At 64.8% G+C, this 56356-nt stretch carries 54 protein-coding genes (1 of these 54 cut by a window edge); 25 read left to right on the top strand and 29 right to left on the bottom strand.

Annotated elements, in window-relative coordinates; translation table 11 throughout:
- The 3 genes from UP10_RS23410 to UP10_RS23400 all read left to right on the top strand — a co-directional run.
- On the top strand, positions 1 to 985 hold the 3' portion of the coding sequence (locus UP10_RS23410) for an HlyD family secretion protein (protein WP_082077228.1). Its footprint begins 314 nt before the window's first position; 985 of the gene's 1299 nt are visible here — the last part of the coding sequence; the start codon falls outside the window, past its left edge; it ends in the stop codon at positions 983 to 985.
- Positions 982 to 2574: a DHA2 family efflux MFS transporter permease subunit gene (locus UP10_RS23405; protein WP_044589611.1), complete on the top strand. Its 1593-nt coding sequence runs from the start codon at positions 982 to 984 to the stop codon at positions 2572 to 2574. Before UP10_RS23410 ends, UP10_RS23405 begins: the two co-directional genes overlap by 4 nt.
- Before the next feature lie 181 nt (positions 2575 to 2755).
- A complete protein-coding gene (locus tag UP10_RS23400; RefSeq protein WP_044542949.1) occupies positions 2756 to 3085 on the top strand; it encodes a GlsB/YeaQ/YmgE family stress response membrane protein in 330 nt (109 codons plus the stop codon).
- Between the two features lie 172 nt (positions 3086 to 3257).
- Here the strand turns inward: UP10_RS23400 and UP10_RS23395 are convergent, their stop codons facing one another.
- Positions 3258 to 4163, bottom strand: a complete 906-nt coding sequence (locus UP10_RS23395) for a LysR substrate-binding domain-containing protein (protein ID WP_044589610.1) — start codon at positions 4161 to 4163, stop codon at positions 3258 to 3260.
- Positions 4164 to 4397: 234 nt separating this feature from the next.
- On the opposite strand from UP10_RS23395, the gene UP10_RS23390 reads away from it, so the two are divergent.
- Together UP10_RS23390 and UP10_RS23385 are read left to right on the top strand one after the other, a co-directional pair.
- Positions 4398 to 5720 carry an aspartate aminotransferase family protein gene (locus UP10_RS23390; protein ID WP_044589609.1) on the top strand — a complete coding sequence of 441 codons (1323 nt, stop codon included), beginning with the start codon at positions 4398 to 4400 and terminating at the stop codon, positions 5718 to 5720.
- A gap of 18 nt (positions 5721 to 5738) precedes the next feature.
- Positions 5739 to 6635 (top strand): amino acid ABC transporter substrate-binding protein, encoded by an 897-nt coding sequence (locus tag UP10_RS23385; RefSeq protein WP_044589608.1) that lies wholly within the window; start codon positions 5739 to 5741, stop codon positions 6633 to 6635.
- 20 nt (positions 6636 to 6655) lie between these two features.
- Here the strand turns inward: UP10_RS23385 and UP10_RS23380 are convergent, their stop codons facing one another.
- The 8 genes from UP10_RS23380 to coxB form a co-directional block, all read right to left on the bottom strand.
- Positions 6656 to 7417, bottom strand: a complete 762-nt coding sequence (locus UP10_RS23380) for an SURF1 family protein (protein WP_044589607.1) — start codon at positions 7415 to 7417, stop codon at positions 6656 to 6658.
- Complete coding sequence (locus UP10_RS23375; protein ID WP_044589606.1) at positions 7414 to 7800, bottom strand: DUF983 domain-containing protein; 387 nt, start codon at positions 7798 to 7800, stop codon at positions 7414 to 7416. The genes UP10_RS23380 and UP10_RS23375 overlap by 4 nt, the downstream gene beginning before the upstream one ends.
- Positions 7801 to 7868: 68 nt before the next feature.
- Positions 7869 to 8765 (bottom strand): cytochrome c oxidase subunit 3, encoded by an 897-nt coding sequence (locus tag UP10_RS23370; RefSeq protein ID WP_044542943.1) that lies wholly within the window; start codon positions 8763 to 8765, stop codon positions 7869 to 7871.
- Positions 8766 to 8826: 61 nt separating this feature from the next.
- Positions 8827 to 9456 carry a cytochrome c oxidase assembly protein gene (locus tag UP10_RS23365; RefSeq protein WP_044590063.1) on the bottom strand — a complete coding sequence of 210 codons (630 nt, stop codon included), beginning with the start codon at positions 9454 to 9456 and terminating at the stop codon, positions 8827 to 8829.
- Positions 9457 to 9461: 5 nt separating this feature from the next.
- The gene (locus UP10_RS23360) at positions 9462 to 9626 is read right to left on the bottom strand and encodes a cytochrome c oxidase system small membrane protein (RefSeq protein ID WP_044589605.1); all 165 of its coding nucleotides are present in this window, start codon (positions 9624 to 9626) and stop codon (positions 9462 to 9464) included.
- 55 nt (positions 9627 to 9681) lie between these two features.
- On the bottom strand, positions 9682 to 10620 hold the full coding sequence (locus UP10_RS23355; RefSeq protein ID WP_044589604.1) for a heme o synthase: 939 nt from the start codon (positions 10618 to 10620) through the stop codon (positions 9682 to 9684).
- 63 nt (positions 10621 to 10683) lie between these two features.
- Positions 10684 to 12309, bottom strand: a complete 1626-nt coding sequence (ctaD, locus tag UP10_RS23350; protein ID WP_044589603.1) for a cytochrome c oxidase subunit I — start codon at positions 12307 to 12309, stop codon at positions 10684 to 10686.
- Positions 12310 to 12389: 80 nt separating this feature from the next.
- Positions 12390 to 13229, bottom strand: coding sequence for a cytochrome c oxidase subunit II (coxB, locus tag UP10_RS23345; protein ID WP_044589602.1), 840 nt, complete (start codon positions 13227 to 13229; stop codon positions 12390 to 12392).
- A 509-nt stretch (positions 13230 to 13738) separates the two neighbouring features.
- On the opposite strand from coxB, the gene UP10_RS23340 reads away from it, so the two are divergent.
- The gene (locus UP10_RS23340) at positions 13739 to 14272 is read left to right on the top strand and encodes an invasion associated locus B family protein (RefSeq protein ID WP_044589601.1); all 534 of its coding nucleotides are present in this window, start codon (positions 13739 to 13741) and stop codon (positions 14270 to 14272) included.
- 21 nt (positions 14273 to 14293) lie between these two features.
- Here the strand turns inward: UP10_RS23340 and UP10_RS23335 are convergent, their stop codons facing one another.
- From UP10_RS23335 to UP10_RS23325, 3 genes are all read right to left on the bottom strand, one after another.
- Positions 14294 to 14938: a TlpA disulfide reductase family protein gene (locus UP10_RS23335; protein WP_245321827.1), complete on the bottom strand. Its 645-nt coding sequence runs from the start codon at positions 14936 to 14938 to the stop codon at positions 14294 to 14296.
- A gap of 115 nt (positions 14939 to 15053) precedes the next feature.
- On the bottom strand, positions 15054 to 15374 hold the full coding sequence (locus UP10_RS45940; protein WP_245321826.1) for a DsrE family protein: 321 nt from the start codon (positions 15372 to 15374) through the stop codon (positions 15054 to 15056).
- Between the two features lie 305 nt (positions 15375 to 15679).
- Positions 15680 to 16111: a DoxX family protein gene (locus UP10_RS23325; RefSeq protein ID WP_044589600.1), complete on the bottom strand. Its 432-nt coding sequence runs from the start codon at positions 16109 to 16111 to the stop codon at positions 15680 to 15682.
- Between the two features lie 137 nt (positions 16112 to 16248).
- Between UP10_RS23325 and UP10_RS23320 the strand changes: the two genes are divergently transcribed.
- Positions 16249 to 16722 carry a winged helix-turn-helix transcriptional regulator gene (locus tag UP10_RS23320; protein WP_502692246.1) on the top strand — a complete coding sequence of 158 codons (474 nt, stop codon included), beginning with the start codon at positions 16249 to 16251 and terminating at the stop codon, positions 16720 to 16722.
- Here the strand turns inward: UP10_RS23320 and UP10_RS23315 are convergent.
- Positions 16719 to 17318: a GNAT family N-acetyltransferase gene (locus tag UP10_RS23315; protein WP_349643975.1), complete on the bottom strand. Its 600-nt coding sequence runs from the start codon at positions 17316 to 17318 to the stop codon at positions 16719 to 16721. The two genes, UP10_RS23320 and UP10_RS23315, sit on opposite strands and share 4 nt — an antisense overlap.
- Between UP10_RS23315 and tldD the strand changes: the two genes are divergently transcribed.
- From tldD to UP10_RS23295, 4 genes are all read left to right on the top strand, one after another.
- Positions 17311 to 18735: a metalloprotease TldD gene (tldD, locus tag UP10_RS23310; RefSeq protein WP_044589599.1), complete on the top strand. Its 1425-nt coding sequence runs from the start codon at positions 17311 to 17313 to the stop codon at positions 18733 to 18735. The genes UP10_RS23315 and tldD overlap by 8 nt on opposite strands.
- Positions 18735 to 19505 (top strand): signal peptidase I, encoded by a 771-nt coding sequence (lepB, locus tag UP10_RS23305; protein WP_044589598.1) that lies wholly within the window; start codon positions 18735 to 18737, stop codon positions 19503 to 19505. The genes tldD and lepB overlap by 1 nt, the downstream gene beginning before the upstream one ends.
- 9 nt (positions 19506 to 19514) lie before the next feature.
- Positions 19515 to 19856 (top strand): MmcQ/YjbR family DNA-binding protein, encoded by a 342-nt coding sequence (locus UP10_RS23300; protein WP_044589597.1) that lies wholly within the window; start codon positions 19515 to 19517, stop codon positions 19854 to 19856.
- A 110-nt stretch (positions 19857 to 19966) separates the two neighbouring features.
- Positions 19967 to 20572, top strand: coding sequence for a nucleotidyltransferase family protein (locus UP10_RS23295; protein ID WP_044589596.1), 606 nt, complete (start codon positions 19967 to 19969; stop codon positions 20570 to 20572).
- Positions 20573 to 20651: 79 nt separating this feature from the next.
- Here UP10_RS23295 and UP10_RS23290 read toward each other — a convergent pair whose 3' ends face one another.
- The 3 genes from UP10_RS23290 to UP10_RS23280 all read right to left on the bottom strand — a co-directional run bounded on the left by UP10_RS23290 (position 20652) and on the right by UP10_RS23280 (position 23336).
- Positions 20652 to 21206, bottom strand: coding sequence for a PAN domain-containing protein (locus UP10_RS23290; protein WP_044590058.1), 555 nt, complete (start codon positions 21204 to 21206; stop codon positions 20652 to 20654).
- Between the two features lie 144 nt (positions 21207 to 21350).
- Positions 21351 to 22721 (bottom strand): glutamate--cysteine ligase, encoded by a 1371-nt coding sequence (locus UP10_RS23285; protein WP_044589595.1) that lies wholly within the window; start codon positions 22719 to 22721, stop codon positions 21351 to 21353.
- A 93-nt stretch (positions 22722 to 22814) separates the two neighbouring features.
- The gene (locus UP10_RS23280) at positions 22815 to 23336 is read right to left on the bottom strand and encodes a MarR family winged helix-turn-helix transcriptional regulator (protein ID WP_044589594.1); all 522 of its coding nucleotides are present in this window, start codon (positions 23334 to 23336) and stop codon (positions 22815 to 22817) included.
- Between the two features lie 130 nt (positions 23337 to 23466).
- Between UP10_RS23280 and gstA the strand changes: the two genes are divergently transcribed.
- Positions 23467 to 24084, top strand: coding sequence for a glutathione transferase GstA (gstA, locus tag UP10_RS23275; RefSeq protein WP_044589593.1), 618 nt, complete (start codon positions 23467 to 23469; stop codon positions 24082 to 24084).
- A 144-nt stretch (positions 24085 to 24228) separates the two neighbouring features.
- Here the strand turns inward: gstA and UP10_RS23270 are convergent, their stop codons facing one another.
- From UP10_RS23270 to UP10_RS23255, 4 genes are all read right to left on the bottom strand, one after another.
- Positions 24229 to 26454, bottom strand: coding sequence for a 3-hydroxyacyl-CoA dehydrogenase NAD-binding domain-containing protein (locus UP10_RS23270; RefSeq protein ID WP_044589592.1), 2226 nt, complete (start codon positions 26452 to 26454; stop codon positions 24229 to 24231).
- A gap of 20 nt (positions 26455 to 26474) precedes the next feature.
- Positions 26475 to 27683 (bottom strand): acetyl-CoA C-acetyltransferase, encoded by a 1209-nt coding sequence (locus UP10_RS23265; protein ID WP_044589591.1) that lies wholly within the window; start codon positions 27681 to 27683, stop codon positions 26475 to 26477.
- Between the two features lie 75 nt (positions 27684 to 27758).
- Positions 27759 to 29549, bottom strand: a complete 1791-nt coding sequence (locus tag UP10_RS23260; protein ID WP_044589590.1) for an acyl-CoA dehydrogenase C-terminal domain-containing protein — start codon at positions 29547 to 29549, stop codon at positions 27759 to 27761.
- A 105-nt stretch (positions 29550 to 29654) separates the two neighbouring features.
- The gene (locus UP10_RS23255) at positions 29655 to 30074 is read right to left on the bottom strand and encodes a nuclear transport factor 2 family protein (RefSeq protein ID WP_044589589.1); all 420 of its coding nucleotides are present in this window, start codon (positions 30072 to 30074) and stop codon (positions 29655 to 29657) included.
- 161 nt (positions 30075 to 30235) lie between these two features.
- On the opposite strand from UP10_RS23255, the gene UP10_RS23250 reads away from it, so the two are divergent.
- The 5 genes from UP10_RS23250 to UP10_RS23230 all read left to right on the top strand — a co-directional run bounded on the left by UP10_RS23250 (position 30236) and on the right by UP10_RS23230 (position 37534).
- Positions 30236 to 30820 carry a PadR family transcriptional regulator gene (locus tag UP10_RS23250; RefSeq protein ID WP_044589588.1) on the top strand — a complete coding sequence of 195 codons (585 nt, stop codon included), beginning with the start codon at positions 30236 to 30238 and terminating at the stop codon, positions 30818 to 30820.
- Between the two features lie 228 nt (positions 30821 to 31048).
- Positions 31049 to 34648, top strand: a complete 3600-nt coding sequence (locus UP10_RS23245; protein WP_044589587.1) for a tetratricopeptide repeat protein — start codon at positions 31049 to 31051, stop codon at positions 34646 to 34648.
- Between the two features lie 259 nt (positions 34649 to 34907).
- Positions 34908 to 35567, top strand: a complete 660-nt coding sequence (locus UP10_RS23240; RefSeq protein ID WP_349643974.1) for a COG3904 family protein — start codon at positions 34908 to 34910, stop codon at positions 35565 to 35567.
- Between the two features lie 255 nt (positions 35568 to 35822).
- Entirely contained in the window at positions 35823 to 36755 is a 933-nt protein-coding gene (locus UP10_RS23235) for a sulfite exporter TauE/SafE family protein (RefSeq protein WP_044590057.1), read from the top strand.
- Positions 36756 to 36778: 23 nt separating this feature from the next.
- Positions 36779 to 37534, top strand: a complete 756-nt coding sequence (locus tag UP10_RS23230; protein WP_156180248.1) for a TIGR02186 family protein — start codon at positions 36779 to 36781, stop codon at positions 37532 to 37534.
- Between the two features lies 1 nt (position 37535).
- Here the strand turns inward: UP10_RS23230 and UP10_RS23225 are convergent, their stop codons facing one another.
- Entirely contained in the window at positions 37536 to 38846 is a 1311-nt protein-coding gene (locus UP10_RS23225) for an aspartate aminotransferase family protein (RefSeq protein ID WP_044589584.1), read from the bottom strand.
- A gap of 146 nt (positions 38847 to 38992) precedes the next feature.
- Here UP10_RS23225 and UP10_RS23220 point away from each other — a divergent pair, with 146 nt between their 5' ends.
- Positions 38993 to 39475, top strand: coding sequence for an Lrp/AsnC family transcriptional regulator (locus UP10_RS23220; protein WP_044589583.1), 483 nt, complete (start codon positions 38993 to 38995; stop codon positions 39473 to 39475).
- Between the two features lie 22 nt (positions 39476 to 39497).
- On the opposite strand, the gene UP10_RS23215 is transcribed toward UP10_RS23220, so the two are convergent.
- The gene (locus UP10_RS23215; RefSeq protein ID WP_044590056.1) at positions 39498 to 40847 is read right to left on the bottom strand and encodes an NRAMP family divalent metal transporter; all 1350 of its coding nucleotides are present in this window, start codon (positions 40845 to 40847) and stop codon (positions 39498 to 39500) included.
- Positions 40848 to 40917: 70 nt separating this feature from the next.
- Positions 40918 to 41838, bottom strand: a complete 921-nt coding sequence (locus UP10_RS23210; RefSeq protein ID WP_044589582.1) for a DMT family transporter — start codon at positions 41836 to 41838, stop codon at positions 40918 to 40920.
- A gap of 97 nt (positions 41839 to 41935) precedes the next feature.
- Here UP10_RS23210 and UP10_RS23205 point away from each other — a divergent pair, with 97 nt between their 5' ends.
- Positions 41936 to 42799, top strand: coding sequence for a LysR family transcriptional regulator (locus UP10_RS23205; RefSeq protein ID WP_044542916.1), 864 nt, complete (start codon positions 41936 to 41938; stop codon positions 42797 to 42799).
- 135 nt (positions 42800 to 42934) lie between these two features.
- On the opposite strand, the gene pdeM is transcribed toward UP10_RS23205, so the two are convergent.
- From pdeM to UP10_RS23185, 4 genes are all read right to left on the bottom strand, one after another.
- Entirely contained in the window at positions 42935 to 43606 is a 672-nt protein-coding gene (pdeM, locus tag UP10_RS23200) for a ligase-associated DNA damage response endonuclease PdeM (protein ID WP_044589581.1), read from the bottom strand.
- A 54-nt stretch (positions 43607 to 43660) separates the two neighbouring features.
- Positions 43661 to 46366 (bottom strand): ligase-associated DNA damage response DEXH box helicase, encoded by a 2706-nt coding sequence (locus UP10_RS23195; protein WP_082077227.1) that lies wholly within the window; start codon positions 46364 to 46366, stop codon positions 43661 to 43663.
- Between the two features lie 90 nt (positions 46367 to 46456).
- Positions 46457 to 47683, bottom strand: coding sequence for an ABC transporter substrate-binding protein (locus UP10_RS23190; RefSeq protein ID WP_044589580.1), 1227 nt, complete (start codon positions 47681 to 47683; stop codon positions 46457 to 46459).
- Positions 47684 to 47997: 314 nt separating this feature from the next.
- Positions 47998 to 48924 (bottom strand): class I SAM-dependent DNA methyltransferase, encoded by a 927-nt coding sequence (locus tag UP10_RS23185; protein WP_044589579.1) that lies wholly within the window; start codon positions 48922 to 48924, stop codon positions 47998 to 48000.
- A 55-nt stretch (positions 48925 to 48979) separates the two neighbouring features.
- Here UP10_RS23185 and UP10_RS23180 point away from each other — a divergent pair, with 55 nt between their 5' ends.
- From UP10_RS23180 to UP10_RS23165, 4 genes are all read left to right on the top strand, one after another.
- A complete protein-coding gene (locus tag UP10_RS23180) occupies positions 48980 to 50032 on the top strand; it encodes a ligase-associated DNA damage response exonuclease (RefSeq protein WP_044589578.1) in 1053 nt (350 codons plus the stop codon).
- The gene (locus tag UP10_RS23175) at positions 50029 to 51681 is read left to right on the top strand and encodes a cisplatin damage response ATP-dependent DNA ligase (RefSeq protein ID WP_044589577.1); all 1653 of its coding nucleotides are present in this window, start codon (positions 50029 to 50031) and stop codon (positions 51679 to 51681) included. The genes UP10_RS23180 and UP10_RS23175 overlap by 4 nt, the downstream gene beginning before the upstream one ends.
- A gap of 87 nt (positions 51682 to 51768) precedes the next feature.
- On the top strand, positions 51769 to 52074 hold the full coding sequence (locus tag UP10_RS23170) for a DUF6460 domain-containing protein (protein WP_044590054.1): 306 nt from the start codon (positions 51769 to 51771) through the stop codon (positions 52072 to 52074).
- Between the two features lie 136 nt (positions 52075 to 52210).
- Positions 52211 to 53554: an MATE family efflux transporter gene (locus UP10_RS23165; RefSeq protein WP_044589576.1), complete on the top strand. Its 1344-nt coding sequence runs from the start codon at positions 52211 to 52213 to the stop codon at positions 53552 to 53554.
- Here UP10_RS23165 and UP10_RS23160 read toward each other — a convergent pair.
- Positions 53526 to 54623 (bottom strand): quinone-dependent dihydroorotate dehydrogenase, encoded by a 1098-nt coding sequence (locus UP10_RS23160; protein ID WP_044589575.1) that lies wholly within the window; start codon positions 54621 to 54623, stop codon positions 53526 to 53528. The genes UP10_RS23165 and UP10_RS23160 overlap by 29 nt on opposite strands.
- Positions 54620 to 54964, bottom strand: coding sequence for a DUF952 domain-containing protein (locus tag UP10_RS23155; RefSeq protein ID WP_197086884.1), 345 nt, complete (start codon positions 54962 to 54964; stop codon positions 54620 to 54622). Before UP10_RS23155 ends, UP10_RS23160 begins: the two co-directional genes overlap by 4 nt.
- A 295-nt stretch (positions 54965 to 55259) precedes the next feature.
- Here UP10_RS23155 and UP10_RS23150 point away from each other — a divergent pair, with 295 nt between their 5' ends.
- Positions 55260 to 55913 carry a S24 family peptidase gene (locus UP10_RS23150; protein ID WP_044589573.1) on the top strand — a complete coding sequence of 218 codons (654 nt, stop codon included), beginning with the start codon at positions 55260 to 55262 and terminating at the stop codon, positions 55911 to 55913.
- A gap of 200 nt (positions 55914 to 56113) precedes the next feature.
- On the top strand, positions 56114 to 56356 hold a 243-nt coding region (locus UP10_RS23145), incomplete at its 3' end, for a transposase (protein ID WP_502692180.1).

Raw genomic sequence — 56356 nt, 5'->3', positions numbered from 1 at the left:
CAGACATTTCGAATCGACCGACGACGGCTTCGTCGCGGCGCGGCAGTTCGCGCTCGCGCCCAAAGTGTCAGGATACGTCACCGCCATTCCCGTCACCGACAACCAGCATGTTGCCGTCGGCGACGTGATCGCCCGTCTCGACGACCGCGACTATCGCGTCGCGCTGGCGCAGGCAGAGGCCCAGGTCGCAGCCGCGCGCGCCAGCATCGAGAACATCGACGCGCAGCTCGATGTGCAGCAGGCCCAAATTGCCGCCAACCAGGCGCAGGTAGACCAGGCGGACGCGGCGCTGGTGTTCGCCCAGCAACAGGCGGCGCGCTACCAGCACCTCGAGCAAACCGGCTATGGCACGGTTCAGAACTCCGAACAGTATACCTCGCAACTGCATCAGCAGCAGTCCGCGCTTCTGAGCGCGAAGGCGAACCTGAATCTAGCGCAGCGGCAGGTCGAGTCGCTCAAGGCACAACACAAGAGCGCGGTCGCAAGCCTCGCGCAGGCCGAGGCCCAGCGCGACCAGGCGCAACTCAATCTGTCCTATACGACGGTCACGGCCGCTCAGCCCGGCCGCGTCGCCAACCTCTCGGCCGCCATCGGCCAGTTCGCACAAACAGGCACGAACCTGACTATGTTCGTGCCTGATGAGATCTGGGTGACGGCGAACTTCAAGGAGATCCAGCTCGACCGGATGCGGCCCGGCGAGAAGGTCACGCTCAAGATCGACGCCTATCCGGGACGCACCATCAACGGCCATGTCGAGAGCGTTCAACCCGGATCCGGCACCGCGTTCTCGCTGCTGCCGGCGCAGAATGCCACCGGCAATTACGTCAAGATCGTCCAGCGCGTGCCGGTCAAGATCGTGATGGACAACCCGCCGACCGACGTCGCGCTCGGACCGGGCATGTCTGTGGTGCCGACGGTGAGGATCGATGCTTCGCCGTCGCTCGTCGAGCGCCTTGGAAGTCTGAGTCTCGGGAGGTTCCTATGAGCGCTGCCGCGATCGACGCCAAGGGTTTCTCCGTCCCGAGCATCGCCCCGAACCCGTGGCTGATTGCCATCGTGGTCGCGCTCGCGAGCTTCATGGAGGTGCTCGACACCACCATCGCCAACGTGGCGCTGCCCTATATCGCGGGCGGAATGGGCGTGAGCGAGGACGAAGCGTCCTGGGTGGTCACCTCCTATCTGGTGTCCAACGCCATCATCCTGACCGCCTCCAGTTTTCTCGCCAAAATGCTGGGGCGCAAGCGGTTCTTCCTGATCTGCCTCGGCATCTTCACCGTGAGCTCGGTCCTGTGCGGGTTTGCGTCCAATCTGAACGCACTGTTGCTGTTTCGTATTCTGCAGGGTCTTGGCGGCGGCGGCATGGTGCCGGTGGCGCAGTCGATTCTGGCGGATGCGTTTCCACCGGCCAAGCGCGGCCAGGCCTTTGCGGTGTTCGGCGTTGCCGTGGTGGTGGCGCCGGTGGTCGGGCCGACGCTCGGCGGCTGGCTGTCCGACAATCTCTCCTGGCACTGGTGCTTCCTGATCAACGCCCCGGTCGGCGTGTTTGCGATCGCCCTGATCGCGGCGGTGTTGCACGAGCCCGCCAAGAAGGACGAACAGCCACTGCAGGATAACGGATTCGATGTCATCGGATTCGCGCTGGTGGCGACCTTCCTCGGCGCGCTCGAGGTCATGCTCGACCGCGGCCTGGAAGATGACTGGTTCGGCTCACCCTTTATCGTCACCTTCGCAGTGATCTGCGGTACGGCGTTCGTGCTGATGATCCCGTGGGAGATGACGCGCCGCAATCCGATGATCGACCTGCGGATGGTGGCGTCCAGGCAGTTCGGCGCCTGCTTCCTGGTGATGCTGGCAACCGGCGCCATCCTGCTCGCGACCACCCAGTTCCTGCCGCAGCTGGTGCAGCAGGATTTTGGCTACACCGCGACCTGGGCGGGCCTCGTGCTGTCGCCCGGCGGCCTGGTCACGATGGCGATGATGTTCGTCGTCGGCCGTTTCGCCGCGAAAGTGCAGCCCAAATACCTGATCGTCGCCGGTGCTGTTGTCATCGCGCTCTCGATGTACAGCATGACCAACGTGTACGGCGATCTCGGCTTCTGGTTCATGGCGCGCTCGCGCATGCTGCTCGGCGTCGGCCTGCCGCTGATCTTCGTCCCGATCATGGCGGCGTCCTATGACGGCATTCCGCCATCCAAGACCGACCAGGCCTCCGCTTTGATCAACGCGGCGCGCAACACCGGCGGCTCGATCGGCGTCTCCGTCGTTTCAAACGTGCTGACGCATCGCGAGCAGTTCCACCAGAACCGGCTTGTCGAGCAGGTGGTCCCGTCGAGCCCGCAATATCAGGATACGCTGCAGCAGATCACGAACTTCTTCGCCGGCCATGGCAGCTCGCTGGCGCAGGCGCACGACCAGGCGATCCAGTGGATCGGACAGCAGGTGCAGAACCAGGCCTCGTTCCTCGCCTATATGGATGCGTTCTGGGTGCTGATGCTGATCTCGCTGTCGGCCGTGCCGCTCGCGCTGACGCTGCGCAAGGTCAAGCTCGGGGGCGCCGTCAATATGGGCCATTGAGCCGGCCTACCTGTGGCGATCGGCGCGCCGCGCCGATCTTGCAAGCATTCAAATATAAGTCGCGTTCTCGGAACCCTTGTTCGTGAGGGTGGTTGTGAACTGATCCTCGAACGCGGCGGGATCGGCTGGCAGCCATCAGCAGGGCCGCTGGAGTTTCGGCACACCGCACAGAGGTGGCAACATGAATATGTCGAGTGAAGGCCTGTTGGTCGTGTTGTTTGTCGGTCTCGTCGCAGGCTGGCTGGCGGGACAGATTGTGCGAGGCACCGGTTTTGGACTCATCGGTGACCTGATCGTAGGAATTCTCGGCGCCTTTATCGGAAGCTGGCTGTTGCCTCAGCTCGGCATCCATCTCGGGACCGGTGTCGTCAGTGCAATCGTCAACGCCACCATCGGTGCGGTACTGCTGCTCCTTGTCGTGCGGCTCGTTCGTGGCGGCGGCGGATGGGGCAGCAGCTGGCGAGGTGGCTGGGGAAACAGGTGGCGGGGCGGATGGGGCGGACGTTGGTAATGTGCCCGGCGGCTTGATCGAAACACTTGGCCTGATCGAAACACTTGGCAAGCAGCTGAAGGGCGACTCTCAACTGACGTGCCACTTGGGACCTTCATATCCGCCGCGGTGGCTTGACTGAACGCGCGCAGCTCCCCGGGCGGCACCCGGTCGCGGACCAACCATCGTGGCGTCAAGCCAAGGTTGTCATCCGCAGGTTCGCGGCCGAGAGCTGGCCGCGCAACCAGGCTTCGAACGCCGTCACATGGCTGCGGCCCTTGGCCTCGGCGGAGCGCACGAGATAATAGGTGACGGTCTCGACCTCGAAGCTCGGGTGATCGAACGGCGCGACGAGTGTGCCATCCTTGAGCTCGTCGGCGGCGAGTAGCTCGCTCTCCAGCACCACGCCGAGCCCTTCGACCGCCGCGTCGATCGCCATGGTAGATCGATCGAACCAGAGCTCGTGACGTGCCTTGATGTTCGAGCCGGCGACCTGTCGAAGATAGTCGGTCCAGGTCAGGGCATTGGAGGAATGAATCAAGGTGACGCGGGCGAGATCGGCCGGCGCGCGCAAGCCGACCTGTTCGATCAGCCGCGGACTGCATAACGGGCGCAAGCGCTCCGCCAGGAACGGCTCGATCTGCCGGCCATTGCCGGCGGGCGGGCAACCATAGGCCAGCGCGAGGTCGAAGCGCGTGGTTTCGAGTTCGCGCAAGTCCGTGATCGTCGACAGCCTGATCCCGATTTCCGGGTGCTGCTCGATGAAATTGCCGATCCGCGGCTGCAGCCATTTGGCGGCAAAGCTCGGCCCGCTGGCGATGAACAGATGGTCGCGCTGCGACTGCGGCGCCACCAGTCGCGTCGCACCCACAATGGTTCCGAACGCACGCTCGATCTCGCTGGCGTAGACCCGGCCGGCATTGGTGAGAACCGCGCGGCCGGCGTGCCGGGAAAACACCTGGACGCCGAGGAACTCCTCGAGGTTCTGGATGTGGTGGCTGACGGCCGATGGCGTGACCCCCAGTTCCTCGGCGGCACGGCTGAAGCTACCATGCCGCGAGGCCGCCTCAAACGCCAGCAGCGCCTTGAGCGGCGGCATGCGCGGTCGGTGAGGTGACTCCACCTCACCGGCTGCTGAGTTTTTTGATGTGGCGCGCATGATGGCTGCTCATTACGAATATTGCCGTTAGCTCAGGCAATTCTCGTACCGCGACTGCCCTGACGCAACAGATACCTGCCCCGAAACCGACCCGCGAACATCAGGCGGATTCAACGGTGCCGCGCCGCATTGCCATGCGGCGGCAGCGCGATGCCGCCTGCCCGAGGAGAGCACATGACTTCAGCGCTGAAAGCCGCCGCCGACGAATTCCTGATCCGGTATGGCGGGGACGTGTTCCCGAACCTCTTCACCTCGGCGAAGGGGACGATCGTCACCGACAGCGACGGCCGCGAATATCTCGATTTCACGTCGGGGCAGATGTGCGCCACGATCGGTCACAACCATCCCGCCATCGTCGATGCGGTGGAGCGCGCCGGCAAGAAGGCCTTCCATCTGTTCAGCGGAATGATCCCCGAGGTGGTTGCCGAGCTCGCCCAGACGCTGGCCAGGGACTGGTTGCCGGGCGATCTCAAGCGCTCGATCTTCATCAATACCGGTTCGGAAGCCACCGAAGTCGCGCTGCGGATGGCCAAGATGTACACCGGCGGCTACGAAGTGCTCGTGCTCGGCGGCTCCTGGCATGGCATCACCGGAGGTGCTGCCTCGGTGTCGATGGCGAGCGACCGCAAGGGCTACGGCGTGCCGGCGCCCGGCGTCTTCGTGATCCCCGAGCCCAATGCCTACCGTCCCTACATTGTAAAGGACAGTGACGAGGATTCCGCGCTCGCCAACCTCGATATCGCACTGAAGATGTTCGACATGCAGTCGAGCGGGCGAGGCGCGGCGATCATTGCCGAACCCATCATCAGCGCGGGCGGCGTGCTGGTGCCGCCGAAAGCGTTCATCGAGGCGCTGCGCAAGGCGGCTCATGACCGCGGCATGCTGCTGATCTTCGACGAGGCGCAAACCGCATTTGGGCGCATCGGCACCAAGACCGGATCGGAGTATTTCGGCGTCGTCCCCGATATCATGACGATGTCGAAGACGCTCGGCGGCGGGCTGCCGCTCGCCGCGGTGTCGACCACCGCGGCCATCGAGAGCAAGCTGCATGACGACCATTTCACCTACTACACCAGCCATGTCTCCGACCCGCTGCTGGCGGAGGTGGGACTGGCGGTGCTCCGGGTGATCACGGAAGAGAAGCTGGTCGAACGCGCCAATGTGATGGGCGCCTATCTGCGCAGCAAGTTCGAGGGACTGCAGCAGAAATACGAGCAGATCGGCGACATCAGGGGCGCGGGCCTCTTGCTCGGCGTCGAACTGGTCACCGATCGCAACAGCAGGCGCGCGGCCCATCAGCTCGGCGGACTGACAACGCAAAAATGCTTCGAGCACGGCCTGAGCATGAACATCCGCCGCCGTCCCGAGCGCGGATCGGTGTGGCGTATCGCGCCGCCATTGACCGTCTCCACCGACGAAATCGATCGGGCCGTCGAAATCCTCGATCGATCCTTAAGGGAAAGCCTCGACGAGCTGTCGCGAAACAAGACCGCTTAGCAACAGAGGGAGGCTGAGATGATCCGCATTCCAACCTTGGCTCTGGCCGTCCTGTCGCTGGCGACGTTCGATGTTCATGCGAGCCAGGCGGCGAGTCCCACCCTGGAGAAGATCAGGGAGCTCGGCAAGATCACCTTCGGTTATCGCGAGGCGTCGATTCCGTTCGCCTATCTGGGAACGGATCAGAGGCCGACCGGGCTCTCGCTCGACCTGTGTGCCGCGGTGGCCGACAAGGTCCGATCCGCGTTGCGGCGGCCGGAGCTCGCGATCGACACCGTCGCGGTGGATGCGTCCAACCGGATTCCGCTGCTGCAGAACGGCACCGTCGACATCGAGTGCGGCAGCACCACCAACACCGCCGAACGGCAGAAGCAGGTGTCGTTCTCGATTGCGACCTACGTCGCTTCACCGCGCTGGCTGGTCGCGGCCTCCTCTCCGGTTACGGAGCTGAAGGCGCTCGAGGGGCAGACGATCGTGGTCACGCAGGGTTCGCTGAATCTCGGGGTGGTCCAGAAGATCATTGCCGAGCGGCAGCTGAAGGTGAAGATCGTTCAGGCCAAGGATCACGCCGAGTCGATCCTGATGCTGCGAACCGACCGCGCGGCCGCATGGTTCGAGGACGACATCCTGGTCGCCGGAATGGTCGCCAACGCGCCCGATCCGAAGGCTTACCGGATGCTGGCGGCGACCTACGCGCCGACCTATTACGGCCTGATGATGCGGCGCGAGGATCCGGAGTTCAAGGCGCTGGTCGATGCCGCGATCAGGGAGAAGATGGCATCAGGAGAATTCGACAAGCTCTACGCCAAATGGTTCGAACAGCCGATTCCACCGAAGGGACTGAACCTGCTGCTGCCGATGAGCGATGCAATGAGGGCCCGCGTCGCAACGCCGAGTGATGCGCTGACGCCGTAGGTCGGCGTGACGCGTCTTGGTCAGTTCGCCTTGCGCCGCTGGCCGCGCCACCAGACGCCGAAGGCGATCACAACCGCAGCGGCCAGCGAGAACCAGGTGATGGCGTACTGCATGTGGTCGTCCTTGAGGTGGACCTCCAGCGGTCCTGGCTTCGGCGTGCCGCTGTCCGGCACCGGCGCTTCCAGATCGATATAGAACGGCGCCACCTCACCCCAGTCGAGCACTTGCGCCATCGCGCGATGGTCACGTGCGAACCACAGCCGTTTCGGCAGATCTTCCTTGGGCGTCAGTGCGCCCGGGGGTTCGGGAAAGCGGATATAGCCGCTGAGCGTGACCGGCGCGCCGGTGACGAGACGGCCGGCAATGCGATCCTCGAAAGCGCGGTCCTGCATCGTGTTCTGGACGAACCCGGTGTTGATCACGACGGTCTCGCCGCTTGCGAGCTTTGTGGGGAGAAACGCCCAGGTGCCGGGACCGCTGATATCCGCGCGCACCGCGGAGCCTGAGCTGTAGACCATCGCATCCGGCAGCTTGGTGTAAGTTGCCGTGAAGGTGACGCGGCGGAATTCATCGTTCGCCGATGTCAGCGAGGGCCATGCGGACGGCTGCGGCAGCGCATCCGGGGCGGTCCCCAGACGGGCGTCGAGCATTGCGATCAGCGCGTGCTTCTCGACCCGGCGCTGCAATTGCCAGACGCCGAGGCCGACAAAGGCCGCGACCATGATCAGGGTGAAAACGCCGAAGCCGGCGGCGCTCGGCCGGCGAGCTGTCGTGTCGCTCATGTCGGGTCGTGCCGGGTCAGCTGGCCTTCGGCGGCCTTGTGGTGGAATTGCAGGGCGATCAGCAGCGACTTCATCGCGCGCAGCGGCAACAGCGTGGTGACGACGATCAGCGGCAGCCACAGCACCGCATGCACCCAGTATGGCGGCTGGTACTTCACCTCGACGATCAGCGCTGATGTGACCACGATGGCGCCGGCCAGCAGGACGATGAAGACCGCCGGCCCGTCGCCGGCATCGATGAAGGCATAGTCGAGGCCGCAACTCGTGCAGCGCTGCGCCAGCGTCAGGAAGCCGGCATAGAGCTTGCCCTTGCCGCAGCGCGGACATTTGCAGGCAAGGCCGCGCAGGGCGCTCTCGGTCACGGTGGGCAGTTTATCCGTCATCAGCTCTCTTCGAATGCAAAAGGGGCGGCCGTTTGGCCGCCCCCTTTCCTAGCACGTCGGACGTGAAGTTAGCCCGCGCCGTGGGCCATGGCTTCGGCGCCGTGACCCCAGACGTAGATGCAGATGAACAGGAACAGCCAGACCACGTCGACGAAGTGCCAGTACCAGGCGGCGAATTCGAAGCCGAGGTGCACCGTCGGGGTGAAGTGCCCCTTATAGGCGCGGATCAGGCAGACCAGCAGGAAGATGGTGCCGACCAGCACGTGGAAGCCGTGGAACCCGGTCGCCATGAAGAAGGTCGAGCCATAGACATTACCGCCGAACGAGAACGTCGCATGGGCGTACTCATAGGCCTGCACGCAGGTGAAGCAGGCGCCGAGGATGACGGTCAGGATCAGGCCCTGCTTGAGGCCCTGGCGGTCGTTCTCGAGCAGCGCGTGGTGGGCCCAGGTGACTGTGGTGCCCGAGGTCAGCAGCAGCAGCGTGTTGAGCAGCGGCAGATGCCAGGGATCGAAGGTCTCGATGCCATGCGGCGGCCAGGTGCCGGGCACGCTGCAGGCACCCATCGCGGTGCCGGCGCCGCAGCCGAACACCGCGTCGCGGGTGGCATGGACCGCATCGGCCGGGAACAGCGCCGAGTTGAAGAATGCCCAGAACCAGGCGACGAAGAACATCACCTCGGAGGCGATGAACAGGATCATGCCGTAGCGGTGGCTGATCTGCACCACGCGGGTGTGGTCGCCCTTGTACTGGGCTTCCTTGATCACGTCGGCCCACCAGCTCGCCATGGTGTAGAGCACGCCGACGGTGCCGATGCCGAACACGATCGGGGCGGCCGAATACAGATGATGCATCCAGCCGACCGCGCCGACCGCCATGATGAAGGCCGAGATCGAGCCGACCACCGGCCACGGGCTCGGGTCGACGAGATGATAGTCGTGATGCTTGACTTGCGCCTCAGCCATTGCCGTCTCTCCATTCGCGTGCCGCCTCAGGCACGTATTCGTCTCAAAATTCCAAGAAAAGCTAGCCGCCCTTGCGCTGATCCGCCTCGCCCGCCGCCACGGGCTTCGGCGCCGGATCGCGCACCGGGAAGAAAGTGTAGGACAAGGTAATCGATTTCAGCGTGTCGTTCTCGCTGTCTTTCGCAAGCTGCGGATCGACATAGAATACCACGGCCATCTCGCGCTTTTCGCCGGGCGCCATGGTCTGCTCGGTGAAGCAGAAGCAGTTGAGCTTCTGGAAGTATGCGCCGACCGTCAGCGGCGCGACGTTGTAGGCGGCCTGTCCGGTGGTGGTCCGCGCCGACTGGTTGGTCACGGTGTAATAGACCGTGACGACCTGGCCGATCTTGACCTCGATCTCGTTGTTTTCCGGCTGGAACTTCCAGGGCAGGCCCGGCGCGACGTTGGAATCGAAGCTGACCGAGATGGTGCGCTCGAGCGGCGCGACAGATGGCGCCGAGGTCGCGACCTGGGTGGTGCCGTTGAAGCCGGTGGTTCGGCAGAACCAGTTGTAGAACGGAACTGCGGCATAGGACGCGCCGACCATCAGCACCACGACGAACCCGCAGATCGATGCGACCACCGCGTCGCGCGTCAGCCCGCGGCGCGACACCTTGGCGCGCGCGGCTTGCGGGGTTGGCTGGTTCGTCATCTCGGTCACAGCGGCCGAACCAGCACGGCCGGCCCCTTGACCAGGGTGACCGCGAAAAACAGCATGACGAGGACGCCGAGCGCGAGCGCAATGGCAATCGAACGCTGGCGGCGGCTCTTGAGCTGCGCCGCGGTGAGGACGATTCCGTCCGGCTCGCGATTCTCGTCCATTGGTAACCCGACTATCCCTTGCGCCCCTTGCGTCCCCATACGCCCCTCGCGCCCCCTATCCCGTGATAAATGGCGCAATTGCGCGGACGACGACCTCGGCGAGGAGAACCGCGAACAGCGCGAACAGATAGAAGATCGAGAAGGCAAACAATCTGCGGGTGGCGCGATTGGCGGCGGTGCCCTCGCGGCGGCGGTAGACGTCGATGGCAAGCCACAGCATGCCGGCGCCTGCCACCAGCGAGGTGATGCCGAAGACCGCATCGAAATAGCCGAGCGGCCATGGTGCGAGCGCGACCGCGACCAGCACGATGGTGTAGAGCAGGATCTGCAGCCGCGTCGCGTCCGGACCGGCGACGATCGGCAACATCGGGATCCCGGCGCGCGCATAGTCGTCGCTGCGGAACAGCGCCAGCGCCCAGAAATGCGGCGGGGTCCAGAAGAAGATGATCAGGAACAGCAAGATCGGCTCGACCGACAGCGAGCCTGTCGCCGCCGCCCACGCCACCACCGGCGGCAGCGCGCCTGCGGCGCCGCCGATCACGATGTTCTGCGCGGTCCAGCGCTTCAGCCACATCGTGTAGACCACAGCATAGAAGAAGATCGTAAAGGCAAGCAGCGCGCCGGCCAGCCAGTTGACGAGGATGCCGAGCGTCATCACCGAGAAGAAGGCGAGCGTGATGCCGAACGTGGCCGCCTCGGCCTGCGTGATCCGGCCGCGCGGGATCGGCCGGTTGGCGGTCCGCGACATCAGGGCGTCGATATCGCCCTCATAGGCCATGTTGAGCGCGCCGGAGGCGCCGGCGCCGACTGCGATACAGAGGATCGAGGTGAAGGCCAGCACCGGATGGACGTGGCCCGGCGCGATCATCAGCCCGACCAGCGCGGTGAAGATCACCAGTGACATCACGCGCGGCTTCAGCAGCGCGATGTAGTCGCCCACTTCGGCCTCGGAAATCCGGGGCAGCTCGATGGCGTTGTGATCGACAACCGACAAGATCAGGCTCTCACTTCTCTTAGAAGCACGGCGCACGTTGGGTGCGCCGCGCTGTCTTAAGGATTACTGCACGCGCGGCAGCACTTCGAACTGGTGGAACGGCGGCGGCGAGGTCAGCGTCCACTCCAGCGTGGTCGCACCCGAACCCCACGGATTGTTCGCAGCCTGTTCCTTGCGGACGAAGGCATCGATCACGCCGTAGATGAAGATCAGGACGCCGACGCCGGAGATGTAGGAGCCGATCGAGGAGACCAGGTTCCAGCCGGCGAACGCATCCGGATAGTCGACGTAGCGGCGCGGCATGCCCGACAGCCCGAGGAAGTGCTGCGGGAAGAACACCAGGTTGACGCCGACGAAGGTGAACCAGAAGTGCGCCTTGGCGATGGTCTCCGAGTACATGTAGCCGAACATCTTCGGGAACCAGTAGTACCAGCCGGCGAAGATGCCGAACACCGCGCCGAGCGACAGCACGTAGTGGAAGTGCGCGACGACGTAGTAAGTGTCCTGCAGCACGCGGTCGACGCCGGCATTGGCCAGCACGACGCCGGTGACGCCACCGAGCGTGAACAGGAAGATGAATCCGACCGCCCAGATCATCGGCGCCTTGAACTCAATCGAGCCGCCCCACATCGTGGCGATCCAGGAGAAGATCTTCACGCCGGTCGGCACCGCGATCACCATCGTGGCGGCGACAAAATAGGCCTGCGTCGCCGACGACATGCCGACGGTGTACATGTGGTGCGCCCACACCACGAAGCCGATGCCGCCGATCGCGACCATGGCGTAGGCCATGCCGAGATAGCCGAACACCGGCTTCTTCGAGAAGGTCGAGACGATCTGGCTGACCATGCCGAATGCGGGCAGGATCAGGATGTACACTTCGGGGTGGCCGAAGAACCAGAACAGATGCTGGAACAGCACGGGATCGCCGCCGCCATCGGCCGCAAAGAAGGTGGTACCGAAATTGCGGTCGGTCAGCAGCATGGTGATCGCACCGGCGAGCACCGGCAGCGACAGCAACAGCAGGAACACCGTCACCAGAATCGACCAGACGAACAGCGGCATCTTGTGCAGGGTCATGCCCGGCGCGCGCATGTTGAAGATCGTGGTGATGAAGTTGATGGCGCCGAGGATCGACGAGGCACCGGCCAGATGCAGCGACAGGATCGCGAAGTCGACCGCCGGTCCCGGATGGCCCGAGGTCGACAACGGTGCGTACATCGTCCAGCCCGCACCGACGCCGTTGGCGCCCGGCTCGCCCTCGACGAAGGTCGAGGTCAGCAGCAGCGCGAAGGAGGCCGGCAGCAACCAGAACGAAATGTTGTTCATGCGCGGGAACGCCATGTCGGGCGCACCGATCATCAGCGGCACCATCCAGTTGCCGAAGCCGCCGATCATCGCCGGCATCACCATGAAGAAGATCATGATCAGGCCGTGCGAGGTCACGAACACATTGTAGGTGTGGGTTTCGTGGAAGATCTGGACGCCCGGATACATCAGCTCGGCGCGGATCGCGATCGACATCGCGGCGCCGATGATGCCCGCGATCACCGCAAAGACCAGATACATCGTACCGATGTCCTTGTGGTTCGTGGAGTAAACGTAACGCCGCCATCCGGTCGGATGGGCGTGATCATCATGTCCGTGATCCCCGGCGTGATCGTCGTGTGTCGCTGCGCCTGTAGCCATGTTCCAAATCCTGCCTTGCAGTCCCTCTCGGACCTCGCGGTCACGTCGCCCTTAGTCCAGTTGCGCGGTAAGCCTTGCGCCTACTGCGCCACCTGACCAGCCGAAGCGTAGGAATTCGCCGGGTTGGTCGCAAATTTCTTCTTCGCACCGTCAACCCAGGTCGCGAATTCCTGGTCGCTGACGACCCGCACCGCGATCGGCATGAAGGCGTGGTCCTTGCCGCACAATTCCGAGCACTGGCCGTAGAACATGCCGGTCTTGGTGGCCTTGAACCAGGTCTCGTTGAGGCGGCCGGGGACCGAGTCGATCTTGATGCCGAAGGCCGGCACCGCGAAGGAATGGATCACGTCGGCGCCGGTGGTCTGGATCCGCACCACCTTGTTCACAGGGACGACCATCTCGTTGTCGACGCCGAGCAGGCGCGGCGCCTTGTCCTTGTCGAGCAGCGAATCGAACTCGAACTTGCCGTTATCAGGGTAGGCGTAGGACCAGTACCACTGCTTGCCGGTGGCCTTGATCGTGATATCCGGCGTCGGTACGTCGAGCTCGAGGAACAGCAGACGGAACGACGGCACCGCGATGCCGACCAGGATCAGCACCGGGATCAGCGTCCAGGCCACCTCGATCAGCGTGTTGTGGGTGGTCTTGGAGGGGACCGGATTGGCCTTGGCGTTGAACTTCATCACCACGATGACGAGCAGCGCCAGCACGAACAGCGTGATCACGGTGATCAGCACGGACAGGAAGTTGTGGAACCAGGTGATGTTCTCCATCACCGGGGTCGCGGCTTCCTGGAGCTTGTACTCCCAGGGCGCCGGCTGCCCCATTTCGGCGAAGGCCGTTCCGCCGGCGGCAAGCGCCATCCCGGCCACCGCAAATCCCAGCAACTGCCGGCCAATCTGGCCAATCGACATCTTCATGCCGCCCGCGCTCCCTTGATAGTTCCCCAACGCACCCCCGGCATATGGCCGGACATGCGGCACGATCCGCCCTGACAAACGGCCTTCCAGACATACCCGTGGTGAAGTCAAGGAGGGTACGGGAGCCAGATCGCTAGAACGCGTCGAAATCCAGCCTCTCAAACCATAATTCGCAGGCGCTCGCAATGCAGTAGTAGGGTCGGAAGCCATGCGCGGGCGACTAATCTGCGACCAGCGAATTTTCCCGCAAATTCAAGCGAAACTCGCTGAAACGCGTGCCGGTGCTGTTGACAGGCGGATTACCGGATGTACGCACAGGCGGGGGTGCCTGCAGAAACCTGATTCGCTGCTGATTGCCCCGATCCGGCGCCGGAATTGCACAGAGATCGCCTTTAAGGCGCCGTCATTGCGGTATCAGTCGCGGTATAGTCGATGGGTCGCGTGCGGCCGAACGGACGGCCGGTCCCGACCGAACATGACGAACCGAACATTCTAGAGGATCGACCCGGATGGGCGCTTCGAACAGTCAGGCAAGACGTCCCGCACCGGCCGGCTGGCTGCACGGCCTGCTTGCCGCGGGCCTCCTGCTCGGCCTGACCCAGGCGGCGAACGCGCAGGGCGCGGTGCGCTCGGTCCATGGCGACTGGCAGATCCGCTGCGACACCCCGCCCGGCGCACAGGCCGAGCAATGCGCCCTGATCCAGAGCGTGGTCGCCGAAGACCGCTCCAATGCCGGCCTGACTGTGATCGTGCTGAAGACCGCCGACCAGAAGAGCCGCCTGATGCGGGTGGTCGCGCCCCTCGGCGTCCTCCTCCCCTCCGGCCTCGGCCTGAAGCTCGACAACCAGGACGTCGGCCGCGCCGGCTTTGTGCGTTGCCTGCCCAATGGCTGCGTCGCTGAAGTCGTGATGGACGACAAGCTGCTCGGCCAGCTCAAGACCGCCAAGACCGCGACCTTCATCATCTTCGAGACGCCGGAAGAAGGTATCGGGTTCCCGCTCAGTTTGAATGGGCTGGGAGAGGGGTATGACAAGCTGCCGTGAGCCCGCGAGCGCGCAGCTCGATCAGCGCGGCGCTTGATCCGCGTCGAGGTAGTAGTTCAGCAGATTCCTGGCGTCCTCCGACGACCAGTCGGCTTCCCCAACCATGTAGCCTTCGATCCGGCCGGACGGGCTGACGATGTATGAGATCGGCATTCCGTAGAGCGGAAACGGCGTGGCGGACTCATCATCGCCGGCGCGTACCATCCGGGCTCGCGGATCGAGACCGATGTCGAGGTGCCGGATACCGAGGCGCCGCAGGAATGGCGTGACCGTCGCGCCGCCGTCGCGATCGGCGGAGACCGCCACGACCTCCAGATATTTGCGGCCCATGGTCTCCTGCAACCGATCGAGACTGGGCAATTCGGTCCGGCAGGCGGGACACCAGGTCGCCCAGAAGTTCACCAGCACGACCTTGCCGCGAAACGCGGCGAAATTCACCGCCGAACCGTCCAGGCGCGTGATCGATACGGATGGCACCATCCGGGCGGGTTGCAGGATCGTGAACTGGTGGCGGACCGTTCCGAACGGCGGCGGTCCATCAGAGAGGGCAACGGCGGGGGAAGACGGGACGGCCGCGGTTGCGATCGCCGCCGAAACGCCGGCCAGCGCCGTGCGCCGGGTGATGACGCGCGCAGACACTGCGAGGGCCTTTCCTTCATCGGTCACGATCGAGCAATCTCCAATCAGAGCGTTTTCGAGCGAAGTGGATACCGGTTCGCGTGAAGAAAACGCGTCAAAACAAGAATCTAGAGCCCCGTTCCGATTCCATCGGAACGGGGCTCTAGGGCCGAAGATAAGTCCAGCCGGCTTCCTGAAGCTCGACCAACCGCGCCACGCCATAGGGAACGACCTGCGTGCCATCGACCAGCGGCAGCGGCCGCCCCTCGTTTTTTTCCATGATCATTTTCGTGTTGCCGCACATGCTGAACACCACTTCGGGATGATTGGTCCGCAGATAGTGCAGGAGATCCTTCACCGGCGAAGTGTCGGCCCTGAACATGTGGACGCCAGGGCCGTAGGCGACGATCTCGATGGCAACCTGCTCGTTCTTCTCGCTGTAGTTCTTGAACGCGTTGAGCGAGTTGGTGATCGCGTGTTTCATGGTCGTCGGATCATCCGAATTGACCTGAAACACGATGCGGTGAAGCGCTGGTTTCTGAACGACCTGGTCGCTTCGATCCTTTGAATTCGCCGAACAGGTTTCGGTCGCGGCCAAGGTCGCAAAAAACGGGATCGCGAATGCCAGGCAGAACATGGAAACGGCAATTGGTTTGCGGCGATACCAGACCACACGATCCATCATACGTACCCAGACTTGATTGATCGCCAGAGCCTTTCCCGTTCCGATGGAATCGGAACGGGGCTCTGGATTCTTGTCTTGACGCGGTTTCTTGGCGCGAAAACGCGCTAGGCGGTCGGCTCGGATCTTTCGCCATGCAGGACGTCATCACCGGCATCGATGACGGCGAAGATCTGGCCGCGCCTGGCGTAGGCGACGATGGCGCTCAGTGCCAACAGCACCAGTGCGGGCACCGGCGAGCCGCCGATCACGAACAGATGGCTGAAGGTCGCTCCGATCATGATGCAGATCAGCAGCAAGGCGCCGAACGCCGCCAGCGACGGCACCAGGATCAAAGCGGCACCGAGCAGTTCCAGCGACCCGGTGAAATAGCGGAACCATTGGCCGAGGCCGATGTGCTGGAATTCCTCGACCAGCATCGGCACGCCGTAGAGCTTGGCCGCGCCGGCGGCGGCGAAAGCAAGGGCGAGCAACCCCCTGACGACCCAGAGACTGGCGGACCTCCAGCGCGGCGGCGCCGGTACAGCAGCAAGTGACATTGATGGCTCCCGATATGTTCAAACCGATCAGGCCGTGCGATCCGCCACCATTCCGTGGCCGCCTCGCGACGGCTTTCAGCACACAAAATTCGGGAGTAAGATGAAAAACACAAGTAGGATGCTTTTTGTGAGGTAGTATGAAAAATATGACTATTGGAAAAAGCGAGGATAAAGGCGACGATATTGCCGCCTCGGCACCATGCGACGGCGACCTGTCCAAGCAATTTCATCGCGCGCTGGCGGTGCTGGCCGGAAAATGGAAGGGCGACATCCTCTGGCAGTTGGTCGAGCGCAAGCGCCGGTTTGGCGAATTGCGCCAATCGATCCCCGGGGTCACGCAGCACATGCTGACAACGCAGCTGCGCGATCTCGAGGCCAACGGCCTGGTGAAGCGCACGGTCTATCCGGAGGTGCCCCCGCGCGTGGAATACGAGATGACGCCGTCGGCCAAAGCCCTCAAACCGGTCTTTGATGAACTGTACCGGTGGGCACAGGAGCATGGCTTTCCGACCGGACCCCACCCCAAGGCGCCGCCGGCCGGTGAGACGAAGCAGCCCAAGGCCCCGGGGCAGGAGCGTGTACCTGCCAGACGCAATGACAAGTTGCTCTAGGCACGCCGAAGCAGGATCCCCATCAGCATCAAGTCGGAATACGCGTCGTCGACGTAAACACCGTTACGCAGACGGCCTTCGAGTTCAAAGCCGGTCTTCCTGTAAAGCGCGATCGTATTCGAGTTGTCCGCCCGCACCGACAATTCGACACAGTGAAATCCGAACTCTTTTGCTGCGTCGAGCGCCCGCCCGATCAGCCTGCTTCCGAGTCCCTGGCCCCTGAAGTCCGGCAACAGGCCCATCCCCAGGACGCCGACATGGGCGTGAACCGGCCGCGCCTTGCGCATCACGTCGCACCAACCGACCACATCATTCTCCGATAGGGCGACAACTTGCGGAAAGCCGTTGTCAATGTTGTCGCGGACAAAGGCGCGTGTCGCTTCGACCGGGGCAGCCTCGAGAAACGACAAATAGCGCCGTTCCCGAGCAACCGTGTCGAGGGCCCGGTGGAAGCTCTCCACATGTTCGTCCCGGATCGGAACTATTTCGATTGTATCCATGATCTCGCCAAGGTGTTGCTCTGGCCCCTCGCGGAACAGCCGATAAACCACTATCTTGGATCGAATATTCCGACAACGGACGGACCTGATGACCAATCTCGCCACAACCTCCCTGCTCGACCGCGCCAAGCTCGACCGCGATGCCGTCCGCCGCGAGGTGGCGCGCGGGCTTGCGGGCGCCGACGATGGCGAATTGTTTCTCGAATACGGGCAGAGCGAGGCGCTGGTGTTCGACAATGGCCGGCTGAAGCAGGCGACCTACGACACCTCGCAGGGCTTTGGCCTGCGCGCGGTCAAGGACGACGCGGTCGGCTATGCGCATTCCTCCGACGTGTCGGTGCCCGCGCTGATCCGCGCGGCCGACGCGGTTGCGGCGGTGCGCGGCGGCTATTCCGGCTCGTATGCGGCCGCGCCCGCGCATACCAACGTCAAGCTTTATGGCGACGAGAACCCGCTGGACGGGCCGGCGTTCGAGGCCAAGGTCAAGCTGCTCGGCGAGATCGACGCTTATATCCGCGACAAGGATCCGCGGGTGCGGCAGGTCTCGGCGAGCCTGATGGCGAGCTGGCAGGTGGTCGAGATCGTGCGGCCCGACGGCGAGAGCTATCGCGACATCCGCCCGCTGGTGCGCGTCAATGTGTCGGTTGTTGCAGGCCAGGGCGACCGGCAGGAGAGCGGCAGCATGGGCTATGGCGGCCGCGAGGGTTACGCGCGCTTCATCGAGACCAAGGCCTGGCGCAACGCGGCCGACGGCGCGCTGCGCGAGGCGCTGGTCAATCTGGAATCGGTTCCGGCGCCCGCCGGCGAGATGGACGTGGTGCTCGGCTCCGGTTGGCCCGGCGTGATGCTGCATGAAGCGGTCGGCCATGGCCTGGAAGGCGATTTCAACCGCAAGCAGACCTCGGCCTTTGCAGGCCTGATGGGCAAGCAGGTCGCGGCCAAGGGCGTCACCGTGGTCGACGACGGCACAATGGCGTCGCGCCGCGGTTCGCTCTCGATCGACGACGAGGGCACGCCGACCAACCGCACCGTGCTGATCGAGGACGGCATCCTGGTCGGCTACATGCAGGACCGCCAGAACGCCCGCCTGATGGGCATGAAGCCGACCGGCAACGGCCGGCGGCAGAGCTACGCCCATGTGCCGATGCCGCGCATGACCAACACCTACATGCTATCGGGCGACCGCGATCCGGCCGAAATCCTCGCCTCGGTCAAGAACGGCATCTACGCCGCTAATTTCGGCGGCGGCCAGGTCGACATCACCTCGGGCAAATATGTGTTCCAGTGCACCGAGGCCTACAAGATCGAGAACGGCAAGCTCGGCGCGCCGCTGAAGGGCGCGATGCTGATCGGCAACGGGCCGACCGATCTCCACAGGATCACCATGATCGGGAACGATCTTGCGCTCGATACCGGAATCGGCACCTGCGGCAAGAACGGCCAGGGCGTGCCGGTCGGCGTCGGCCAGCCGACGCTGCGGATGGAACGGATTACGGTCGGAGGAACGGGCTAGTGAGCAGCGGAAACGAAACAGTGGCGGCCAAGCCGTCGACCTGGCGCGGCCAGGCCGTGCAATTGGCCGCGATCGTCGCCGTCGTGTTCCTCGCCAAGGGCGCGATCGCCGAGCCGTTCTACGTGCCGTCAGGCTCGATGGAGCCGACGCTTTTGATCGGCGACGCGCTGGTGGCCTCGAAATATCCTTATGGCTACGGCGCAGCCTCGCTGCCGATCCAGATCACGCTCCCGGAAACCGGTCGCCTGTTCGGCGAGACGCCGAAGCGCGGCGACGTCGTCGTGTTTCGCTGGCCGGGCGACCGCTCGCAGGCCTGGGTCAAGCGCGTGGTCGGCCTCCCCGGCGACCGCATCCAGATGCGGCAGGGCCAGCTCTTCATCAACGACCATCCGGCAGCGCTGAAGCCCGATGGCACCGGCTTTGCCGAGGACGACCGCGGCGGCGGCGAGGACGCCTACCGCTATGTCGAGACGCTGCCGAACGGCGTCGACCATGCGATCTTCAAGATGCACGACAACGGCCGGCTCGATAACACGGCCGAGGTGACGGTGCCGCCCGGAAAACTGTTCGTGCTCGGCGACAACCGCGACAATTCCGCCGACAGCCGCGTGCCGGTGCGCGACGGCGGCGTCGGCCTGTTGCCGATCGACAATCTGATCGGCCGCGCCGACGCGGTGGTCGGCTCCTGGGACATGGGCATCCGCAGCCAGCCGATGTGGACCTGGCTCTCCGGCTTCCGCCTCGCACGGTTTTTTACCTCGGTGCATTGAGCTGACCACGTGACCTTCGACGACGTCAGAAAGTTCGTGCTGGCGTGGCCGGAGGTCGAGGACGGCACCTCCTACGGCACGCCTGCGCTGAAGGTGCGCAAGAAGATGCTGGCGCGGCTCAAGGAGGACGGCGACAGCCTGGTGATGCCGGGCGTGCCGCCGGACGAGCGCGACATGCTGGTCGAGAGCCAGCCGAAGGTGTTTTACTTCACCGATCACTACCGCGATTACCCGATCGTGCTGATCCACCTGTCGAAGGCGAAACGCTCAAGCGTCGAGCCGCTGCTGCGCCGGCACTGGCGCACGCTGGCGTCGAAGACGGCGGTCAGGGAATTCGACGCGCGGGGGTAACCTCTATCCGTCATTGCGAGCGAAGCGAAGCAATCCATCGTGCAGCATATGCGGGACCATGGATTGCTTCGTCGCTTCGCTCCTCGCAATGACGGTTGAGGCATGGACGCATGACGAAAGACGAATTCCTTACCGCGGCGCTTCGCAATCCGGCGAACGAAGCGATCGCCGACGAGCTGCATCGCCTCGCCCTGCCCGACGCCTGGCTCGTCTCCGGCTGCCTGGTGCAGACCGTGTGGAACGTGCTGACCAACCGGCCGGTCGACCACGGCATCAGCGACTATGACATCTTCTATTTCGATCCCGATCGATCGTGGGAGGCCGAGGACGCAGTGATCCGCGGCTTGCACGATCGCCTCGGCCACCTCGGCGTCGCGATCGAGGCGCGCAACCAGGCCCGCGTCCATCTCTGGTATCCCGACAAGCACGGCCTGCCCTACCCGCCATTGTCGCGGTCGACCGACGGCATCGATCGCTTCCTTACCCAGAACACCCGCATCGGCATCCGCCGCACGGTGGAAGGATACGACGTCTACGCACCCAATGGATTCAACGATGTCGCCAACCTGATCGTGCGGCCGAACCGGACCGCGAATTTTTCCGCGGCGAACTACGCGACAAAAGCCGCGCGCTGGAAGGCGCTGTGGCCGGAGATCACGGTGCTGGCGGCCGTCGTCCCGGCGAAGGCCGGGACCCATAGCCACCGAATTGAGTAGTTGAACAAAGCCGACACCGCTTGTGCCCCTTCCACGGGCCGCGGCGTATGGGTCCCGGCCTTCGCCGGGACGACGCGAACTATCTGACCACACCCGACGTGAATCCCGCCTTCCTGCGCGGCGGCTTGATGTCTTTCTTCAGGAAGCAATGCGCGTCGCGACCGGCATAACCGGGGCGGGCGTAGGTCCAGGCGCGGCACTTGTTGTCGGCGGTGCAGGCCGCCTGGCAGGCCTCGTCGCCGTCGCTGCTCTTTAATTCAAAGTTTTTATAATCGCCGCCGAAGCGGTCGATCGAGGTTTCGATTGGGCCGTTGTGCGGTTCGACGACGCCGGCACCGCGAACCCCGGAGACGCAGCAGACGTCCTGCACCCGTGTCGGCACGCTGTTTTTCAGCCAGCACACCGCGCCATTGTTGATATCGGTCGGATAGTTGAAGCTCCAGGCGCGGCAGCGGCGGTCGCGCTCGCAGGCCAGCGCGCAATCGGCGGGATCGCCCGACGTCACCGGCGAGTTCTGATAGTCGCCGCCGGGACGGTCGAAATTGGTCTGTGCCAGCGCCGGGCGCGCGACGACAATGGCCGCAAGAGCGGCGAACGTCACCACACACGCCCTGAACAGGCGGCCCATCCCCATGAGATTGCTTTCAAATTTTTGCGCCCCGCGCCATCCGCGGGCGGCCATTTGAGCGCCACGAACCTGTACGGCGGATGAACGGCACGGAACCGCGGCCCGAGACCAAGGCCTCGGGCACCCCGATTCCATCGCCGTGAAAGCGCTTTAGAAGGCGTATTCCTGATAGGCCGGGTCGACCGAGCCCTTCCAGGGCCCGTTGAACTTCTCCAGCATCTCTTCCGCCGGCGAGCGGCCGCATTCGATGATCCGCTCCAGCGGCTCGAGGTAGCGGCTCTCGTCGCGCCCGAGATGATCGATCCGGCCGCGCCGCCGCAGTCCAGCATGCGACAGGATCAGGCATTCCTTGGCGATCTCGAACAGATAGCGATCCTTGATCCGCGCCTTGAAGCCGAAACGCGGCACATCGTCACGCAACGCCTGGCGCTCCGGCGCGGTCCAGTGGCGGATGATCTCCCAGGCCCCATCGAGACTGTCATTGTCGTAGAGCAGGCCAACCCAGAAGGCCGGCAGCGCCGGCAGCCGGCCCCACGGCACGCCGTCGGCGCCGCGCATTTCGAGGTAACGCTTCAGCCGCACCTCGGGGAAGATCGTCGACAGATGATTGGCCCAGTCCGACAGCGTCGGACGCTGGCCGGGGAAGGCCTTGTTGTTGCCGGCGAAGAAATCGCGGAACGAGGAGCCGGCGACGTCGATATATTCGTCGCCGCGTTTGACGAAATACATGGGAACATCGAGCGCATAGTCGACATAGCGCTCGAAGCCCATGCCGTCCTCGAACGCGAACGGGATCATGCCCGACCGCGCATTGTCGGTGTCGCGCCAGATCTCGGAGCGGAACGACAACAGGCCGTTGGGCTTGCCTTCGGTGAACGGCGAGTTGGCGAACAGCGCCGTCGCGATCGGCTGCAACGCCACCGAGACGCGCAGCTTCTTCACCATGTCGGCTTCGGAGGAGAAGTCGAGATTGGTCTGCACCGTGCAGGTCCGGAACATCATGTCGAGGCCGTATTTGCCGACCTTCGGCATGTAGTTCGACATGATCTTGTAGCGGCCCTTCGGCATCACCGGGATCTGCGCCCGCGACCATGACGGCGTCATGCCGAGGCCGAGGAAGCCGATGCCGAGCGGCGTCGCGATCTCTCGCACCTGCGCCAGATGCGCCATCAGCTCGGCCTGGGTCTGGTGCACGGTCTCGACCGGCGCGCCCGACAATTCGAACTGCCCGCCCGGCTCGAGCGAAATCGCGCCGCCGCCGGTGACGTCATAGAGCCCGATGATGTTGCCGCGCTCCATGATCGGCTCCCAGCCGAGCAGCAGCTTCATGCCCTCGAGCAGCGCGCCGATGCCCCTCGCGCCCTCGTAAGGCACGGGCTTGTGGCCTTCCAGCGTGAACGGCGTCTTTTCGTGCTCGGTGCCGATACGGAATTCGGACTCCGGCTTTGAGCCCGCCTCGAACCACGCGACGAGCTCGTCACGCGATTGCAGCGGCGTCATATCGATCTGGTCACGCGCCATACAAAATCCAACTCAAGGGCGCTTCGATCGAATGCGCGTGGTGGCAGGGAGATCCGCGAAGCCGGGCGGCCGCGGATGATGGGATCAGGGATGTCATCGGACCGGCACGCCATCGCGGGCAGCAGCCGGCTTGGTCTCGCTCTTGCCGTCGCTCTTGTCACTCTTGGCGTCATCGCACGAGCAGCCGAGACGGTCGAGCAGGCCGCAGAGTTTTGCCGCGTCGGTGTCAGACAATTTCGAGCCGACATGCTTGTCGATCGCGGCCGAATACGCGCTCCACATCTTCTTCTGCAGCTCGCGTCCGGCGTCGGTGATCTCGACGAACTGGCCGCGCTTGTCGATCTTGCATTCGCGCCGGGCGGCAAGGCCTTCGTCGACCAGTCGGTCGATCAGCCGCGACGTCGAATATTGCGGGATCAGCATTTGCCGCTCGAGCTCGACCGGACGCAGCTCGCCGGACGGCGCGCGCGACAGCTCGAGCAGCGCGTCGTACCAGGCCAGCGGCGGAAAGCCAGCCTTCTTCAAATCGTGCTCGACACAGTCCAGCACCCGGCTCGGAACCCGCATCAGGCGGATCCAGGCGGCGGTCGCCTCGGTCGATAGCTTGCGTTTCATGGTCTAGCCCATAAGGTCCCGGAACAAAGTCTACCGCACTGAATGCATCTGCATCAATCTTGACTATTCCATGCAGGTGCATGTAGGCAATCCCTCTCCGGATACCAAGAACAAGGGAAGGAAATACCCCATGAAACTCTATTATGCCCCCGGCGCCTGCTCGCTCTCCCCCCATATCGCTCTCCTCGAAGCCGGCCTGCCCTACGATCTGGTCAAGGTCGATTTGCGCGCCAAAAAGCTCGAAAACGGTGACGATTTCCTGAAAGTGAACCCCAAGGGCCAGGTGCCCGCGCTGGCGCTCGACTCCGGCGAACTGGTCACCGAGGGACCGATCATCATCCAGATGATCGCCGACAAGGTCGCGGACAAGAAGCTGGCGCCGGCCCGCGATTCCAACGAGCGCTACAAGCTGCTGGAATGGCTGAACTACATCACGACCGAGCTGCACAAGAACCTCGGCCCGATGTTCTCGCCGGTGCTCGTCGACGACGCCAAGGCCTTCTTCAAGGACCGCGCGATGGGCAAGTTCAAATATGTCGAGAGCCAGCTTGCCGGTCACGACTACCTGATAGGCAACCAGTTCACGGTCGCCGACGGCTACCTCTTCACCATGATCATGTGGGCGACCGACCGGCTCGGCTTCGATCTCTCCGGCCTGCCCCACCTGACGGCCTACAAGGCCCGCGTCGCCGCGCGCCCGCACGTGCAGGAAGCGCTGAAGAAGGAAGGCCTGCTGAAGGCGGCGTAAGCCTTCAGTCAGTGGAAATAGCGAAAGGGCCGGATCGATGATCCGGCCCTTTTTTATTTGATGCGTAGCCCGGATGAAGCTCAGCGCAATCCGGGGCTTTCACAAGGCGGAGAGGCTGTCCCGGATTTCGCTGCGCTCCACCTCTTACTCCGCGGCCTGCGCCGCCGGTTTCTTCGGCGGAAAGCGGCCGTAGAAGGTTTCGCCCTTGGCCGCCATCTCCTCCAGCAGCTTCGGCGGCGTGAAGCGCGAGCCGTATTTGGCCTCGAAGGTGTGGCAGAGTTCGACGAACTTCTTGGTGCCCATGAAGTCGATATAGGACAGCGTGCCGCCGGTGAACGGCGCGAAGCCGAAGCCGAGGATCGAGCCGACATCGGCCTCGCGGACGTCGGTGATGACGTGGTCCTCGACGGTGCGCGCGGCTTCCACCGCCTGCGCCACCAGGAAGCGCTGCTTCAGCTCCTCGACGCTGAGCGTATCAGGATCGAGATGCTTCGGCTGCAAATCAGCGAGGCCCGGCCACAGGCTCTTCTGGCCCTTGCCCTTCTCGGGATAGTCATAGAAGCCCTTGCCGTTCTTGCGGCCGAAGCGGCCCTGCTTCTCGACCATCTCGACGATCAGCTTCTTCTGCGCCTGGTCGACCGCGTTGGGGCCGAGATCCGCTTCGGTCGCCTTGGTGATCTTGAGGCCGAGGTCGAGCGCGACCTCGTCCTGCAGCGACAGCGGCCCGACCGGCATGCCCGCCATCTTGGCGGTGTTCTCGATCATCGCCGGCGGCACGCCTTCAAGCAGCATCTCGTTGCCCTCGGCGATGTAGCGCATCACGCAGCGATTGGCGAAGAAGCCCCTCGAGTCGTTGACCACGATCGGGGTCTTGCCGATCGCGCGCACATAATCCAGCGCGGTCGCCAGCGCGACGTCGCCGGTGTTCTTGCCCTTGATGATCTCGACCAGCATCATCTTCTCGACCGGCGAGAAGAAATGGATGCCGAGGAAGCGGCCCTGGTCCTTGAACTCCTCGGCCAGCGAGTTGATCGGCAAGGTCGAGGTGTTGGAAGCGAAGATCGCGCCCGCCTTCAGCAGCGGCTGCGCCTTGGCATAGGTATCCGCCTTGATCTTGCGGTCCTCGAACACGGCCTCGATCACGAGGTCGCAGTCGCTGATCGCGTTATAATCTGCAGTCGCCGAGATGCGCGACAGGATGGCGTCGCCGGCGTCCTGCTTCATGCGACCCTTGGCGATCAGCCCGTCGATCACGGTCTTGGCATGGCCCCTGCCCTTGTCGGCGCTGTCCTGGTCACGGTCGACCAGCACGACGTCGATGCCGGCCTGCGCCGAGACGAAGCCGACGCTGGCGCCCATGAAGCCGGCGCCGATCACGGCGAGCTTCCTCACCTTGGTCGGCGGCACATTGTCGGGACGACGCGCGCCCTTGTTCAATTCCTGCATCGACAGGAACAGCGAGCGGATCATCGCAGCGGCTTCGTTCGAGCGCAGGATCTTGGTGAAGTAGCGCGACTCGACACGCAGCGCGGCGTCGATCGGCAACTGCAGGCCCTCATAGACGCAGCTCATGATGGCGCGCGCGGCCGGATAATTGTCGTAGGTCTCGCGGCGATAGATCGCGTTGCCGGCCGGGAACATCTGCATGCCGGCCTTGGAGAACACCGGACCGCCGGGCAGCTTGAAGCCCTTCTCGTCCCACGGCGCAATCGCCTTTCCGCCGCCCTTGATCCAATCCTTCGCGGCCTTGATCAGGTCGGCCGCGGGAACGATGGCGTGGATCAGATTGAGCGCTTTTGCCTTCGCGAGGTTGATCGCCTCGCCCTTGAGCAACAGTTGCATCGCATCCTGCGGCGACACGATGCGCGGCACGCGCTGGGTGCCGCCGGCGCCGGGGAACAGGCCGACCTTGATCTCGGGCAGGCCGAGCCGGGTCTTCGGATTCTCCGCCGCGACACGATAGTGACAGGCCAGCGTGATCTCGAAGCCGCCGCCGAGCGCCAGGCCATTGATGGCGGCGACCCACGGCTTGCCTGAGGTCTCGATCGAACGGAACAGCTGCGACATCTGGCGGCTCTGGTCGAACAGCATCTGGTTCGCGGCTTCCTCGCCCTTCTCCTTCAGGAGCTGAACGTAGCTGCGGTTCATGCCCTCGAGCATCGAGAGGTCGGCCCCGGCGCAGAAGGCGTCCTTGGCCGAGGTGATGACGACGCCCTTGATCGCGGCATCGGCCGTGGTCTGCTTGATGATCTCCCCGATCTCATGGGTCGAGGTATCGTCAAACACGTTCATCGAGCGGCCCGGAATATCCCAGGTGACCAGCGCAATGCCGTCGGCGTCGGTTTCGAACTTGAAATTCTTGTAAGCCATGTTGTTCGCTCCCCTTCGCCTTAAACCCGCTCGATGATGGTGGCGGTGCCCATGCCGCCGCCGATGCACAATGTCACCAGCGCTGTCGACTTGTTGGTGCGTTCCAACTCGTCGAGCACGGTGCCCAAAATCATCGCGCCGGTCGCACCAAGCGGATGACCGAGCGCGATCGCGCCGCCATTGACGTTGATCTTGGCATTGTCGATGTCGAAGGCCTGGATGTAGCGCAGCACCACCGAGGCAAAGGCCTCGTTGAGTTCGAACAGGTCGATGTCCGACTTCTTCATGCCGGAACGCTCGAACAGCTTCTCGGTGACGTCGACCGGGCCGGTCAGCATCATCGCCGGCTCCGAGCCGATATTGGCGAACGCCCGGATTTTCGCACGCGGCTTCAGGCCGTGTTTTGCACCCGCCTCCTTGCTGCCGAGCAGCACCGCGCCGGCGCCGTCGACGATGCCGGACGAGTTGCCGGCGTGATGCACGTAATTGACCTTCTCGACCTCGGGATGCGACTGGGTCGCGACCGCATCGAAGCCGGCCATGGCCGCCATCGCGGCAAACGCCGGCTGCAACTGCGCCAGCGACTGCATCGTCGTGGTGGGGCGCATGTGCTCATCCTTGGCAAGGATGGTGAGGCCGTTGAAATCCTTCACCGGCACCACGGACTTGCTGAAGCGGCCTTCGTCCCAGGCCTTCGCCGCGCGCTGCTGGCTCTGAACGGCGTACGCGTCGACGTCGTCGCGCGAGAAGCCGTATTTGGTCGCGATCAGGTCGGCCGAGATGCCCTGCGGCATGAAATAGGCCGGCACCGCCATCGAGGGATCCATCGGCCAGGCGCCGCCGGAGGCGCCGATGCCGACGCGGCTCATCGATTCCGCGCCGCCGCCGATCACGAGCTCATGCTGGCCTGCCATGATCTGCGCTGCGGCGAAATTCACGGCGTCGAGGCCGGAGGCGCAGAAGCGGCTGATCTGCACGCCCGGCACCTTCTCACCCAGACCGGCGTTGAGCGCGGCGAAGCGCGCGATGTCGCTGCCGGCCTCACCGACCGGATCGACCACGCCGAGCACGACGTCGTCGACGGTGTCTTCGCGGAGATTGTTGCGGTCCTTCAGCGCCTTCAGCGGCACGGTGGCGAGTGCCAGCGCGGTGACTTCGTGCAGCGCGCCGTCGGACTTGCCGCGGCCGCGCGGGGTGCGAACGTGATCGTAGATGTAGGCCTCAGGCATGACGCCCTCCTTATATGAGGATCATAATATATAGCCGAACGGAGCGCCGCCGCAGGGGGTGCGGCGACAAATTATTCAGAATGCTTCCGCGGCCAGTTCCATCGTGGTCGCGCTGCCGCTCTGGATCCGGGCCAGATGCACGGTGGTCTCCGGCAGCAGCTTCTCCATGAAGAAGCGGCCGGTCACGAGCTTGGTGGTCAGGTAAGGCGACGCGTTGCCGGCGGCGATCTTGTCCTGCGCCACCTTGGCCATCTTCGCCCACATGAAGGCCATCGCGACGAGGCCGAACAGTTTCATGTAGTCGGTCGCGGCGGCTCCGGCATTGTCGGGTTTGGTCAGCGCATTCTGCATGAGCCAGCCGGTCGCCTGCTGCAGATGACCGAGCGCAGCCGAGAGCGGGGTGATGAGTGGCTTCATCGCCTCGTCGCCGCCATGCTCCTTGGCGAAGGCGCCGACTTCGCCAAAGAACGCCATCGCGGCGCGGCCGCCGTCGCGCGGCAGCTTGCGGCCGACCAGGTCGAGCGCCTGGATGCCGTTGGCGCCCTCATAGATCATCGCGATGCGTGCGTCGCGCACGAACTGCTCCATGCCGTGCTCGGCGATGTAGCCATGACCGCCGAACACCTGTTGCGCCGAGACCGTGTTGGCGAAGCCGGTGTCGGTCAGCACGCCCTTCAAAACCGGCGTCATCAGCCCCATGTGATCGTCCGCCTCCTGGCGATCCTTCGGATCGCTGGAACGATGGGCAACGTCGCTCTTCAGCGCGGTCCACACCACCATCGCCCGCGCCGCCTCGTTGAAGGCGCGGATGCTGAGCAGTGCGCGGCGGATGTCAGGATGCACGATGATCGGATCGGCCGGCTTGTCGGCCGCCTTCGCGCCGGTCAGCGACCGACCCTGCAGGCGCTCACGGGCATAGGCGACCGCGTTCTGATAGGCGACTTCGGACTGCGCGAGGCCCTGCACGGCGACGCCGAGGCGGGCCTCGTTCATCATCACGAACATGCCCTGCATGCCCTTGTTCTCTTCGCCGATCAGCCAGCCGGTGGCGCTGTCGTAGTTCATCACGCAGGTGGAATTGCCGTGGATGCCCATCTTGTGCTCGATCGAGCCGCAGGAGACGCCATTGCGCGCGCCGAGCGAACCGTCGGCATTGACCAGCACCTTGGGGACGACAAAGAGCGAAACGCCCTTGATGCCGGCCGGCGCGCCTTCAATTCGCGCCAGCACCAGATGGATGATGTTGTCGGTGAGGTCGTGCTCGCCGGCGGAGATGAAGATCTTTGTCCCTGTGATCTTGAAGCTGCCGTCGACCTGACGCGCCGCCTTGGTGCGCAACAGGCCGAGATCGGTGCCGCACTGCGGCTCGGTCAGGTTCATGGTGCCGGTCCATTCGCCGGCGATCATCTTCGGAAGATAGGTCTTCTTTTGCTCGGGAGTGCCGTGCACCACGAGCGCGGCGGTCGCGCCCATGGTGAGCCCGCCATACATCGCGAACGCCATGTTGGCGGAGATCTGGAATTCGTTGACCGCCTGGGAGAGCGTCACCGGCAGGCCCTGGCCGCCATATTCAGTCGGCGCCGACAGCCCGAGCCAGCCGCCGTCAGCGACCTGCTTGAAGGCTTGCTTGAAGCCCTTTGGCGCGGTGACGCTGCCGTCGTCATTGTGCTTGCAGCCTTCGAGATCGCCGACACGGTTGAGCGGCTGCAGCACCTCCTCAGCTAGCTTGGCAGCCTCGCCGAGGATCGCCTCGCGGACGTCCGCCGACGCATCGGAGAAGCCGGGAAGATTGTCGTAGCGATCGATCTGGAAGACGTCGTTGAGCAGGAAATTGACGTCTTCAATGGGGGCCTTGTAGGTCGGCATACTTGTCTCCCGGCTGACTCGCGGTCGCAGTGGCGACTGACGCAGAGCACTTGTGCTTGTTCGTTGGAGTGGACCTTATCCGGTTCCGGAGGTCCGCGGCAGGTACTATCGGGACGGTGATTGCGACGTTGCGCCGCCCGTCTGCTTCATCAGCTCATCTCCCATCAACCGATGCAGCAGGTTGATGCCCTTGAGCGGACGCACCATCACCTTGAAATGCGTGATCCGGCCTTCAGCGTCGAACGAGATGATGTCGACGCCGTTGATCTTGATGCCGTCGATCTCGTTCTCGAATTCGAGCACGGCGCCGGTGTCGTTGGTCCATTCGCCCAGATATTTGAAGGTCGGGCCGCCGAGCACCTTGGCGGCGCCGGTCAGATATTTGAAGGTGATGTCGCGGCCGCGCTGCGGCGTGTGCACGACAGGGCTTTCGAACACCGCATCGGGATGCAGCAAATCCCACAGCGCAGCGGTGTCGTGCGACTTCATGTAGGCGTACCACTTGTCGAGGCCCGGTCTGCTCATCGGACGTCTCCTGCGGTGGGTTGGGAAGCTTGAACACCGATCCGCGGCCGCGACAGCGGCGGCACGCCGATCACCATATGCATATTGACGCATATGCATAGTAACGCATAAAGTCAAGCGAACTCGGGACTAGGCCTTGGCAACTGAGATGGAGGTGGGCGTTGGCACTCGGTGACGCAATCCTCGCCTGCCTCACGGAACGTCCGATGACGGGCTATGAGCTCGCCAAGACGTTTGACGCCTCGATCGGCTTCTTCTGGAAGGCCGACCATCAGCAGATCTACCGCGAGCTGTCCCGGTTGCGCGACAAGGGCCATGTCCAGGGCCGCGAGGTGGTGCAGTCGGGCAAGCCCAACAAGCTGGTCTATACCCTGACGCCGGAGGGCCGTGCGGCGCTGAAGCACTGGGCGGCGCGGCCAAGCGTGCCGCCGTCGATCAAGGACGACCTCCTGGTCCGACTCTACGCGCTCGACACCGTCGACATCGAACCCTTGCGCACCGACCTCATGGCACGGCTGGAACATCACCGCGACCGCTATGAACGCTATGAACGCCTGCTCAACAAGCGCTTTGCGGACGGCACAGCGCCGCCGGCCGACCTCGGCAAGATGCTTAGCCTGCGCCTCGGGATGCGCCATGAGCGTGTGGTGGTGGAGTGGTGCGAGGAGGCGCTCGATGCACTGTCGGCGATCTCCCAGCGCGGCAATTTGCTGCCCCTCGACGACAAGCGCGAGAGCAGCGGCTAGGCACTGCTCTGTCCCTGGGGCGCCCTGTCCTGATCCGGCGCATCCGGTTCCCGGATTCCCAACTTTAAGGCTCGCCGGTCCCATTCCTTAACCCGTTATTTACCGTGACGGGAAAAAGTCAGCAGCTGAGGCAGACGACCCGCGCAGAATTCGATTGTCTCTTAACTGGGATGCGCGGGGAGGCTGCAGGCGCAGGGTGTGGCGCCGGAGTCGGGACCGGACGAAATCATGAATTCGCGCGTATCGTGGAGTGTTGACGGCATCGATCCCTCCGTCCGCGAAAGGGCCGAGGCGGCTGCGCGCCGTGCCGGCATGTCGCTGAACGATTGGCTCAATTCCACCGTCGGCGAAGCCAGCCCGCCGGATTACCGCGCGGCCCACGAACTGCAACAGCAGCAGCAACGGCCGCCGATGCCGAGCCGCGAGCGAAGCGACGTTGCCGATATCCACCAACGTCTCGACGCGATCACCCGCCAGATCGAACAGATTTCCACCCCTGCCCCTTCGCCTGCCCCCGCGTCGCGCAGCGACGCGCGCCCGGACGTGCCGCGCGGTCAGCCGACCGTCGCCCGCCAGCTCAATGACGCCATCTCGCGCCTCGACGCGCGACTGTCGCAGATTTCCCGGCCGCAACCGGTCCGTGAGCCGCAGCTGCAAGACCGGCCGAACCCGGATCGGCAGATGCCGAACCCGGATCGCCAGATTCAGGATCGGCAGCGCCAGGAGGATTTGGTCGAGCGCGCCGCCGCGCAGGTCTATCGCCCCTCGCCGCCGCTGAGCCCGGCCTCGTTCGATTCCGCGATCGCCGAGATCGCCGCGCGCCAGAACGAACTCGACGCCGCCGCTCCGCGCCAGATGCCACCGCGCAGCGCACCGCCCATGGCGCCCGCGGCTACACCAACGCCGCCCGCGGCGCCGCCGATGGCCGCCTATGCGCCGCCGGCCGCCCCGGTTGCACCTGCCGGACCCGATTTCTCCTCGCTGGAGCGGCATCTGCTCAAGATCACGAGCCAGATCGAGGCGATGCAGCGGCCCGACCATATCGAGCAATCGATCGCCGCGTTCCGCGGCGAGCTTGCCGACATCCGCCAGGCCATCACCGAAGCGATGCCGCGCCGGGCGATCGAATCGATCGAGAACGAAGTCCGCTCGCTGCATCGTCGCATCGACGAGATCCGCCAGGAGAGCGGCAACGGCAACGGCCAGGCCATTGCCGGAATCGAACGCGCCCTCTCCGAGATCCGCGAGGTGCTGCGCACGCTGACCCCGGCCGAGCAGCTCACCGGCTACGACGAGGCGATCCGCAATCTCGGCGGCAAGCTCGACATGATCCTGCGCGCCAATGACGATCCGTCCACGGTGCAGCAGCTCGAGGGTGCGATCGCAGCGCTGCGCGCCATCGTCTCCAACGTCGCCTCCAACGACGCGCTGGTGCGGCTGTCCGACGACGTGCAGACGCTGTCGACCCGGGTCGACCAGCTTTCGCGAATGTCACGCTCCGAGGGCAATGGCGATGCGTTCGCCGTGCTGGAGCAGCGCATCGCAGCGCTCACCTCGACGCTCGAAGGCCGCGAGCGGCCGGTCGGCACCGACAATACCGACGCCATCGAAGGTGCGGTGCGCACGCTCTCGGAGCGGATCGATCGCCTGCAGGTCGGCAATGACAGCGCATCGGCGTTCGCCCATCTCGAGCAGCGCGTCTCGTATTTGCTCGAACGGCTGGAGACGTCCTCGTCCGACCAGCGCCCCGGCAATCTCGGCCGGGTCGAGGAAGGGCTGCATGACATCATGCGGCACCTCGAGGCCCAGCACGCCCATATCGCCTCGCTCGCCGACGCCACCCGCAACATCAACGTCTCCGCGCCGCAGCCGATGATGGACTCGGGCCTGGTCGACCTGATGAAGCGCGAGCTGTCCGACATCCGCTTCAGCCAGTCCGAGACCGATCGCCGCACCCAGGACTCGCTGGAGACCGTTCACAACACGCTCGGCCATGTCGTCGACCGTCTGTCGATGATCGAGAACGATCTGCGCGCGGTACGCACTGCGCCGCCCCCGGCACCGCCTGCGCCAGTCGAAGCGCGGGTCGAGATGCCGCGGATGGAGATGCCGCGCGCAGCGATGGCGCAGCCGATCGCGCAACCCAAACCTGAATCGTACAAGCCTGAATCGTACAGGCCTGAGCCGTATAAACCCGAACTGCCCAATCCTGCTCTCGCGCAGGAGCATTTCGCGGCCGCGCCGCGCGAATTCCATGCCGCGGAGCCGCAGGTCTCCGCACCGCCGCCGCTGCCACCGATTCCGCCGCGCGCCATTAGCGAGATCCTTGAGCCGCATGCCGCGCCCGCGCGCGCTGCGATCGCGCCGGAACTGCCGCCAGATCATCCGCTCGAGCCGGGCACGCGTCCCTCCGGGCGCATGTCGTCGCCGTCGGAGCGGATTGCCGCGTCCGAGAGCGCGATCAGCGATCTTCCAGCGGCCAAGAAGGAGCCGGTCTCGACGTCGAGCTTCATCGCCGCGGCGCGCCGCGCGGCGCAAGCTGCCGCTGTGCAACCCGTCAACGAGAAGGCTTCGCGCGCCGCCAGCAAGGCTGCCGCCAAGGCAAAAGCCGAGAAGGCCAAGAATGCCGACAAGGCTCCAGACAAGCCTGCGATCAAGGCTGATGCCGCCGAGGGCCAGCCGTCGACCATCACCTCCAAGATCCGCTCGCTGCTGGTCAGCGCGAGCGTGGTCGTGATCCTGCTCGGCACCATCAAGATGGCGATGAACCTGCTCGACACCGGCTCGACACCGCAGATGCCGGCGGTGGAAAGCAGCGAGCCGGCCGCAGCTCCAACACAGCCGCCTGCCGACACCTCCGGCGCTCCGGCGCCGGCCGCACCATCTGCGCCCGCGCCGTCGATGACCTCGCCGACCCCGCTCGGCCGGCAATCCAACAACGTTTCCGCGCCCAACACGCTCGACAGCGCACAGGTCACGATCCCGCCGGCGCCGGCGGCGGTCCCCGTCGCGGCGTCGCCGGTCAGCGCCAACGACATCACCGGCACGATTCCGACCGTACCGGTCGTCACCGGCAAGCTCGCCATGATCCAAATCCCGCCGGGCGAGAAACTGCCTGACGCGATCGGCGGACCGTTGCTGCGTTCCGCCGCGCTGAAGGGCGATCCGACGGCGGCCTATGAGGTCGGCATGCGCTATGCCGAGGGCAAGGGCATCGCCGCCAATCTCGACGAAGCCGCCAAATGGTATGGCCGCGCAGCGCAGGCCGGCGTGGTGCCTGCGATCTTCCGGCTCGGCACCTTCTATGAGAAGGGCCTCAGCATGAAGCGCGACGCCGACATGGCGCGGCGCTACTATGTGCAGGCCGCCGAGCGCGGCAACGCCAAGGCGATGCATAACCTCGCCGTGCTCGACGCCGACGGTGGCGGCAAGGGCGCCGACTACAAGAGCGCGGCGCAGTGGTTCCGCAAGGCCGCCGACCGCGGCGTCGCCGACAGCCAGTTCAACCTCGGCATCCTCTATGCCCGCGGCATCGGCGTCGAACAGAACCTGGCCGAGTCGTTCAAATGGTTCAGCCTGGCAGCTGCCCAGGGCGATGCCGATTCCGGCCACAAGCGCGACGATATCGCCAAGCGGCTCGATCCGCAGTCGCTGGCCGCCGCGAAGCTCGCGATCCAGACCTTCACGCCCGAGCCCCAGCCGAGCGACGCGGTCAATGTCCCGGCCCCGACCGGCGGTTGGGACAGCGCCACCGCGCAGCCGGCTCCGGCTCCCGCAAAGCCGGCCAAGCTGCCGTCCAAGCGAACCGCCGCGCTGGTCGCCCACTAAGGTTCGCGGCGCCGTCCGGCGTCGTTGTCCTGCCCCTCCCCAATCGTGTAGATAGGCACGAACCGCGAACAGCGCCCGCTACCAGGAGGGATCGCGCTTGTCTGCCGATGACCGCCAGGATGCCGGGGCCGGACTGCACCGTTCGTCGCCAACCGGTCCCCGGACTGCGCCGCCGCGTCAGGTACCGCCTCGCGAAGCCCCACCGCTCAACGCACGTGTCCAACCTCAGCACGGCATCTTCAGGCCCTCCGTGTGGTCCGTGGTGATCTTTGTCCTGCTGCTGTCGGGCATTGGCATTCGTGCCTATCGGGATATGTCGCGGCCGGGAGCCTGGGATTATTCGCGCGAGACCTTTGTTGCGCCGAGCATGAAATCGACGGTCATTGCCAGCGTCGATCTCGACGGCTCGGGCCGAGGCCGGCGCGCGCTCGCGATCAGTGGCGAGATAGGTCGGGCCAGCGCGATCTGGTTCTACGACCAAATCAAGCAGGCGCTGCTCTCGCCAGGTGATGTGATCCTGCTCTCGTCGAATGGGGGCGATCTGGACCAGGGCACGATCATGGGTGAGGTCATCCGCCTACGTGGACTAGCCACCGCGGTCGGCACGGCGGACGCGTCCGGCAAAGTGTACGCGGCGTCCTGCGCCAGCGCCTGCGTGCTGGTCTACGCCGGCGGCAAAACCCGCTACGGCGTTTTTGGATCGCTGCTTGGGGTCCACCGCTTCACCGTAGAAGGACCGCTGAAGGATCCCGTTGCAGAGGGCCAGCGCACCCAGGGCCAATTGCTCGGCTACATGACCAAGATGGGCGATTCTTCGAGGATCGTCGAGCTGATGTCGCAGACCTCGGACATCCGCTGGCTCAATCCGCGGGACGCACTGGCGATGAATCTCATCACCACGCCGATCGAACGGCGCTGAAGTCACGGTGTCATTAATCTGAATCATCAACCACTCCGGAAGGACCTCCGGCGGCATGCGGCAAAAAAGCCGCTGGGACGGATTCTTTAGTCCCTCACCTCGCCGAATTCGGTTATGCAGGGACGCGGCAATCGACCCGCGTTCGCCTGCATCTTGCGCGCCAACCGGATTGTTCTGCCGGAGAAAGCCCGACCAGGACACCACACCGTGACGCGGCCTTGCGCCTGCCTTGCGACGAAACAAGAAGCGACGCGCGTGCAGCTTTACCTCCCGATCGCCGACATTCCGGTCAATGTCTTCCTCATCCTGGCGATGGGCGCGGCGGTCGGCTTCGTCTCCGGCATGTTCGGCATCGGCGGCGGCTTCCTGATGACGCCGCTTTTGATCTTCGTCGGCATCGCGCCCGCGGTCGCGGTCGCCTCCGTCGCCAGCCACATCGCGGCCTCGTCGTTCTCCGGCGCGATCGCCTATTGGCGGCGGCGCGCGATCGACCCGCTGCTGGCGGCGGTGTTGCTGACAGGAGGCACGATCGGCACCGCGCTCGGCGTCTGGACCTTCACTCTGCTGCGCTCGCTCGGCCAACTCGATCTGATGATCGCGCTGTCCTACGTCATCCTGCTGACCACCGTCGGCGGGCTGATGTTCTGGGAGGGCCTGCGCGCGATGCTGCGCGCCCGCCGCGGCGGCCCGGTCACGCTGCGCAAGCCGGGCAGCCATGGCTGGATCCACGGATTGCCGCTGAAAGTGCGCTTCAAGCGCTCCAAGATCTATCTCTCGGTGATTCCCGTCATCGTGGTCGGCCTCGTGATCGGCTTCATCGGCGCTGTGATGGGCATCGGCGGCGGCTTCATCCTGGTGCCGCTGATGATCTATCTTTTGCGCGTGCCGACCTCGACCGTAATCGGCACCTCGATGGTCCTGACCCTCGTCACCATGGTGTTCGCGACCATGTTGCACGCGGTGACCAACCACCTGGTCGACGCGGTGCTGGCGCTGATCCTGATGATCGGCGGCGTGACCGGCGCGCAGTTCGGCGCGCGTGCCGGTCAGAAGATCCGCGGCGAGCATCTGCGCCTGCTGCTCGGGCTTCTGGTGCTCGCGGTCGGCATCCGCTTCGCGGTCGAGCTGGTGATCCGGCCGCAGGATCTCTTCAGCATCCGCGAAACCGGCGGCGGAGGCCCGCCATGAGACGGCGCGCACTGCTCGCGATCATGGGCCTTCTCGCCGCGACGCTTGCGGCCGCGCCTGCCGATGCCGAGCGGCTGATCGTGTCGGTCTCCAACCACCGCGTCACGGTGACGCCGAACTATTCCGGCGGCGAGCTCGTGCTGTTCGGCTCGGTCGAGAAGGACGCCTCGACGCCCGCCAACCGCAGCAATTACGACCTCGTCGTCACCGTCTCCGGCCCGCGCGCCGACATGGTGACGCGGCGCAAGGAGCGCAAATTCGGCATCTGGATCAACACCGACTATCGGCAGTTCCTGCAGGTGCCGGGTTATCTCGCGCTGTTTTCCAACCGCCCGTTCGACGAGATCGCCTCGCCCGAGGTGCAGCGGCGCCAGCAGCTCGGCCTCAACAATGTGCTGCTGATGCAGCGCGTCGGCCCCGATTTCGCCGACGTGGTGCCGAACGACCCGTTCCGCAGCGCCTTCGTGCGGCTGCGCTCGGAGCACGGCCTCTATCGCGAGACGACCTCGGCGGTGACGTTCCTGACGCCGACTTTGTTCCGCACCGGCATTCCGTTGCCGGCCGAAGTGCCGATCGGCACCTACAATGTCGAGATCAAGCTGTTCACCGACGGCGCGCTGGTGACCAAGACCGAGACCGCCTTCGAGATCGTCAAGGTCGGCTTCGAGCAGTTCGTCGCGAACACCGCGCGGCAGAACGGCTTTGTCTATGGCCTCGTCACCGCGTTTATGGCGCTGATGACCGGCTGGATGGCCTCGATCGTGTTCCGCAAGGATTGATTTAAGCGTCCTTCCCTTGCAATGCGCTTCCGAAGGCGTCGCCCAGGATCGAGAGGCCGAGATCGATCTCGTCATCGCTGATCGTCAGCGGCGGTGCGATGCGGAACACGCTGCCCATGCCGGGCAACTGCACGATGTTGGTGCTCAGGCCGAGCTCCAGGCAGCGCTGCGACACCCGCGTTCCGAGCGCTTCGTTGGGCTCCTTGCTGTAGCGGTCGCGCACGATCTCGATGCCCTGCATCAGCCCTCTGCCGCGCACATCACCGATGCATTCGAACCGGTTCTGAAGCGCGAGGAGCCCGTCCCTCAGCCGCGCACCCGCGATTCCAGCGCGCTCGACCAATCTGTCGCGCAGGATGATCTCGATCACCTTCAGCCCGACCGCGGCCGGCATCGGGTCCGACACATGCGTCGTGTAGAACAGGAAGCCACGTTCGTGACAGCGCTCCTCGATTTCGGCTGACGTGATGACCGCGGCCAATGGAAGTCCGGCGCCGAGCGTCTTCGACAAGGTCAGGATATCAGGCACGGCACGATCGCGCTCGAAGGCGAACATGGCGCCGGTTCGCCCGAGGCCCGTCTGTGCTTCGTCGACGATCAGCAGCATGCCCCGCGCGCGACACAGCTCCTTCAGCTCGGCCAGATAGCCCTCCGGCAGATCGATCAGCCCGCCGGAACTGAGGATCGGTTCGGCGATCATGCACGCGAGCGACCCGGTCGATTGGCGGTCGACGAGATCGAAGGCGTAGGCCAACTCGGCCCGCCAATCGGCCGCATTGCCGAAGCGGGGACGATAGGGATTCGGCGTCGGGATCGCGAGCGATCCGACCGGCGCGGGACCATAGCCCTTGCGGCCGGCCGAATAGGTCGTCCCGGCCGCACCTGATGTCATTCCGTGCCAGGACTGCGCGAACGCGACGGTCTCGAAGCCGCCGGTGAAAAGCTTCGCCATCTTGATGGCAGCCTCGTTTGACTCAGCCCCCGTGCTCAGCAGCATGACGCGATCAAGCCCCGGCGGCAGCAGCTCCGCGAGTTTTTCAGCCAGCGAGACCACCGGGCGCGTCAGCATGCCGCTGAAGAGATGATCGAGCCGTTCGGCATATTCACTGATGGTCCGGACGATCTCCGGGTGACCGTGGCCAAGCACGGCGCTCATCTGGCCGGACGTGAAATCCAGGATGGCACGGCCGTCGGCGTCATAAACGAACGATCCGGAGGCGCGCTCGATGATGACAGGAGCGAACGTTCCGCCATACCTGATGAGGTGACGCCGCGCCCGATCCCAAAAGGATTTGTCGTCATTTCCAGCCATGCCCGTCCCCTTGCTGCAGAGTCGCCGCGATTCAAACGCTCGCAGATCATCCTATGCATACACTGGCGCAATGACATTGCGATTTGAGATGCACTTCGCCGCTCAATCTGCAATAAATTGCGCAAAATACGAGAAATGCGAAAAGAATGGGAACCACGATGCTGCTTGACGAGATCGACCGGAAAATCCTCGACGTGCTCCAGGTCGAGGGGCGCATCACGAATCTCGAGCTGGCCGAACGGATCGGCCTCTCGTCCGCCCCCTGCATGAGACGCGTCCGGACGCTCGAAGATGCCGGCGTCATCGGCTCCTATGTGGCGCTGGTGGACCCTGCTCGCGTAGGGCTCGGGTTCGACGCGATCGTCGAAGTCCGCCTCAAGCAACAGAACAGGGAATCCTTCGAACGCTTCGAGAAGAAGGTGATCGGCCTTGCGGAGGTCGTCGAGTGCTGCATGATTGCCGGCGATTGGGATTACTCGCTGCGGGTCGTGTCCTCCGACCTCGCACGCTACCAATCGTTCATCCTCGACCGCCTCATGCATCCGGACACCGATATCGCGAGCTACCGCACGACCATCATCCTGCGAAAGAACAAATCGACGACAAAGATCGACACCTCTCTGTTTTGAGCGGTGATGACGGCGCGATAACTTAAAAAAGCAGCCCCACTCCCATCGCGATCACGCTGAGCGCCATCGCCCCGGTCGAGAGCCAGCCGAGCCAATAGAGCCAACCGCCGATCACGAAACGGCCCATCACCTCCTTGTGGCGTGCCATCACCATCAGCAGCACCATCACGGGAATAGCGAGCACACCATTGACGACCGCGCTCCAGTACAGCGCCGAGATCGGATTGATCGGGGTGAAGTTGAGGGCGATCCCGATCGCGCCCGACAGCGCCAGCACCGAATAGAACGCGATCGCTTCCTTTGGCTTGCGCGCCAGGCCGACCGACCATCGCCCTGCCTCTCCGACCGCGTAGGCCGTCGCACCCCCGAGCACGGGGATCGCCAACAATCCGGTCCCGACGATGCCGAGCGCGAAGATCACCTCGGCAAGCGGCCCGGCGATCGGCCGCAGCGCCTCGGCAGCCTGCGCCGAGGTCTGGATGTCGGTCTTTCCCGCAGCGTGCAGCGTTGCGGCCGCGGTGACGATGATCGACAGCGCGATCAGGTTGGAGAACGCCATGCCGACGATGGTGTCGGCGCGGATCCGGGAGAATTCCTGCCGCGCGCCATAGTGCCGCTCGATCAGTGGATGCTTCCTGGTGTCGATGCGCTGCTCCTCGGCTTCCTGCGACGCCTGCCAGAAGAACAGATAGGGCGAGATCGTGGTGCCGAAGATCGCGACAATGGTCGTGAAATAATCCGGGCTCCAGGTGAAACGCGGCACCAGCGCGCCGGCCAATGCTTCGCCCCACGAGACCTTGGCGAAGGCCAGCGCCGCGACATAGGCGAACAGGCTGAGCGTCAGCCATTTCAGCACCGCGACGTAGCGCTTGTAGTCCATGAAGATCTGCGCGGCCACCGAAGTCACGCCGAACAGCACGACGTAGAGGATGGCGGGACCGCCGACCAGAAGCTTCGACGCATCCGCCATGGCGGCGAGATCGGCTGCGATGTTGATGGTGTTGGCGATGAACAGCAGCGCGACGACAACGACCAGCAGCCAGGGCGGATAATGCCGGCAGACATTGCCTGAAATGCCGTGTCCGGTGACGCGGCCGACCCGCGCGGAAATCTCCTGGATCGCCACCATCAGCGGGAAGGTCAGCAGCATGGTCCAGCCGATGCCGTAGCCGAGCTGCGCGCCGGCCTGGCTATAGGTGCCGATCCCCGACGGATCGTCGTCGGATGCGCCGGTGATCAGGCCGGGGCCGAGCGCCTTCGCGACATATTTGAGGCTGAACGGCTCGCGCGCAGCTTTCGCCGCCGTGCTGCCGGGCTTGGTGCTGCCGGGCTTGGCGTTGTGCTCCGGTGAGGTCTGTCTGTGCTGCGTCATGCCCGGTTCCGGCCCGTTCGACAACGGACCGGTACCGGCATGGTTCCATGAATGAAACTCGCGCAGACAATCACGCACCCCGATGCGCTGGAGCCGCCGGACGGGTCACCAGATAAATGCCGATCGCGACCGGAACGATCCCGAGCAAATCGCGAAATTCGACGTGTTCGCCGAGCACGAAGAACGCGAACAGCATGGCGAGCGGCGGCATCAGGAAGTGATAGGCGCTTGCGGCGGTCGCGCCGCACACTTTCAGGAGGTGAAACCAGATCAGATAACCGAGGATCGAGCCGCCCAGCACCAGGAAGGCGAAGGCTCCCGCAAGCCGCGCGCTCGGTACGATGTCGCTGACATCGGAGAACGCGAAGGCGAACGGCATCACGGCGAGCCCGCCGGCGATGTTCTGGATGCCGTTGCCGATCCACAGGCTGCCCTTGGGCGCCAACAGCTTGAACAGGATGGTGCCGGTCACGATCGAGGCGAGTGACGCCAGCGTGAACAGGATGCCATGCGGATTGTCCGTGCCGACTTTCATACGATGCCAAACGATGAATGCAACGCCGGCGATGCCGAGCAGCAGGCCCGCGACCTTGCGCCAGGTCAGCGCCTCGCCGAGGACTAGCGCGGCCAAGACGGCGGTGAACACGGGATTGGCCGAGACGATCAGGCCGCCGAGACCTGCCGACACCGTCTTCAGCCCGGTATAACCGAGGCCGAGATAGAGCGCGTTGTTGGCGACGCCGAGCACGGCAAACACCGCAGCGTCGCGCCAGGTGAGATCCCAGTGATCTCGGCGCAGCAACGAGACGGCGAGAATGATGATGCCGGCCAGCGAAAACCGCGCGGCGAGCAGGATCAGCGGCGGGCAATCGGTGACGCCGATCTTGCCGGCCACGAAGGCGAAACTCCAGAGCAGGCAGAACAGGGCAATCAGGAACGGCAAGGCGGTGAAGCGGGGGCGGGGCATCGCGACGGCGGGGGCGACTGACATGGGGGTTCTCCTTCCTCCACGATCTAGGTCCGCACCTTGATATTTGGAAATTAAATGATAAACTGACATGCAGTGGATTTTCGAATGGAGAGCTGCCATGCTCGACCTGGAGCTGCTGCGCAGTTTCGTCTCGGTGGTCGATGCCGGCGGCTTCACCCGCGCCGGCGTGCGGGTGCACCGCACGCAATCGACGGTCAGTCAGCAGATCAAGCGGCTCGAGGAGGATGTCGGCCAGCCGCTCCTGATTCGCAGCGGCAAGGATGTGACGCCGACCGAAGCCGGCGAGCGCCTGCTGTCCTATGCAAGGCGGCTGCTGGCGCTCGCTGAGGAAGCGCGCGATGTGGTGTCGCGGCCCGGCAATGAGGGCGCGATCCGGCTCGGGGTTCCGGAAGATTTCGCCGCCTTCCGGCTGGCCAAACTGCTTGCGGCGTTCTCGCGTTCGCATCCCGCGTTGCGGCTCGACGTCCGCACCGACCAGAGCACCCAGCTCCGCCGCGACCTCGAACGCGGCGAGCTCGATCTCGCGCTGTTCAAGCGCGCGGCGGGAGAAAAAGGCGGCATCGCCGTGTGGCCGGAGCGCGTGCATTGGGTCACCAGCAAGCAGCATCCGCGCGATACCAATGTGGGATCGGTGCCCCTAATCGGCTTTCCGCCGGGCTGCCTCTACCGCGCCGGCGCGATCCATGCGCTGGAGAGCGCGGGGCGCAACTGGCACATGGCCTATACGTCGTCGAACCTCTCCGGCATCCAGGCCGCGATCGCCGCCGGTATGGGCCTGAGCATCCTCGCCGAAATCGCGATCCAGGCCGATCATCGTGTGCTCACCGCAAAAGACGGTTTTGCGCCGATCGACAAGACCGAAGTGGCACTGGTCGCGGCCCCAGATGCCAGCCCCGCGACGCTGCGGCTGGCGGAGCGCCTCGCGGAGTTCTGCGAGACGGTGCAGGCGAAGGCGGCGTAGGGCTGAGTCGCGCGAAAATCTCCGCCGTCATTCCAGGGCTCGCGAAGCGAGAGCCGGAATCCATTCATCCAGAGGCGATGCGGCTCGATGGATTCCGGGCTCGTGCTTCGCACGCCCCGGAATGACGAGAAGGGCTCAATAACACCGCGACGCCGCGAACGCGTGCACGCGATTGTCGCCGAGCACGTGGGCCATGAACGCGGGCGATCCGAACACCTTAGCGAATGCGGCGTCGCGGATGCTCAGGCCGCCGGTGTAGGCGCCGAACGCCGGCATCACCGCGCGTTCACCGTCGCTCGCAAAACAGCGGCGCTCGATCGAGCGGCCGCGGGTCGGTACGCGGGCCTTCGGATGCAGATGGCCGGCGATCTCGCCGCTGGCGCCGGTCGGCTCGTGGCGAAACTTGATCGGGCCGATCGCGACCTCGGTTGCGACCACGCCGCCGAGATCGGACGGCAGCGCCGGATCGTGGTTGCCAGAGATCCAGATCCAGTTGCGCCGGACCTGCAGCGCGGCCAGCGCCTCGCGGTCCGTATCCGACAGCCGTTCATGCGCGTTGCGGTCGTGAAAGCTGTCGCCGAGCGCGATCACCACGCGCGGGTCGTACCGCGCGATCACCGCGGCCAGGCGGCTCAGCGTCGCGATCGTGTCATAGGGCGGCAGCAACACGCCGCGGGCGGCGAAGCTCGAGCCTTTTTCCAGATGCAAGTCGGAGACGACGAGCAGGCGCTGCTCGTCCCAGAACAGCGCGCCGGAAAAATCGGCCACGAAGGAGACGTCCGCGACCGTGATCGTCGAAACGCGCATGTCGTCCAAATCCCCCGAGGCCTGCGCGCTAGCCGTCACATCCTGTTCCCAGCGTTACGTCGTCGCCTCCCGCACGAGTTCCTCGGCTGCTTCGGCCAGAAGTTCGTCGGATGCTTCGCCATAAACTGACTCGCGGCCGATTTCCAGCAGCACGGGGACCGCGAGCGGGGACACGCGGTCGAGGTCCTTGTGGGTGATTCGGCCGTGGATGCGTGACAGCATGTCGCCGAGGCGGCGGAGGTCGAGCAGGCCGGTGGCGGCGTCGGCGCGGGCGGTGCGCAGCAGCACGTGGTCGGCCTGGTGCTTGCGTAACACGTCATAGATCAGGTCGGTCGAGAACAGCACCTGGCGGCGGGATTTCTCCTCGTCGGTGAAGCGGCGCGCGATCAGGCCGGAGATGATGGCGCAGTTGCGGAAGGTGCGCTTCATCAGCGCCGACTCCGCCAGCCACGCCTCGAGGTCGTCGCCGAGCATGTCAGGATCGAACAGCGCGTCGAGATCGAGCTTGCCGTGCCGAATCATGAAGGAGAGATCGCCGACGCCCCACACCGCGAGCGCATATTCATTGGCGACGAAGCCGAGCGGCCGGGCGCGACCTCGTTCCAGCCGGCGCGTCAGGAGCATGCCGAGCGTCTGGTGGGCGAGCCGACCCTCGAACGGATAGCAGACCAGATAATGGCTGCCGCCGCGCGGAAAGGTCTCGACCAGCAGCTCCCGCGCCGCCGGCACACGGGAAAATTTTCGTTGCAGCGACAGCCAGTCATGAACCTGGTCCGGCAGCGCGTTCCAGGCACTGCGGTCATCGAGCAGCTTGCGGACGCGATCGGCGAGATAGGTCGAGAGCGGGAACTTGCCGCCCATGTAGGACGGCACTTTGGCGTCCTTGTCATTGGCGCGGGAGACATAGACCTGGTCCTCGACCAGCGCCTCGTAGCGCACCACTTCGCCGCCAAACACAAAGGTGTCGGCGACCACGAGGCCCTCGATGAAGGCCTCCTCGATCTGGCCCAACATCCGCCCGCCGCGCGCGATCGCGCCCGTCGAACCGCTGCCGCCGGCGCGCGAGCGCACCAGCCGCACCTTCAGCATGGTCTCTTCGACGATGGTGCCGACGTTGAGGCGATAGCTCTGCCGCACCTTCGGATTGGCGACACGCCAGCGGGCCTGCTTGTTCGGCTTGATGCGCGCGAAACGCTCATAGGTCTTCAGCGCGTAGCCCCCGGTCGCGACGAAATCGACGACGTCGTCGAAGTCGGTGCGCGCAAGGTTGGCGTAGGGCGCCGCGGTCTTGACCTCGGCGTAGAGCTCATCCGACAAAAACGGCTCGCCGCAGGCGCAGCCGAGCACATGCTGGGCCAGCACATCGAGCGCGCCGGTGCGCAGCGGCGGCGTATCCTGCGCATTCTCGGCGATGGCATCGATCGCGACGGCGCATTCCAGCACCTCGAAGCGGTTGGCCGGCACCAGGACCGCGCGGGAGGCCTCATCAAGACGGTGATTGGCGCGGCCGATCCGCTGCATCAGCCGCGATGAACCCTTGGGCGCGCCGATATTGATGACGAGGTCGACGTCGCCCCAATCGACCCCGAGGTCGAGCGAGGAGGTGCAGACCACACCGCGCAGCCGACCTGCCGCCATCGCCTCCTCGACCTTGCGGCGCTGCGCGACGTCGAGCGAGCCGTGATGCAGCGCGATCGCCAGCCCATCCTCGTTGATGCGCCAGAGATCCTGGAACAGCATCTCGGCCTGGCTGCGGGTGTTGACGAACACCAGCGTGGTCTTGTTGCGCTTGATCAGCTCGTAGACCTCGGGCAGCGCATGACGCGCGCCGTGGCCCGACCACGGCAGCCGCTCCCTGGTGTCGAGCATCTCGACAACAGGCGGCGCGGCGCCGCCGGCGATGACGACATCGGCGGACGCGCTCTCGCCACCCGGCTGTGGCACCAGGAAACGCGCGAGCTGCTCGGGCTCGGCAACGGTCGCCGACAGGCCGATGGCGCGCACTTGTGGTGCGATTGTCCAGAGCCGCGCGAGCCCGAGCGACAGCAGATCGCCACGCTTCGAGGTGACCAGCGCGTGCAATTCGTCGAGCACGATCCGCTTCAACGAGGCAAAAAGATAAGGCGCATCGTCGGAAGCCAGCAGCAGCGCGAGTTGCTCCGGCGTGGTCAGCAGGATATCCGGCGGATAGCGCCGCTGTCGCTGCCGCCGCGACACCGGCGTATCACCGGTCCGGGTCTCGATCTTGATCGGCAGCCCCATCTCGGCGACCGGTGTTTCCAAGTTGCGCGCGATGTCGACCGCGAGTGCCTTCAAGGGCGAGATGTAAAGCGTGTGCAGGCCGCCGGTGCGCTTCACACTCCGGCCGGTGGACAAAAGGCCTGTTCTTTGCTGATCCCTGGCGCTCGCTGGTAGAGCTCCCTCCCCGCTCAACTCCACCAGCGTCGGCAGAAATCCCGCCAGCGTCTTGCCGGCGCCGGTGGGCGCGATCAGCAGCGCGGAGCGGTCCTCGCGCGCCCTCGCCAGCAGCGCCAGCTGATGGTCACGCGGCGACCAGCCACGCGCGGCAAACCAATCGCGAAACCGGCGCGGCAGCAGGTCGGCCGTTTCCGACGGCGGGACGGAGAAGAGATCGAGCGTCGACACGCCCAAGAGGTAGGTCGTTGCAGTGGGTTCGTCGAGGGTGGAGGCCTCACTGGAGCCACGCCCCCCTCCACGTCGTCCCGGCGAAGGCCGGGACCCATAACCACCGCTCTCCATGATTTAGAAGGCTGCGGCCCCAGCGTCACGCCACAAGATGCATTCGGGGTAATGGGTCCCGGCCTTCGCCGGGACGACGTGGGAGTAACCCTACTCCATCACGGGCTTGTCGGAGATGCTCCAGTCCTTGCCATCGAAGATCGAGATGTAGAGCGTCTTCATCGGTGTGTAGTCGTCGGGGGTGTAGCTGTAATTGACGCCGTCGAGGAAAAACGGCGAGTGGTAGCCCGCGAGCGTGGTGGCCTGCTTCAACACATTGGCGCGGGTCAGCTCGTCGCCGCATCGGCGCAGGATTTCCGCCATCGACGCCACCTGGCCATAGCCAGCAAAGGCGATCGTGTTATCGGGATCGACATTGGGCAGATATTTCTTGCGCAGATCCTCGAACGCCAGCGAATCGGGATCCTTCTCCCAGTGGCCAGGTCCGGCTTCCTTCGAATAGCGGATCGCGACGATATCCTTCGCGTTCTCGAAACCCGCAGCGCTCAGGATCGAGCGGCCGGTCGAGCCCGCCGACAGCAATTGCAGCGGCTTCCAGCCGAGCTCCGCGACTTTCCGGATCGACTGCGACGTCGCCTTGCCGGTGCTGATATTGTAGAAGACATCGGCGCCCGACTTCGAGAGGTTGATGAGCTGCGAATCGACCGTCGGATCGGTGAGATCGTAGGTCTGCTCCAGGATCACCTGCGCGGTGCCCCCGGCATCGGCCAGCACCTTCTTGAAGGGACCGAGGAAGTCGCGGCCGAAATCGTCGTTCTGGTAGAGGATGCCGACCTTGGCATTCGGCTTCACACCGACGACGTGTTTCGCCAGGATGCGCGCCTCGGTCGGATACAGCGGCAGACCCGCCATGGTCCATTTGTTGTTCTTCGGGTCGTTCCACTTCGAGGCGCCGGTGTTGAGCAGCAGCTGCGGCACGCCCTTGGAATTGAGATATTTGTGCACGGCGGTCTGCGGCGCGGTGCCGAGCGAGCCGTAGAGCGCCAGCACCTCCTCCTGCTCGACCAGCCGGCGTGTCGCCTCGACGCATTTCGGCGCGCTATAGGCGTCGTCCATGGTGAGGAATTTGACCTTGCGGCCGTTGATGCCGCCCTTCTCGTTCAGCATCTGGAAATAGGCTTCGCCGACCCGCCCCAACACGCCATAGAGCGAGCCCGGACCGGAATGCGGCACGGTCTGGCCGAGCTTGATCTCGGTGTCGCTCGCGCCCGGATCGTATTTTGAATCGGCGGCCCGGACGAAGGGCGCCGGCAGCACGGAGGCTGCGATGGCCGACAACGCGGTGGCGCCGAACTGGCGCCGTGTCTGTTTTTTCATTGTTTCTCTCCCTGGGGAGCAGGCTCGCATTCCGCCTCGCGCCGGGCAAGCGCGAAGTCACGGCGTCGCGGCGCAATGCCGCGGGACGGGAAATGGGTAGCGTGTAGACCCAAGTTTTGGTCGCGACGGCGGTGGTCGCACATTCATCCTCCCCTGGAGGGGGAGGATCGACGCGAATGCAATGAGCGGCGAGGTGGGGTGAAAGTCCCTCCACTCGGGCACTGCGCGTGCTGTGGGACTTTCACCCCACCCCGCCTCACTTCTCGCTCCGCTCGATGTGAGCCGACCCTCCCCCTCCAGGGGAGGATGAAAGGTTACGGCTTGATCGCGACCGCGACCAAGCCGGGGGCCGGGATGTTATCTTCGTTGCGGGCCGAGAGGTCTTCGAGCTGGGCCAGGATCAGCCCGGCCGCGGCAACGGCCGCGCGGACACAAGCCGCGCTATGCGCGTAGCGCAGCCCGTCGCCGACGATGACGCCCTCGCCGTCATGGGTCTCCGTTGTGAACGCAATCACGCCGCCCGCGACCAGCACGCGCCTCGCCTCCGCGAGCACGGGCCCGAGATCGGCGACATAGATCATCGCATCCGCGGCAAGGATCAGTTCCGCACTGGCGTCAGGCTTGCTCGAAATGCCCATCAGCATGTCGGCGATCTCAAGCTCGGCATAGAGGCCGGTCGAGCGCGCCTTCTCGATCATGCGCGACGAGATGTCGATGCCGGTGAAGCGGTCGACATTCGTGGCGAATGCGCCCGCCGCCAGACCGGTGCCGCAGCCGAGATCGATCGCGTGCTTGAAGAAGGCCGGCTTCTTGGCGGATGCGCGCACCGACAGCACGGCCTTGAACAGCAGCGCCGGGCCGCGATAGTCGAGATCGCCGACCAGGGCTGACTCGAAGCGCGGCGCATATTGATCGAACAGCGTCTGCACATAGGCCGCCGGCATCGCGCTGACAGCCTCGGCGCCGAGTTGCATCAGGCGCAGGCTGGCGCCGTGATGATCCCCGGGATCGGCATCGCGCGCGGCAAGAAAGGCTGCGATGGCCGCCTCGCGCTGGCCGAGCTGCTTACGGATCTCGCCCAGCGTGAACCAGGCGGACGCGAATGCCGGCGCGCGCTCGATCGCCTGTTCGAGCAGGTCCGCGGCGGCCACCAGGTCACCCTTCAATTGCAGGTCGCGCGCGAACTCATAGCGGCGGTCGGCGACGAGATCACCGGAGGACAGGAACAGGCGCGCAGGCATCTTGCAAAGACCGGTCTGGACTCGAACGAAGCTCAAGCCGGCCTATATACAGGAGATGCGCCCGCAAGACATCCTGATGCCCGTTCCAGCCGGCCTCGCCTGCAAGCCCGGCGGCTTCCATATCGATCCTGTGCGGCCGGTCGAGCGCGCGCTGATTACCCACGGCCATTCCGACCACGCCCGCCCTGGCCATGGCGCTGTTCTCGCCACCCAAGAGACGCTCGACATGATGCGGCTGCGCTATGGCGAGGATTTTGCCGGCTCGACGCAAGCGGTCGCTTACGGCGAGGAAATCAGGCTCGGCGACGTCACCGTGACGTTCCACCCCGCGGGCCATGTGCTGGGCTCGGCGCAGATTGCCGTGACCTGCAAGGACACCCGCATCGTCGCTTCCGGCGACTACAAGGACGCGCGTGATCCGACCTGTGCGCCGTTCGAACTCGTGCCCTGCGACGTCTTCATATCAGAGGCGACCTTCGGCCTGCCGGTGTTCCGCCATGGCGATGCGGCAGATGAGGTGAAGAAGCTGCTGGCGTCGGTCAAACTGTTTCCGGAGCGCGCGCATCTGGTCGGCGCCTACTCGCTCGGCAAGGCGCAGCGCGTGATGGCGCTGCTGCGCGAGGCCGGCTACGACGCGCCGATCTATCTGCATGGCGCGATGGAGAAGATCACCACTTATTATCAGGAGTGCGGCATTCCGCTCGGCGAACTCAAGCCCGCGCGCGGCATGAAGAAGGCCGATCTGGCCGGCACCATCACGCTGGCGCCGCCGAGCGCGACATCCGATGTCTGGACGCGCCGCTTTCCCGATCCGGTCACCGCCTTTGCCTCGGGCTGGATGCGGGTGCGCGCTCGCGCCCGGCAGGGCGGCATCGAACTGCCGCTGGTGATCTCTGATCATGCCGACTGGGACGGCCTGACCGCGACAATTGCCGCGACCGGCGCCGGCGAGATCTGGGTCACCCACGGCCAGGAAGACGCGCTGGTGCATTGGTGCAAGACCAAGGGTCTTTCGGCGCGGCCGCTCGATCTCGTCGGCTATGGCGATGAGGATGAAGGCGAGGCAGTGGCCGGCGAGGCCCAGCCCGCCGGCGAGGCCGACGCATGAACCGTTTTGCGCAGTTGCTGGACCGCCTCGCCTACGAGCCCGGCCGCAACAACAAGATCAAGCTTTTGGTCGCTTACTTCCGAGAGACCGAGGACCCCGACCGCGGCTATGCGCTGGCAGCATTGACCGGCGCGCTGTCGTTCAAGCACGCCAAACCGGGATTGATCCGCGACCTGATCACGGAACGCACCGACCCGGTGCTGTTCGGGTTGTCGTATGACTATGTCGGCGATCTCTCGGAGACGGTGGCGCTGATGTGGCTGAAGGCCGAGTTGCCCGCCCACAACAACCCACCCCCACCAACCCTCACCGAGGTCGTCACAACACTTCGCACGCTCGGCAAGGCCGAGTTGCCGGCGCAGCTCGCGCGCTGGCTGGATGAGCTCGACGAGACCGGGCGCTGGGCATTGCTAAAGCTCGTCACCGGCGCGATGCGGATCGGGATTTCGGCGCGGCTGGCCAAGACCGCGGCGGCGGCGCTCGGCGACAAGGACGCGCACGAGATCGAGCTGATGTGGCCGGGGCTAAAGCCGCCCTATCTCGACCTGTTCGCGTGGCTGGAAGGCCGTGGCGACAAGCCCGTCAACCGCGATCCTGCGCCATTCCGCCCGGTGATGCTGGCGCATGCGATCGAGGATGCGGACTTTGCCAATCTCACTGCAGCCGATTTCAGCGCGGAATGGAAATGGGACGGCATCCGCGTCCAGGCGGTGGCCGGCCGTGACGAGCATGGCCAGATCCAGGCGCGGCTCTATTCGCGCACCGGCGAGGATATCACCGGCAGCTTCCCCGACCTTGTCCCGTCGCTGCACCTGCCCGGCGCGATCGACGGTGAATTGCTGGTGCTGCGCGATGGCCGGGTGCAGACCTTCAACGTGCTGCAGCAGCGGCTGAACCGGAAAATCGTCTCGCCAAAACTGATCAAGGAGTTTCCGATCCATCTGCGCGCCTATGATCTGCTGGGCGACGACGACAACGATCTGCGCGAGCTGCCGTTTGTGGAGCGCCGCGCGCATCTCGAAAGCTTCATCGCGAAGCTGAACGATCCGCGGATCGATTTGTCGCCGACGGTTCCGTTCGCGAACTGGGAGGAACTGGCGGCGGCGCGTGCCGATCCGAAAAGCGCCGGCGCCGGCGACGATGCCGACGCGGTCGAGGGCGTGATGCTGAAGCGGCGCGACGCGCCCTATCTGCCGGGACGGCCGAAGGGGTCATGGTGGAAGTGGAAGCGCGATCCGCACATCATCGATGCCGTGCTGATGTATGCGCAGCGCGGCCATGGCAAGCGCTCGTCCTATTATTCCGACTACACGTTCGGCGTCTGGACCCGTGGCGATGCGGGCGACGAGCTAGTGCCGGTCGGCAAGGCCTATTTCGGCTTCACCGACGAGGAGCTGTTGCAGATCGACCGCTTCGTCCGCCGCAACACCACCGAGAAGTTCGGTCCCGTCCGCCATGTCGTGCACGAGCCGGATCAGGGCCTGGTGCTGGAGGTCGCGTTCGAGGGACTGCAACGCTCGCCGCGGCACAAATCCGGCGTCGCGATGCGGTTTCCCCGCATCAGCCGGCTGCGCTGGGACAAACCGCCGCGCGAGGCCGACCGGCTGGAGACGCTTGAACGGATGTTAATGACCATGACCGCGAGTTAATTCCGCAGCCATTGACCGCAGTTCACGGGTTCCCCATCTGCCTCGCCGTGACGTATAATGCGCGGGCGATTCCGCCAGGAGACAGAGATGCAAAACGACGTCAGAGACCTGCCGGCCGGCAACACCGACGGTCTGCACCGCTTTCTCGGCGGTTCGCCGCTCGCGGTGGCGTTCCGGCTGATCCTGCTGTCGATCCTGGTCGGCGTCGTGCTCGCCGCCATCGGCTTCGATCCCTGGAACATCCTCCACAGCATCCGTATGCTGTTCCAGCGGATCTGGGATTTCGGCTTCGATGCGGTCAACTGGGCCTGGCGCTACTTCCTGCTCGGCGCCGTGATCGTGGTCCCGATCTGGCTGCTGTCGCGGCTGTTCGGCACGCCGCGCGGCCGCTGACGAGAGCGTGCGGCCGATGAAATTGCGATTTGTCGGCTGCCCCACTTCTTCGCGATCACATTGCTCTGAGAACAATTCCAGCATGGCCGCGCGACGGATGACGCGATAGAAGCCTGCATCCCTCACAATTGTAGCCATGCACGCGCCCGTTCATCCAAAAATCACGTCGCGCCAGGTGTTCACCATCGCAGGTCCCGCGATGGTCGCGAACCTGACCACGCCGCTGATCGGCATCGTCTCGACCACGGCGATCGGCCGCCTCGACAATGCCGCGCTGCTCGGCGGCGTGGCGATGGCCTCGGTGATCTTCGATTGCCTGTTCTGGCTGTTCGCATTCCTGCGCATGAGCACGCTGGCCTTCACCGCGCAGGCGCTCGGCGCCGGCGAGACGCAGGAATTCTCGGCGATCCTGGTGCGCGGCTTCATTGTCGCCGGCCTGATCGGTACCGCGTTGATCGTGCTGCAAGTGCCGCTCGCGGCCGCTACCTTCGACCTGATGGGCGGCAGCGAGGGCGTGACACGCGCCGCGAAGATCTACTTCATGATCCGGATCTGGTCCGCGCCGCTGGCGCTCGCCAATTACGTCATCCTCGGCTGGCTGGTCGGGCAGGCCCGCGCCAATCTGGCGCTGCTGCTGCAGATCGTGATCAATGTCATCAACGTGGCTGCCACCGTTGTTCTGGTGTCCTACTCCGGAGCCGGCATCGCCGGGGCCGCGACCGCTGCCGTGCTCGCCGAAGCGGTCGGATTCGCGCTCGGCATCGCCGTTGCATGGCGGGTTGCGCAAACAGGTTTTGCGGTTCCGCGCGCGGTCCTGTTCGATCGCGTCAAGCTGATGCGCATGCTGGCCGTCAACCGCGACATCATGATCCGCACCGCGGCGCTGATCGTCGCGTTCCTGTTCTTCACCGCGAAGGGCGCGCGCGCTGGCGACGTCACGCTGGCGGCCAATTCGGTGCTGAACAATTTCCTGCTGGTCTCGGCGTTCTTCCTCGACGGCCTCGCCAACGCCGCCCAGCAGCTCTGCGGCCGCGCCTTTGGCGCCCGCGACGCCAGGGGCTTTTCCGATTCGACCCGGCTGGTGCTCATCTGGGGCGTCGGCTTTGCGCTCATCGTTTCGGTGCTGTTCGCGCTGCTTGGCCCAGCCCTGATCGACCTGATGACGACCAGCGATGCCGTACGCCGCGCGGCGCGCGACTTCCTGCTGTTTGTTGTTCTCGCACCGCTGCCGGGCGTGTTCGCGTTCGGTTTCGACGGCATCTATGTCGGCGCCACCTGGGCGCGCGAGATGCGCAATCTGATGCTGCTGTCGCTGGCGATCTTCTTCGCCATTTGGTGGGCGACGCGCTCGTTCGGCAATGCCGGACTGTGGACCGCGATGATCGCTTTCTACGTCGCGCGCGGCGGATTACAGGGCGCGCGCTATCCGGCTCTTTTCAGGAAGACGTTCGTTACCTCACCGGCCAGTCCTCGGCGGTGATGGTCGCCGCATCGGCGCCGACGATCTCGGAGAGCGAATCGCGTCCCGTCCGCAGCAAGGTCGACGACAGGTCGCGCTTGATGTCCTCGACGAGGCCAATGCCCTTGTAGACCAGCGACGAATAGAGCTGGATCAGGCTGGCGCCGGCGCGAATTTTGGTCAGCGCGGCGCCGCCGGAGTCGATGCCGCCGACGCCGATCAGCGGAAATGCGCCCTCGACGCGCACAAACGTCTCCGCCACCATCCGCGTCGAAAGACGAAACAGCGGCCGGCCCGACAGGCCGCCCTGCTCCTTGGCGCGGTTCTCCTCGCGCAACGTCGAGGGCCGCGCCAGCGTGGTGTTGGCTACGATCATGCCGTCGACGCGGCGCGAGCGCGCGATGTGCACGACATCATCGAGCTCGGCGAGGCTGAGATCCGGCGCGACCTTCAGCAGGACGGGCGAATCCCCGGCGTTCTTGCGCACCCGCTCGCGGGTGTCGATCACGCGCGACAGCAGATCGTCGAGGGCTGCCGATTGCTGCAGATTGCGCAGGCCCGGCGTGTTCGGCGAAGACACGTTGACGGTGAAATAGCTCGCCACCGGCGCAAACGTCTCGATCAGCTTCACATAGTCGGCGACGCGATCGGGCGAATCCTTGTTGGCGCCGACATTGACGCCGACGATGCCGCCGTGGCCGGCGCGCGAGGCGAGCCGCCGCAGCACTGCCTCCGCGCCATCATTGTTGAAGCCCATGCGGTTGATGACGCCCTCGTCGCGCTCAAGCCGGAACAGCCGCGGCCGCGGATTGCCGCTCTGAGGTATCGGCGTCACCGAGCCGATCTCGACAAAGCCGAAACCGAGCCGCAGCAGCGCGTCAGGCACTTCCGCACTCTTGTCGAAGCCCGCCGCCATGCCTATCGGATTCGGGAAGTTCAGCCCGAAGGCGCGCACCGCGAGCTTCGGATCATCGCTCCGCTGCCGGATCGGCGGCAACAGCTTCAAGCCCTGGATCGCCATGCGATGGGCATCTTCGGCGTCGAACCAACGCAACAGCGGCAGCGAGAAGGCGTCGAAGGCGCGAATCACGGCTTGAGCTCCGGAACGTCGTGACCGCCGTCGGAGCGGGCGCGCAGGCTAAGGATTTCGATCACCGCACCGAGGTCGAGCTCGCCATAAAGGTGCGGGAACAGCTCGTCATTGCGCGACGGCTCCCAGCGTAGCGCGTCGCCGAGTGCGTCCAGATCGACCGCGACCAGGAACAGGCCGGTTTGCCCCTGGTAGTGCTTGCGCACGGTCTCGGCGACCTGGGACGCGGTTGAAAAATGGATGAAGCCGTCGCGTTTGTCGTCCGCACTGCCCCGGTATACGCCCTGCCGCTCGGCCTCGCGCCAGGCCGAAGCGGGGGTGATTTTGTAGATCATAGGCACGTGCTGGCGTTCCCTTTTGTCCTTGAGTCTCTTGGGATTTTGTCCGGATTTGGCGGGGATAACCCCAGACGACACCGGGCGAGCCAGCGACCGTATCGGCGGCAGCGCCGCAACTCAAGCGGCTGAGCCGCAACACAGAGAGCGTTTTCGAGCGAAGTGGATCCCGGTTCGCGTGAAGAAAACGCGTCAAAACAAGAATCTGGAGCCGTTCCGGAACGGAGCGGCTCCAGAGCAGAATTGCGGAAGCTGCCCGATTGAGGCAATAATTCCTAAAGTTCCACAGGGAACGTCCTCGATGGTCAAACAGCCAAAGGCCCCGCGACCGCTGACCCACGGCCAGGTCTGGAGCGCACTCGACCGGCTCGCCGAACGCGCCGGCCTGTCGCCATCCGGCCTCGCCAAGCGCGCCGGCCTCGACCCCACCACCTTCAACCGGTCCAAACGCGTCACCGGCGGCGGCCGCGAGCGCTGGCCGTCGACCGAATCGGTCTCGAAGGCGCTGGCCGCGACCAACGCCTCGATCGACACCTTCGTGCAGTTGATCGGTGACGGCGGGCGCACCGGCCAGTCGGTGCCGCTGCTCGGCTTCACCCAGGCGGGCTCGAGCGGCCATTTCGACGACAGCGGTGCTCCCATCGGAAAGGGCTGGGACGAGGTGGCGCTGCCCGCTGTGAGCGACGAGCACGCCTATGCGCTGGAGATCGCGGGCGATCAGATGAAGCCCGCCTATCGCGAGGGCGACATCATCGTGGTGTCGCCGGCAACCGCAATCCGCCGCGGCGACCGCGTGGTGGTGCGGACGTCAGGCGGCGAGGTGATGGTGAAGGAACTGAAGCGCCGCACCGCCAAGGTGCTGGAGCTTGCCTCGCTCAATCCGGATCATCCAGATCGCATGCTCGATGCCGAAGACGTCGCGTGGATCGCGCGGATCGTGTGGGCGAGCCAGTAGCTGGGCGAGCTGCTGCCACACTATTGGTGTCGTCCCGGCGCAGGCCGGGACCCATAACCACCGCTCATTATGCTTGAGCACGCTGGGGCCACAGCGCGCCTTAACAACACAACCCTGTGGTTATGGGTCCCGGCTTTCCAGGCTGTGTGAAAACCTGATCGGCTATTGTTGTCGGGATCGGGCTTTGATTCGAGGTTATGATGGCGCATGTGACGGGCCAGTCGCGGTATCAAACGACGCTTTTTCCTGAGGTTCTGGACGAGGTGGTGGGGCGCGACGATCCGGTTCGGGTGATCGATGCGTTTGTAGATGCGCTGGCTCTTGCGGAGTTGGGATTTTCGAAGGCTGCGGCCGAGGAACTGGGTCGGCCGCCCTATGCGCCGGGCGACCTGCTGAAGCTTTACATTTACGGCTATTTGCACCGGGTGCGGGCGAGCCGTCGG

The sequence above is a fragment of the Bradyrhizobium sp. LTSPM299 genome, assembly GCF_000938235.1.
Classification (GTDB): domain Bacteria; phylum Pseudomonadota; class Alphaproteobacteria; order Rhizobiales; family Xanthobacteraceae; genus Bradyrhizobium.
This window is presented reverse-complemented; position numbering and strand designations above follow the sequence as displayed.

What these genes read in the sequence shown, in the direction of transcription:
- UP10_RS23400 (WP_044542949.1), top strand. Translation starts at nt 2,756, where the DNA reads ATGAATATGTCGAGTGAAGGCCTGTTGGTCGTGTTGTTTGTCGGTCTC.
- UP10_RS23195 (WP_082077227.1), bottom strand. Translation starts at nt 46,366, where the DNA reads ATGGAGAGCGGTGGTTATGGGTCCCGGCCTTCGCCGGGACGACGTGGA.
- UP10_RS23380 (WP_044589607.1), bottom strand. Translation starts at nt 7,417, where the DNA reads ATGAGCGACACGACAGCTCGCCGGCCGAGCGCCGCCGGCTTCGGCGTT.
- gstA (WP_044589593.1), top strand. Translation starts at nt 23,467, where the DNA reads ATGAAACTCTATTATGCCCCCGGCGCCTGCTCGCTCTCCCCCCATATC.
- UP10_RS23185 (WP_044589579.1), bottom strand. Translation starts at nt 48,924, where the DNA reads ATGCCTGCGCGCCTGTTCCTGTCCTCCGGTGATCTCGTCGCCGACCGC.
- UP10_RS23255 (WP_044589589.1), bottom strand. Translation starts at nt 30,074, where the DNA reads ATGAGCAGACCGGGCCTCGACAAGTGGTACGCCTACATGAAGTCGCAC.
- UP10_RS23325 (WP_044589600.1), bottom strand. Translation starts at nt 16,111, where the DNA reads ATGTCACTTGCTGCTGTACCGGCGCCGCCGCGCTGGAGGTCCGCCAGT.
- UP10_RS23170 (WP_044590054.1), top strand. Translation starts at nt 51,769, where the DNA reads ATGCAAAACGACGTCAGAGACCTGCCGGCCGGCAACACCGACGGTCTG.
- UP10_RS23175 (WP_044589577.1), top strand. Translation starts at nt 50,029, where the DNA reads ATGAACCGTTTTGCGCAGTTGCTGGACCGCCTCGCCTACGAGCCCGGC.
- UP10_RS23190 (WP_044589580.1), bottom strand. Translation starts at nt 47,683, where the DNA reads ATGAAAAAACAGACACGGCGCCAGTTCGGCGCCACCGCGTTGTCGGCC.
- UP10_RS23280 (WP_044589594.1), bottom strand. Translation starts at nt 23,336, where the DNA reads ATGAAACGCAAGCTATCGACCGAGGCGACCGCCGCCTGGATCCGCCTG.
- UP10_RS23370 (WP_044542943.1), bottom strand. Translation starts at nt 8,765, where the DNA reads ATGGCTGAGGCGCAAGTCAAGCATCACGACTATCATCTCGTCGACCCG.
- UP10_RS23215 (WP_044590056.1), bottom strand. Translation starts at nt 40,847, where the DNA reads ATGACGCAGCACAGACAGACCTCACCGGAGCACAACGCCAAGCCCGGC.
- UP10_RS23285 (WP_044589595.1), bottom strand. Translation starts at nt 22,721, where the DNA reads ATGGCGCGTGACCAGATCGATATGACGCCGCTGCAATCGCGTGACGAG.
- UP10_RS23220 (WP_044589583.1), top strand. Translation starts at nt 38,993, where the DNA reads ATGGGAACCACGATGCTGCTTGACGAGATCGACCGGAAAATCCTCGAC.
- UP10_RS23265 (WP_044589591.1), bottom strand. Translation starts at nt 27,683, where the DNA reads ATGCCTGAGGCCTACATCTACGATCACGTTCGCACCCCGCGCGGCCGC.
- UP10_RS23375 (WP_044589606.1), bottom strand. Translation starts at nt 7,800, where the DNA reads ATGACGGATAAACTGCCCACCGTGACCGAGAGCGCCCTGCGCGGCCTT.
- UP10_RS45940 (WP_245321826.1), bottom strand. Translation starts at nt 15,374, where the DNA reads ATGAAACACGCGATCACCAACTCGCTCAACGCGTTCAAGAACTACAGC.
- UP10_RS23395 (WP_044589610.1), bottom strand. Translation starts at nt 4,163, where the DNA reads ATGCCGCCGCTCAAGGCGCTGCTGGCGTTTGAGGCGGCCTCGCGGCAT.
- UP10_RS23270 (WP_044589592.1), bottom strand. Translation starts at nt 26,454, where the DNA reads ATGGCTTACAAGAATTTCAAGTTCGAAACCGACGCCGACGGCATTGCG.
- UP10_RS23295 (WP_044589596.1), top strand. Translation starts at nt 19,967, where the DNA reads ATGACGAAAGACGAATTCCTTACCGCGGCGCTTCGCAATCCGGCGAAC.
- pdeM (WP_044589581.1), bottom strand. Translation starts at nt 43,606, where the DNA reads ATGCGCGTTTCGACGATCACGGTCGCGGACGTCTCCTTCGTGGCCGAT.
- UP10_RS23230 (WP_156180248.1), top strand. Translation starts at nt 36,779, where the DNA reads ATGGGCCTTCTCGCCGCGACGCTTGCGGCCGCGCCTGCCGATGCCGAG.
- UP10_RS23405 (WP_044589611.1), top strand. Translation starts at nt 982, where the DNA reads ATGAGCGCTGCCGCGATCGACGCCAAGGGTTTCTCCGTCCCGAGCATC.
- coxB (WP_044589602.1), bottom strand. Translation starts at nt 13,229, where the DNA reads ATGAAGATGTCGATTGGCCAGATTGGCCGGCAGTTGCTGGGATTTGCG.
- UP10_RS23340 (WP_044589601.1), top strand. Translation starts at nt 13,739, where the DNA reads ATGGGCGCTTCGAACAGTCAGGCAAGACGTCCCGCACCGGCCGGCTGG.
- UP10_RS23390 (WP_044589609.1), top strand. Translation starts at nt 4,398, where the DNA reads ATGACTTCAGCGCTGAAAGCCGCCGCCGACGAATTCCTGATCCGGTAT.
- UP10_RS23290 (WP_044590058.1), bottom strand. Translation starts at nt 21,206, where the DNA reads ATGGGGATGGGCCGCCTGTTCAGGGCGTGTGTGGTGACGTTCGCCGCT.
- UP10_RS23150 (WP_044589573.1), top strand. Translation starts at nt 55,260, where the DNA reads ATGGTCAAACAGCCAAAGGCCCCGCGACCGCTGACCCACGGCCAGGTC.
- UP10_RS23385 (WP_044589608.1), top strand. Translation starts at nt 5,739, where the DNA reads ATGATCCGCATTCCAACCTTGGCTCTGGCCGTCCTGTCGCTGGCGACG.
- UP10_RS23260 (WP_044589590.1), bottom strand. Translation starts at nt 29,549, where the DNA reads ATGCCGACCTACAAGGCCCCCATTGAAGACGTCAATTTCCTGCTCAAC.
- UP10_RS23165 (WP_044589576.1), top strand. Translation starts at nt 52,211, where the DNA reads ATGCACGCGCCCGTTCATCCAAAAATCACGTCGCGCCAGGTGTTCACC.
- ctaD (WP_044589603.1), bottom strand. Translation starts at nt 12,309, where the DNA reads ATGGCTACAGGCGCAGCGACACACGACGATCACGCCGGGGATCACGGA.
- UP10_RS23320 (WP_502692246.1), top strand. Translation starts at nt 16,249, where the DNA reads ATGAAAAATATGACTATTGGAAAAAGCGAGGATAAAGGCGACGATATT.
- UP10_RS23225 (WP_044589584.1), bottom strand. Translation starts at nt 38,846, where the DNA reads ATGGCTGGAAATGACGACAAATCCTTTTGGGATCGGGCGCGGCGTCAC.
- tldD (WP_044589599.1), top strand. Translation starts at nt 17,311, where the DNA reads ATGACCAATCTCGCCACAACCTCCCTGCTCGACCGCGCCAAGCTCGAC.
- UP10_RS23205 (WP_044542916.1), top strand. Translation starts at nt 41,936, where the DNA reads ATGCTCGACCTGGAGCTGCTGCGCAGTTTCGTCTCGGTGGTCGATGCC.
- UP10_RS23245 (WP_044589587.1), top strand. Translation starts at nt 31,049, where the DNA reads ATGAATTCGCGCGTATCGTGGAGTGTTGACGGCATCGATCCCTCCGTC.
- UP10_RS23360 (WP_044589605.1), bottom strand. Translation starts at nt 9,626, where the DNA reads ATGGACGAGAATCGCGAGCCGGACGGAATCGTCCTCACCGCGGCGCAG.
- UP10_RS23180 (WP_044589578.1), top strand. Translation starts at nt 48,980, where the DNA reads ATGCGCCCGCAAGACATCCTGATGCCCGTTCCAGCCGGCCTCGCCTGC.
- UP10_RS23210 (WP_044589582.1), bottom strand. Translation starts at nt 41,838, where the DNA reads ATGTCAGTCGCCCCCGCCGTCGCGATGCCCCGCCCCCGCTTCACCGCC.
- UP10_RS23365 (WP_044590063.1), bottom strand. Translation starts at nt 9,456, where the DNA reads ATGACGAACCAGCCAACCCCGCAAGCCGCGCGCGCCAAGGTGTCGCGC.